We start from the raw sequence: 57,671 nt of genomic DNA, 5'->3' as shown, positions 1-57,671 counted from the left end.
CAGCACCCACCCACATCTCACGCTGGCCAGTTTCAAACGCTATATGGGCACAGAAGCCACGTTGAAACTGGGAGCTCAATCCTTTCGCGCCGAAGAACTCTCCGCCATTGTACTTCGTCAGCTAAAAGAGGATGCGGAGCGCTGGCTTAGCCAGCCAATTGTCGATGCGGTTATCACCGTGCCAGCATATTTCAACGACGTACAACGTCGCGCTGTGAAAACCGCCGGGACACTTGCGGGGCTGAATGTCCTGCGTCTGCTGAACGAACCTACCGCAGCCTCATTGGCGTTTGGGCTGTTGCAAAACCGCGAGCAAAAATACCTGACTTTTGATTTAGGCGGAGGCACTTTTGATGTCTCGATCATCGACATGTTTGAAGGCGTAGTCGAAGTGCGCGCCAGTAGCGGAGATGTCCAGCTTGGCGGTGATGATTTCAGCGAAGCCATCTGTCAGTGGATGCTTGACCAGCAGCCGGAGCTAAAATCAGCGTTGCCCACAGTTCAACCGCGGCTACTGGAAGAGGCTGAACGCCTGAAATGCCAGCTAAGTAGCATGACGGAAGCCGTTGCCGAGCTGCACTGGCAGGAGAAAACGTGGCGCTGGACGATGAACGAAGAAGCGCTTGCTCACTATTGCCAGCCCCTGATTGTTCGTCTACAGCAGCCAGTGATACAGGCATTGAACGACGCGCGTTTTGCTCTGCAAGATCTCGATCATGTGCTGCTAGTGGGTGGCGCAACCCGCATGCCGCTGGTACGTCAGGCAGTAGCACGGCTATTTGGTCGCTTTCCACGGCACGATCTGCATCCCGATGAAGCGGTGGCGCTTGGGGCGGGCATCCAGGCGGGCATGGTGATGCAGGCCGCAGCGGTTGAAGATATCATCCTCACCGACGTGATGCCGTTTTCGCTTGGCGTGGAAACGGTGAAGGAAAGTTATGGCAAGCAAGAAGAGGGTTTCTTCCTGCCGATTATTGAGCGTAATACCTGGCTGCCGGTGAGCAAAAACAAAATACTTCACACTGTTGCCGACAATCAGACACACGTGCTGCTGAAAATTTATCAGGGCGAAGGACGCCGCATTACGGATAATGTCTATCTCGGCGAGATGAACATCAATGTCCCGCCGCGCCCACGGGGTGAGGTTGCGCTCGATGTGCGCTTCACCTATACGCTGGATGGCCTGCTGGAAGTAACCTGTCAGCATAACGACAGCCCGGACACGGTAAGCATGGTCATTGAAAAAGTGCCTGGGCAGATGAGTTCAGAGCAGATCACGCAAAGCCTGCAAAAGCTCAATGAGCTTAAGCGCCATCCGCGTGATCGTCAGGAAAATCGAGAGTTATTGTTGCGCGGCTCCCGACTTTTTACCTGCCTGCTAGGTGAAGAGCGCGAGTGGATAGATAACGTGATAAGCGTGTTTGAGCAGGCGCTGAATAGCCAGGATGAGCGGCGCATCGCTGACGTTCGTCAGAAGGTGGTCGATGCGCTGGCACAATTTGAAGAGAGGGCACCGCGATGAATGGCTGGCAGGTGCTGGACATTGAGCCTACCTCTGACGAATCACTGATACGTCGTGCCTATGCGCGCCAGTTAAAATTGCATCGTCCTGACACCGATCCTCAGGGTTATCAACAGCTGCGAGAGGCATTTGACTGGGCAAAAGCACACGCCAGCGCGACAGAAACTGACGTGAGCGAACCACAGTATTATGGGGTTGCCGAACATCAGAATATCTCATCTCAGCAAGATGAACTGTCGTTTACTGAGTCGGTGAGCTACTCCTTTTCGCTGCGACCACTTTATAGTGAGCAGGAGATCGCCGAACTGGCCGCCACCCTTGCAGATGAGGGGCCACGGCATTTTCCCGCATTGCAGACATTGCATCAGCAGGTAAGTGAGGAAGGCAATCTGTTGCAGCAACAGAAGTTTCATAAGGATTTGGCGGCGGCGCTGGCGCAGCAACCGGAGTTGGCGGGCTGGCTGGTAGAAGCGGTGAGCGAACGTCTTGGCTGGCAACTGGATAGCTACAATAGCGACCATCTGATACCTCAGGCGTTACAGGATGCGATGTGTGAAAAAGTTCGCGCCACAGAGGCTGAAAATGCCTGGAAGAAACTGATAGCCGAACAGCATAATGACGACAGTGTGAGCGGTCTGGCACTGAAGCTGTTGTGCAGTGACCGCACTGCCGTGCCGTTCTGGATAAGGCTGGTGCCGGGTTTATTCGATAATATGTCGCAGCAGGTTAACAAATTATGGGTGACTTTCCCTGAGCTTGTACAGCGTCTGAACCCTGTAATGCTCGCGTTTTTGCGTGAACAGCCCTGTGCGCTGAGCTGGAAAGGGGTGTTCTTAGTTTTATTTTGGGCTGCAGTCCTACATTTTGCATTGCCCCGCGTCGGGCTCATCTCTCCCATCGGCCTGATCGCCAGTTGCATCGCTATTTACCATCTCTGGGTTTACGATTTGATGCTATCAAACGTACATCGTTCGTGGTTAATGGGACTGCTTCTTATACTGGATGCGGTGTTCTCCTCGCTATTACTGTTTGCGTTTTTTGCTGGCTTATTGTTTATCGTTATAGGCGAGTCACCAGGTAAAGGTGAGGGGGCTGGCGGCTTGTTACCCTTTTTTATGATGTTTATTGAGTGGCTGGTGCTATGGTCCGTCTGGTCAAAACAGGTTCCGGGTTTACGTCGTCCTGGTTTAGCGGTGGCCCGTCTGCTGTCCAGCCCGTGGCGACTGCTTGACATACTGGAATTTGAAATCATTGGTTATGTACTGGTGAGTTTTTATGCGGTGTTCTGTTCGGTGTTGCTGAATCAGCTGCTGACATTGTTCGCCCGTTTCTCTGAGTAAAGACGAAGCTACAACAACTCACACGCAGTCAGATTTTTATGTTGAGCAAATTCCCTATATAACAGGGAATAAAAAAGACTATAGCCACTGTCTGCTCTTGTCCCGCGTTTTTGTGGCACTGATGCATCTTAAGGTGGTCACAAAACTACGAAGCTGCCCTGTATGTCTGCAGGAAGCAATGACTGAATCAGGATTCCCGGTTTTCTTTTATATTCCATCCGGACTGGGATTCAGCACCTTTACCACCGCTGGTAGATTGCTCCCAGTACTGGTTTTTGATTTTAGCTGCCTGGAATTGATAATTGATACCGATAAGATCACGCTGAGTGGCACCACTGAACATGACGCTGGTTATCAGGACATCCTCGAGAGTGATACGACAGTACTCTATCTGGCTACCACCGGCTTTACAGACAGATAACTCAAGCTTGCTGATATGTTTACCACTTGATACATAACGCATAATTGCAGGTGTGGCCTTATCGATGTTCGCCTGAATAGACAAGTCGCGAAACTGAACCTTACCAGCACCACCGCCCCCACCAACCACCATATTCCCTGACTGAGATGCACCCCAGGTGAATGAGTCAACATTAATCCAGCCTTTATGATTAGCGTCCTGCGACTCGCCGGTTATCCCTTCTATACGTAAAAAAATGTCAGTACTCATGGAGTCTTCCTTTCAGTAATCGGTGTTATCTGTTTAAATTCCGGTAATTTCCTTTACATCTGCGGAGGTAACATTATGGATAACTACTGGGATAAGAATAAATTGTCCACCTATTTCCTTACTATGGCAAATATCGAAGCACAACGGCTATACAGCAAAGCGACTGAAGCTTGCTTCATCCACCTCAGGAGCGGATTCACGCAAATGGCTTTTCTGGATGATATCAAACGTTTCATTGATACTCAGTTAAGTACGATCCGCTCTGTAAGTTCAGAGAAAGAATGTCAGGAATGCCTGAAAAACATCCAGGATGTACACAAAAATCTTTCCATACAAGACCAAATGCTGCGCTCCGGATACGCAGCACTTCATGCGTCAGTACAGTTTGTAAAAAATGGTGATGTATGGGGATACATAGTTAATGGTGTAGGTGTAGTACTTGGCGGAATGCAAATGGTTGCGGGGTTCGGTGTTGCAGCTGCTTCGTTTGCAACAGGAAATATTATAGGCGTCGGTTTCGGGGCAATGCTTGTCCTACATGGGGCAAACAGTACACAGGAAGGGTTTAAAAACATCATTAATCATACTGACGATGCTCAAGGGTTTCTAAAAAAAGGTTACGTAGCTGGCGCACAATTCCTGGGCTTTGACAAGAAAACAGGTGAAATTGCTTATACCTCGATGGACTTGCTTCTTTCAGCATACGGAATGGGAAGATTAGTCCTCAAGCCAGACACTTTTCATCTCTACTACTATCTGAGTTCTGACTATGTCAGAGGGATAAAGGATATGACCAGGCTTGATTTGGGTATTGAAATTTATAACGATTACGGGGCTCTACAAAACCTTTACGATGAAACAAAAAACTAGCTTTTTCTCATATATTTGAATGCCTTAAAAGCCAGCTTCATGGGGGTCATAAAGTAAAAGATGGGCGCTGCGACCAGCATCATTAGGGAAAAAGAAACGAGGTCACCCTTTTCACCTCTAAAAACAAAGTAAATCCAGACAGCACATAAGATGACGATGAGCACACAGGAAAGAATGAATCGCCCCTTCAATTCGCTCAATAACGTCAGATAAGTAGCACCATCTTTTCCCAGATACTGACGCATGGCAGCAAGATCTTTCACAGTAAAGCCATTTTTGGCAAGATCTTCCTCAATCTTTGCTGTATTCACTGTTTTTCTCCTTCTGAGCGTAAAAGTCTACGGATTTGAGAAGTAACTGAAAGGCCGTAACCAATGCAAAAAATAGCGATAACCATTTGGAAGATATAGTAATAAGACCCAGGGTGGGTAAACATACTCAATAGCGCCTGAATCCCTACGGCAAGACCTCCAATCAAAAGCCACTTTCTCATTCTTGCATTATTAATCAGAATTTTATCATTTTTACCTGGCACAGGTTTATCCATTTTCATTGGATACGTTCCTTCAATTAAACGAAAATACACTACCACTCTAGTTTCTCAGAAAAAGTATGAGAATTCCTTACTGTTTTGGCTTTTAACTCAACGTTCCCCCGAAACTGCGTGCTCACTAATCCATGCTGTTTGCCAAAAATCCTGCTTAAGAGTCTGCTTCGTGCCTGAGATACACAGCAATATAGGGGGCAGTTTGGAGATCGAAAATTATTGTACGGTAAGCCTGTTTTCCGTGACCAGCCCCCCGCTGGATCACATGTAACGCTGTTAGCAATGTCAGCTCTTCGCTCATAGCGGACATTCATCACCTGTAATCACTTCACGTCTTTAAACACTCTCCCTGGCTGACATTAAACACAACTGCTCACCCGGCAGGGCGGCGGTGCTTTCACCCCCGTTCTTCCTCATTCTGCCGACTTGTTTAAAAACTTTTGCTGATGCCCAGGCTATCATCGGTTAAATTGCCCTGAGAGGCCGGAGCGCGCGCAAGGCGCTATCCGGTGCAAGGTCAATAACACCTAACAAAGCAGAAGGCCCCATTACCTGCTTTCCCTACAGGAGAATTGCTGATGTTAAAAGGATTAACCGTTGCCGCCGTGGTCATGCTGTCGGGCTGCAGCCTGATGCACAAGGCTCCACCAGCACCAGAAACGTTGCATTACCGCTGTGGCACCTTGCCTCTTACGGTCACCCTGGATAATGCCAAACAGCAGGTCAGCTTTATTATGGATGGCAAGCCGCTGACGCTGACGCAAACGGTTTCTGCGTCCGGCGCACGGTATAGCGACGGTAACTACGTTTTCTGGTCTAAAGGGAACGGCGCGTTCATTGAGCGTAATGATAAGATCGTTGTAAACGATTGCGAATTGCAACCGGCCAGTTAACGTTTACCGGAGTGAGTGTGCATCATGAGTGACAGTGACATGCTACAAACTATTGCCCATCTGCGCCGTGAATACACACGGGGTGGGCTACGTCGCAAAGATTTACCCGATAATCCGCTGGCGCTGTTCGAAAGCTGGCTAAAGCAGGCCTGCGAGGCGCAACTGCCTGATCCCACCGCCATGACAGTGGCCACGGTGGACGAGAATGGACAGCCTTATCAACGCATTGTGCTGTTAAAACATTTCGATGAGCAGGGCATGGTGTTTTACACCAATCTGGGCAGTCGCAAAGCACAGCAGCTTGGTCATAATCCGCGTATTTCGCTTCATTTTCCCTGGCACTTCCTGGAGCGACAGGTGATGGTTTTAGGCGAGGTCGAGAAGCTGTCGCCGCTGGAGGTATTAAAGTATTTCAGCAGCCGTCCGCGTGACAGTCAGATCGGTGCCTGGGTTTCCAAACAGTCAAGCCGGATTTCTGCCCGTGGCGTGCTGGAAGGCAAGTTTCTGGAGCTGAAGCAAAAATTCCAGCAGGGTGATGTACCGCTACCCAGTTTCTGGGGCGGTTATCGGGTGAAATTTAGCACCATGGAATTCTGGCAGGGGGGCGAACATCGTCTTCACGATCGTTTCCTTTATCAGCGGGATCACGACGGCTGGAAAATTGACCGACTCGCCCCTTAAAACTGCGCTTTCCCCCTCATCAGCGCTGGCACAGAAGGCGTCAGCGCTTTATGCTATAGCCCTTAATTTTTTCCTTCCGCAACTCAGCGGAAAGCTGTGTACCAGCATAGGTGCAGCCTGATCAATTTGGAGTCAGTGATGACCAGCAGTAACCTGATACAACAATTGCAAGAGAGGGGCCTGATCGCCCAGGTGACGGATGAAGACGCGTTAGTCGAGAAACTGGCGCAAGGGCCAATTTCGCTCTATTGCGGCTTTGACCCCACTGCTGACAGCTTGCATTTGGGCCATCTGGTACCGCTACTCTGCCTTAAACGTTTTCAGGATGCCGGGCACAAACCGGTTGCGCTGGTAGGCGGCGCAACGGGGTTGATTGGCGATCCCAGTTTTAAAGCCGCAGAGCGTAAACTCAATACCAGCGAAACCGTGGGTGAGTGGGTAGAAAAAATTCGCAGCCAGGTCGCACCTTTCCTGGACTTTGACTGCGGGGCCAACAGTGCGATTGCCGCCAACAACTATGACTGGTTTGGCAATATGAACGTGCTGACCTTTCTGCGCGACATCGGTAAACACTTCTCTGTTAACCAGATGATCAACAAGGAAGCGGTTAAACAGCGCCTGAACCGTGACGATCAGGGCATCTCGTTTACCGAATTCTCCTACAACCTGTTGCAGGGTTACGACTTCGCCTGTCTGAACGAGCTGCACGGCGTCTCCTTGCAGATCGGTGGTTCTGACCAGTGGGGTAACATCACCTCCGGTATCGATCTGACGCGTCGTCTGCACCAGAATCAGGTGTTTGGTCTGACCGTCCCGCTGATCACCAAATCGGACGGCACCAAGTTCGGTAAAACCGAAGGCGGCGCGGTCTGGCTGGATGCGAAGAAAACCAGTCCATATAAGTTCTACCAGTTCTGGATCAACACCGCCGATGCGGATGTTTACCGCTTCCTGAAATTCTTCACTTTCCTGAGCATCGACGAGATTAATGCCCTGGAAGAAGAAGATAAAAACAGCGGAACCGCGCCGCGCGCACAGTATGTGCTGGCCGAGCAGGTCACGCGCCTGGTGCATGGAGAAGACGGCCTGGCGGCGGCAAAACGTATTACCGAAAGCCTGTTCTCTGGCGCGTTAAGCGACATGACAGAGGCCGACTTCGAACAGCTGGCCCAGGACGGTATGCCGACCATCACGCTGAGTGCCGAGGACGATCTGCAACAGGCGCTGGTCAACGCTGAGCTGGTGCCTTCACGCGGTCAGGCGCGCACTATGATTGGGTCGAATGCCGTGTCGCTGAATGGCGAAAAGCAGTCTGATGCCGAATACCGTTTTAGCGACAGCGATAAGCTGTTTAACCGCTTTACGCTGCTGCGTCGCGGTAAAAAACATTATTGCCTGATTAACTGGCAGTAACCTTTCAGGGCCGGTTTCCGGCCCTTTTTTATGGCAAGGCACTACAGGGCAAAAAAGTGAAAAACGTTTTAGCAATTCAGTCGCACGTGGTGTTTGGTCACGCGGGTAACGCGGCGGCAGAGTTCCCGATGCGCCGTATGGGTGTGAACGTCTGGCCGCTGAATACCGTGCAGTTTTCTAACCATACGCAATACGGACACTGGACCGGTACTGTTATGCCGGCCACGCATTTAACCGACATTGTTAAAGGCATCGCCGATATTGACCGCCTGAAAACCTGTGATGCGGTATTAAGCGGTTATCTGGGATCGGCCGAGCAAGGCGAAAAGATTCTGGAAATTGTGCGTCAGGTGAAAGTCGCGAATCCGGAAGCCTGGTATTTTTGCGACCCGGTGATGGGGCACCCGGAGAAAGGCTGTATCGTCGCGCCCGGCGTAGCCGAGTTCCACTGCAAGATGGCGTTACCCGCCAGCGATATCATCGCGCCGAACCTGCTGGAGCTGGAAATGCTCAGCGAACGCACCGTAACCAGCGTGGAATCGGCCGTAGACGCGGCACGTATGCTGATAAGTCAGGGGCCGAAAGTGGTGCTGATTAAGCATCTGGCGCGCGCAGGACGCCGCAGTGACCGTTTTGAGATGCTGCTGGTTACCGCCGATGAAGCCTGGCACATCAGCCGTCCGCTGGTGGATTTTGGCGTTCGTCAGCCGGTGGGCGTGGGCGATTTAACCAGCGGCTTATTGCTGGTCGATCTGCTGCACGGGCTATCGCTACAGGCTGCACTGGAACACGTGACGGCGGCGGTCTATGAAGTGATGCTGAAAACGCATGAAATGGGTGAGTATGAACTGCAGCTGGTTGCCGCGCAGGACGCCATCGCCCGACCGACGCACGCTTTCCCGGCTGAGAAGCTGTAAAGAAAAGGGCCGGTAAGGCCCTTTTCATATTAGTTAAGTCCTTCCGCTTTAAGCGCGGCCTGTACCGACGGCCGCTCTGCAACGCGTTCAAACCAGCGTTGCAGGTGATCCAGTGCTGCCAGGTCCAGACTCAGGGCTTTCGCCCAACGTGTAACCACATATAAATAAGCATCCGCGACGCTGAAATGCACGCCCATCAGCCACTGTTTGTCTTCGAGTTCACCGTTCACCCAGGCAAATTTCGCTTCCAGCTGGCGACGTACCAGGGCTTTGTACTCCTCTGGCGCATCGTTGCGGAACAGCGGAGAGAAGCTCTTGTGTAACTCGCTGCCAATATAGCCGAGCCACTCAATCGTATGGTAACGGGTCAGGCTTCCCACCGGCGCCAGCAGGTGACGGTCGGGCTTGAGATCGGCCAGATACTGCACAATGGCCCCGCCTTCGGTCAACACATTGCCATCACTCAGTTGCAGTGCCGGCACCTGGCCTTTGGGATTAATCTGGCGAAAATCTTCACCGCGTTCGGTGAGCTTAGTTTGCAGATCGACATTAACCTGGGTGAAGTCCAGACCACATTCACGCATAACGATATGCGGTGAAAGGGAACAGGCACCAGCTTTACAAAACAGTTTCATAACGAGGTCACCATATTGCGAATCGTGTTTGCATAGTAATCGCCTGACGCGGAATTGCCAGTAATAAGAATGCGGCATTCACTGGAAATTGACCGGCGACAAAAACAAAAAAACCGGGCCAGGCCCGGTTTTGATGAAAAGGCATAAGGTCAATCAGACTTTGTCGGCTGCTGTATCCTGCGTCATGCGATTCAGCAGCGGCGCGGTTATCATCATCAGCACGGCAATGACCGCGGTAGCAATACCAATCTCCTGGAACACTTTGCCGTAGGTGGTCAGAGAGATCAGCGGGTCGGTAACGTTTTCAGGGACCGCCATCAGATTAGCGACTTTACCGGCAATCACTGCTGCGCCAGCCGTCGTCAGGAACCATGAGCCCATAATAAAACCCATCAGGCGCTGAGGAACCAGCTGCGCCACCATCGCCAGGCCCAGACCGGAAATCATCAGTTCACCAATGCTCTGCAGACCATAGCTGAGAATTAACCAGTTAACGGACACGATACCCGCGTCGCTGGCAAACTTCGCACCAACCGGTAATACCAGGAAGGCCGCTGAACACAGCACCATACCGATGGCGAACTTATGTGGCATGGGCAGTTTATCGCCCAGCTTGTTATAGACTGCGGCCAGAATTGGGCTGGCAAGCATAATCCAGAACGGGTTCAGCGCCTGGAATTGCTCAGGGGCAAAGGTGATACCAAAAATGGTGTGCTCAACGTTGCGAATGGCAAAGAAGTTAAGCGACGTTGGCATCTGCATATAGAGGACGAAGAACACGATGGCTTCTACCATCAGCAGGAAGGCCACAATCATACGACGGCGCGCTGCACCACGCAGGGCAAAGGCTTCTTTGGCAAAGATGACAAAGATGCCCAGCGCGATCAGGCCCAACAGCACACGGGCGATCGACTGATGATGCAGCATCCAGTTTGCCAGGGCGATCAGGACCACAATCCCCACCAGGGTCATCAGCAGTTTGCCGAACTGAAGAGGCGCAAAGTCCGGCTTGGAGCCGAAGTCTTTCACCAGGCGTTTGCAGAACAGGAAGTTAAGCAGCGTAATGACCAGGCCAACCACCGACAGCGAAAACGCCACGTTGTAGCCATATTTCTCTGCTAACCATGGGGTCAGCATCATTGAAAACAGCGAGCCGATGTTGATGGACATGTAAAACATGGTGAATGCGCCATCAATGCGCGGGTCATCTTTGTCATAACACGTAGAGAGCAGCGAAGAGGGGTTAGCTTTAAATAAGCCACTTCCGACGGCGATGGTTGCCATACCAATATACACCACGCTGACGTTGTGGCCCGAGAAGGCCACCAGCGCGTAACCTATTGCCAGCACCAGCACGCCCAACACGATAACGCGTTTGGTGCCCAGAACTTTATCGCCCAGCCAGCCGCCGATGGCGACCAGACCATAAACCAGGGCGCTAAAGGAGGAGAACAGGGTGATAGAGTCGGACTCTGACATCCCCAGTTGCCTGACCAGGTAAACCGCCATGATGGCCTGCAGGCCGTAATAACCAAAACGTTCCCATAATTCGATCGTAAAGATCAGATAAAACGCTTTAGGCTGTTTAAATGCATTAAGGCTGACCGCCTCGTCGGTGTGTTTGTTTGCAGTTGACACTTGTACCTCTGTTATTTCATATCCTGTGTCGCGACAGGAATTAAGTCCGCGCCATGTGATCGGACCATGGGCCAGATTTTTATTAGATGGGAAAAACGGCGACTAATTTGGCTGAATAAAGGCGACAGGGCAAGCCTTTTCTACCTTCTGCGGGAAACCGGTTATCTGGCGTTAAAACCTAAATAAATATTATTAATTAGCATTTTGTTATGATTTAAGTATATTTAACAAAATAACATCGCCACCTGGTGGTTATCAGAGCGTTAATAATGATATTAACTGCTGAAAGACCGTTGCGCCGAGCTTTACATCGAAATGTGATATTTCATCAGGATAATCTGGCTGAAATGCAGGTTCTGAAGCCGATTTGATGAAATAGTCTGCGGATTATGGCGGAAATGACCCGCAAAGGCGTGAAAATGTTGATTAAGGTCACATTTATCGATGTTAATTCATAGAGAGAAAAAAGGTTTCCAGCGGAAATAATGCCTGTGAAGCTTCACTAATTCTGTCTGAACAGGGCGCGAAAGTATCCGAATGCTCGACAGAAAATTAAGCTTAACGTAGCATCATTATTTCCTTAACAAGGATTTCGCTATGCCGTTACCTTTACGTCTCGCGCTGGTGGGCGACTACCGCCCAGAAGCCGTTGCGCATCAGGCCATTCCTCTGGCGCTTGCCCGTGCCGCTGACTTTCTCGCTATCGATATTGACCCGCAGTGGGTTCCTACGCCTGAGCTGGGCGACTTATCCGCCATCAGGCAAAGCGATGCCGTCTGGCTGGTACCTGGCAGCCCCTATAAAAATGATGAAGGCGTATACAGCATGCTGCGCGACGTGCGGGAAAGCGGCAAACCTTTTCTGGGCTCCTGTGGCGGTTTCCAGTATGCCGTTATCGACTATGCGCGCAACGTACTTGGCTGGCACGATGCAAATCATGCCGAAACCCATGATGAAGGGCGGATGGTCATTGCGCCGTTAAGTTGCTCGCTGGTGGAGCAGCGCGGTGAGGTCACTTTTGCACCCGATACGCGCATTGCCAGGGCCTACGGGGGATTATCCAGTGACGAAGGATATCACTGTAACTTTGGCGTTAACCCGGCATTCATCGCGGCGCTGGAAGGCAGCAACCTGCGGATTACGGCCTGGGATCTGGACGGTGATGTGCGCGGCATAGAACTGACCGATCACCCTTTTTATGTCGCCACGCTGTTCCAGTCTGAGCGCGCCGCATTACAGGACAAGGATTCCCCGTTGGTGATTGCCTGGATGCAGGCGGCGCTGAAGCAGCGTTAGGTCAAAAAGCGAAAAGCCTGTGTCTCCACAGGCTTCTCTCAGTCGGGGCCGTTTATCAGGCAGGATATCGGCCTATTCGACTTTATCAGGATACTCGCACAGGTCTTCAATCAGGCAGGACCCACAGCGCGGCTTGCGGGCGACGCAGGTATAACGACCGTGCAGAATCAACCAATGATGACAGTCAACTTTGAACGCCTTCGGCACCACCTTCAACAGCTTTTCTTCAACCTGTTCTACGTTTTTGCCGGGGGCAAAATTCGTTCGGTTGCAGACGCGGAAAATATGGGTATCCACGGCGATGGTGGGCCAGCCAAAGGCAGTATTAAGCACCACGTTTGCCGTTTTACGGCCCACGCCGGGCAGCGCCTCCAGCGCGGCACGGTCTTCTGGTACGTTACCGCCGTGTTGTTCCAGCAGAATGCGGCAGGTCTTAATCACATTCTCTGCTTTGCTGTTAAACAGGCCGATAGTTTTGATGTATTCCTTAACGCCATCCACGCCCAGCGCCAGCATCGCGGCGGGCGTATTGGCGACCGGGTAGAGCTTTGCGGTGGCTTTATTGACGCTGACGTCAGTCGCCTGGGCCGAGAGTAGTACCGCAATCAGCAATTCAAACGGCGAGCTAAACTGCAACTCGGTCGTCGGATGGGGATTAGCCTGCTGCAGACGGCTGAGAATCTCTGTACGTTTTGTCTGGTTCACACGGCGTTTCCGGTCGTGCCTTGCGGTGCGGCAAGGGCCTGCTCTTCAGCACGGCGCAGCGCCCGCTGCTTCATTTTCTGATCGATCAGGTATTTACCCGCCAGCATCATGCCCAGACCAATAAATGCGCCGGGCGGTAACATGGCCAACAGCATCGGCGAATTAAAGTGGATCACTTCGATGCGCAACACTTTGGCCCACGGGCCTAAAAGCTGGTCCGCGCCGTTAAACAATGTTCCGCTGCCAATAATTTCCCGAAGGGAACCTAATACCACCATCGCGCAGGTCGCGCCCATGCCAATGGCAAAACCATCAAGCGCGGCAAGGGGAATACTGCTTTTCGACGCGACAGCCTCGGCCCGTCCCACCACGATACAGTTCGTTACGATCAGCGGAATAAAAATGCCGAGCGACTGGTACAGGCCGTAAGCATAAGCATTGATCAGCATCTGAACACAGCTCACCACGGACGCAATGATCATCACGTAGATAGGGATACGAATTTCCGATGGCACCCAACGGCGCGAGGCGGAAATAAAACTGTTGGTCAGTGTCAGCACCAGCGTGGTCGCCAGACCAAGCCCTAGCGCATTGGTGGCGGTGGCGGTCACCGCCAGCAGCGGACACAGGCCCAGCAACTGAACCAGCGCCGAGTTGTTTTTCCATAGCCCGCCTACCAGCAGGTTTTTAGCTTCACTCATTTGCGTCTCCACACTCGGGTAACGAAGAGAGTTTTCCCTTAAGGGTTTCAATTAACAATGCCGTCCGTTTGGTGGCATTGACGACGGCACGGGGTGTAATCGTGGCACCGGTAAACTGATCAAATTCGCCGCCATCTTTTTTCACGGCAAACGCTTTATCGTCCGGGCCCGTCACCACTTTGCCATTAAAACTGTTGATCCAGTCAGAAATACGCAGCTCTATTTTATCGCCCAGGCCTGGCGTTTCATGATGTTCAATCACGCGCACGCCCAGGACCTTGCCGTTAAAGTCCGCCCCGACCAGCATCTGGATAGCACCAGAGTAACCATCGGGTGCCGTTGTTTCCAGAGCGGCAGCGACAGGCTGATTGCCTTTACGCGCCAGGTACAGATGATGAGGGCTGGCATTCCCCAGCGCCGCATCAGTGACAACGTAACATTCCTGCTGAATGTGGTTATCATACATATCGGTTGGCACCACCTGATCCAGCAGATTTTTTTGCTGTAACTGCGTCTGGTGCTCAACGGTAGGCTTGGTAACCGTATTCACAATGGCAGTGACGCCGGTCGTGATGGCGGCGAACAGCGCCAGCGTCACGCCATTTTTGCGTATCGTGTCCAGCATCATTTAATCCTTTTGATGGCCGTAAACACGCGGCTGAGTGTAATAGTCAATCAGCGGTACGCATATATTAGCCAGCAATACGGCGAAAGCAACGCCGTCCGGGTAACCGCCAAAGCTACGAATTAGCCAGATAAGCAATCCGATCAGGGCACCGTAGATCAAACGGCCACGATCGGTCGTCGATGCGGTGACCGGATCGGTCGCAATGAAAAACGCCCCGAGCATCGTCGCACCGGAAAACAGGTGAATCATCGGGCTGTTCAGTGAGGCGGGCGAAAACAGCCAGCCCAGCGTCGCGCAGAAGGCGAGAGACAGCAAGATGGCGGCCGGGATATGCCAGCGAATGGCGTTTTTCCACAGCAGGAACAGGCCGCCAACCAGGTAACCCAGGTTAATCCACTGCCAGCCGAGACCCGCGAGCACACCGCTGTAAATAGGCTGAGCCAGCAGCTGCTCTGCGCTGTGTCCGGCGCGCAGGCCGGTTTTAAACGTATCGAGCGGTGTCGCCTGACTCACGCCGTCGGCCCCGAGCTGCAACTGCTGCAAGGTGTCGCCCGCCAGGGTATGACCGGTAAAGATCATATTCAGCGAATCCAGCATCCCCGGTTTGATCATCTGCAGCGATTCCGGGGGCATCCAACTGGTCATCTGCACCGGAAACGAGATGAGTAACACCACATAACCCACCATCGCCGGGTTAAAGGGGTTTTGTCCCAGTCCGCCGTACAGCTGTTTGGCAATCACAATGGCAAAGATCGTACCAATGACCACCAGCCACCAGGGGGCCAAAGAGGGGATGCTTATCCCCAACAGAATCGCCGTCAGCAAAGCTGAGTTATCGGCCAGATTGGCAGCAACCGGCGTTTTGCGCAGACGCAGTATTGCCGCCTCGGTGAGCAATGCGGTCAGCGAGGCCAGAATGACCTGCAACAGGGTGCCAACACCAAAGAAATAACACTGTGCCGCAAAGCCCGGCAGGGCAGCCAACACAACCAGCATCATGATGTTGCCGGTGCTGCGACGGTTATGGGTATAAGGTGAACTTGCTATACGGAAAGCCATTTATTCCTCAGGTGTCAATGTCGATTGCGCTTTACGCGCTTTGGCACGTTCGATGGCTGCCGCAATAGCGGCTTTGCGCGCATCCGTGGGGTGCTCAAGTTCAGGTGCCTGTTCGGCTTCGGCATTCGCATTATTGGCTTGTTCTTGTGCCATTTCTGCCTGCTCGACGTCCTGGTGCGCCTCCGTAGCCGCCAGTGCTGCATCCCGCGAGGCGGCCTCTGCCCGGGCAAGTGCGGCAGCGGCTTTTTTGGCTTTGGCACGTTCGACGGCGGCAGCGACCGCCGCTTTACGTGGGTCCTCTTCCGTCGTCGGGGCGTCCTGCGCCGCATCAGCACTGTCCGCCGCAGCAGCCTGCGCGGCTTTTCTGGCTTTGGCACGTTCAACGGCGGCAGCGACCGCCGCTTTACGTGGGTCCTCTTCCGTCGTCGGGGCGTCCTGCGCTACGTCAGCACTGTCCGCAGCAGCATCCTGCGCGGCTTTTCTGGCTTTGGCACGTTCAACGGCGGCGGCGACAGCCGCTTTGCGTGGGTCTTCTTCCGTCGGGGCGTCCTGCGCCGCATCAATACTGTCCGCAGGCGCAGCCGCAGCCTGCGCGGCTTTTCTGGCTTTGGCGCGTTCGACGGCGGCGGCGACTGCCGCTTTGCGTGGATCTTCTTCCGTCGTCGGGGCGTCCTGCGCCGCGTCAGCACTGTCCGTAGCAGCAGCCTGCGCGGCTTTTCTGGCTTTGGCGCGTTCGATGGCGGCGGCGACTGCTGCTTTGCGCGGATCTTCTTCCGTCGGGGCGTCCTGCGCTACGTCAGCACTGTCCGCCGCCTGCGCGGCTTTTTTGGCTTTGGCACGTTCAACGGCGGCAGCGACCGCGGCTTTGCGTGGGTCTTCCGCCACCTCTTCGGTGGATTCTGGTGCATCAGGCACGGCTGATTTTTTTGCTTTAGCACGCGCAATGGCGGCTTCAACAGCCGCTTTACGCGGATCGGTGGCCTGACGGCTCAGTGCCTGAGTTTCTGCCTGCGCCTCGGCCTGGCGTAAACGTGCCTGAGCATGGCGAGCCTCGGCGACGGCCTCTTCACTTTCAACACCTTGTTGCGCTTTGGCGCGCGCTTTCGCCGCAGCCAGTTCGCCACTGTCGCTAAGGGCCACACGCTGTTTCGCTTCAGCATGGCGCGCTTCACGCGCTTGTTTTTCCCGTTCCAGTCGGGCCTGACGCGCTTCAAATCGCGCTTTGGCTTCAAGTGTGCGTTTGGCTTCCAGGTCGATAGCCCGCAGCTCGGCTTTTTCCTGACGATAATACTGGACCAGCGGGATATTGCTGGGACAGACATAGGCGCAGGCACCGCACTCAATACAGTCATCAATGTGATGCGCACGGGCTTTATCGTGATCGCCGCCCTTGCTGTACCAGTAAAGTTGCTGCGGCAGCAGTTTAGCCGGGCACGCGTCAGCACAGGCAGAGCAACGGATACAGGATTGCTCCTGTTCGTCATTGCCCATTTCGGTGCTGGACGGGGCCAGAATGCAGTTGGTGATTTTTACGACCGGCACATCCAGTGATGGCAGGGTAAAGCCCATCAGCGGGCCACCCATAATAACCATCTGGCGTGGCGAGGGATGAAAACCGACCTGATGTAACAGATGACTGATGGGCGTGCCTAAGCGGCTCCAGACGTTACGCGGCTGGGCAATCGCCTCACCGGTCAGGGTGACTACGCGCTCGGTAATGGGCTCGCCATTGATAATGGCGCGTTTTACCGCCCAGGCCGTCCCGACGTTTTGCATCAGCACGCCGATATCAGTGGAGCGTCCGCCATGCGGAACTTCCTTGCCCGTAAGAATTTTGGTGAGCTGCTTGGCGCCCCCAGACGGATACTTGGTGGGGATAACGCGAATCTGCAGATCGCGCTCGCCACCCAGCGCCTGTTTCAGTGCGGCGATGGCTTCAGGCTTGTTATCTTCGATGCCAATTAACACCCGTTCTGCCTGTAATACCCAGGCCAGAATACGGCTGCCTTCCAGCACTTCGGCTGCGTAGTCCTGCATCAGACGATCGTCAGCGGTGATATAGGGTTCGCACTCCGCCGCATTGATAATCAGGGTGTTAACGCCGCGCAAGCCGCCTTTCAGTTTGGTGGCGGTTGGGAAGCCCGCGCCGCCCAGACCCGCGATGCCGGCGTCATGAATGCGTTTCAGGATGGCGGCACGTTCGTGCTGGCGATAGTCCGGCAACGGTTCCAGCGAGATCCAGCGGTCTTCACCATCAGGCGTCAGGAAAATGCACAGTTCAGACAGGCCAGACGGGTGAGCCGTCATGTGCGGGCCAATCGCTTCAATCACGCCAGAGGTTGGCGCGTGCACCGGCAGCATTCTGCCCTGGCCAAACGTCAGCGCCTGACCACGCAGCACCTTATCGCCCGGCGAGACACCGATCTCACCTTCATGACCAATATGCTGCTTAAGCGGAATAATAAACCGGTGCGGCAGCGGCAATTCGGCAAGCGGCGTGCCGTTGGACTGGGTTTTCATTTCCGGCGGATGAATGCCGCCCTGAAAATCCCAGACCTTATCTTTTTTGAAAAAATTGAGCAGATTAAGCATGACTCTCTACCGGGATCACCCGAACAGGAATGGCTTCAAGATCCCATTTCCAGTTGGCCGTGGTGGTGGCAACCGGACGCATCTCAATACAGTCGGTAGGACAGGGCGCCACACAAAGGTCGCAGCCCGTACAGACATCACTCAGCACGGTGTGCATGGCGCGCGTTGCGCCGACGATGGCATCAACCGGACAGGCCTGAATACATTTGGTGCAGCCAATGCAGTTTGCTTCGTCAATCCACGCCACGGTACGCACGGGCGCTTTGGCGTCTTCGTCACCGTCAATCGGTTGCGGTTCCACGTTGAGCAGCGCCGCCAGCTTCAGCATGGTCTGTTCGCCGCCGGGCGCACATTTATTAATGGCTTCACCGTTATTTCCCACCGCGTCAGCATAGGGACGACAGCCGGGATAACCACACTGACCGCACTGGCTCTGCGGAAGAATGGCGTCAATTTGTTCGACAATCGGATCTTCTTCCACCTCAAAGCGTCGCGAGGCGTAACCCAGCAGCGCGCCAAAGACCAGGCTCAGGGCGCTCAATACAGCAACAGCTATCCAAATCGCACTCATCAGAATTTCACCAGACCGGTAAAGCCCATAAAGGCCAGTGCCATCAGACCCGCGGTGATCAGCGCAATGGAGTTTCCTTTGAACGGCGCGGGGACGTTCGCCAGCACCAGACGCTCACGCATACCGGCAAACAGCACCATAACCAGTGAGAAACCCAGCGACGCGCTGAATCCATACAGCGCCGCCTGCAAAAAGGTATGGTTGAGATTAACGCTCAGCAACGGCACGCCCAGCACGGCACAGTTGGTGGTAATCAGGGGCAGGAAAATACCCAGCAGTCGATAAAGCGACGGGCTGGTTTTGCGCACCACCATTTCGGTGAACTGCACGACCACGGCGATCACCAGGATATAGGCCATGGTCCGCAGATACACTAAGTCCAGCGGCACCAGAATAAGGTGGTTCACCAGCCATGCACAAATGGAGGCCAGTGTGATAACAAATGTGGTGGCGAGGCCCATGCCAATGGCCGTTTCCAGCTTTTTGGAAACGCCCATAAAGGGACACAGGCCGAGAAACTTCACTAACACGAAGTTATTCACCAGCACAGTACCAACAAAAAGGAGGAGATAATCGGTCATTTTTTCGCCTGATTGCCACAAAGCGGCTTATTATCATTGATAACGCGTTGTATCACAACTGTGACACAACATTGCCTGCGGGCAACCGCACTCAGGATTAAACTTTTGACGATAATCAGGGCATCACCGCTGGATAAACGTCGCTTTAACCCGTTCCGAGCGCTTGAAATAGGGCACAAAAACCGCCGCTGCCGCGAGTGAAAGCAGTAGCGTCTGCAAGGCGCGGGCGTCAGACACCGGCGTAAAAGCAAAGGTCTTTATGGCCAGCAGAACGGTAATCAGCAGCCAGACGATATAGTGGCGCGGCAGCCGGTAAGAGCGTTTGAAGAATATCCAGACGACCCACATGCTGTAAGCCCACAGCAGCGTCGCGGTAAACAGCGAAATGGCCCAGTAGCTGGTGACAAGTGAACTGTGGTTAAACAGGGTGGCGCGCCATTGCGCATCAAACAGCGGCGTCAGATACATCGCCATGACCAGCGCCGTGGTCAGCAGCGTCATCAACAACCATGCCAGCGGCAGCAAAAGCCAGCCACCAATACGTGGTGCGGCATCCTGTGTGTTCATTGCGGTTAATCCTGTCTCAACGTTGGAAGCGGCTCAGAATAGCATGTTAAGACCGAAGGGAACCAATATGACGATGTATCAATAAACGTCATTCACGGCAGTATCAGACGACGTAGCGCCATACCGACTTAGGCACGCAGCCCAGATCAAACAGACGACCACCGGACACCAGCTCTGCACGTCGATGATCGGCGGCACGGTACATATTGATAATGTCGATATCGTCAGAAAGCGAATAATTCAGATGGTCATACAGTTTTTCAAGACTATCGAGGTTGTTCACTTTGCGAAATTTTAAAAGATAATCGTGCGCAGTCATTTTTGTCATAACGAATGAGGGTGAAAGAATGCCAAGTATAGGGAGACACCGGACTGTGTCCAGCGCCAGGGCGTAAAAAAAGCCAAAATCAGACAATCGTGAGAGATTGCTCGCTAAACAACAGTTTTAACGACTTTAGTCCTGAGTAACAGGCGTTGCCGTTATCGGGTCAGGTGTTAAACAGATGTTATGCCTGTTACGCTAAAGAGACCAGGTAACTTTTTATCTGTTTATATGCACAAATCCGCTGCTGTTAATACCGGTTTGCGTGACCTGAAGAAGATAAAGACACTAAACCCTCAACAAACGCTTATTGCGGAATCGTTTCATTCGATATACAGGCCCGCCTGGCGATGTGCTGGAAATCACAGAATACACTTTTTGTGGGCGAATAAATGCCATAACTCATTATGTACGCCTCCCTGTAATCGTTTTCAACTGCGTCACACTTAAGCGATTCTGTTTATTACATTTATTTAGCATATGTTGAAAAAATAAACAGGCGTTTTGTCCATAATGCCTCGCCAGATTTGCCGCCACCAAGAGCGTAACTCCTTTAAATAGCTCGATTTTGTGAAGCATGTCGCCCTAATTCAGCGTTTTTTACGTCAGTCTTTACAGGCACTTTACCCTATACAGCAAACGCCCTTCAGAGGAATAAAAACTATGTGGAAACGTTTACTCCTGACCACGCTGGTCAGCGCCGCATTAAGTGGCTCAGTGTTAGCGGCGGAAATGACGGTGGGATTCTCGCAGGTAGGTTCAGAATCCGGCTGGCGCTCGGCTGAAACCAACGTGGCAAAAAGCGAAGCAAAAAAACGCGGCATTAATTTGAAAATTGCCGATGGACAACAGAAACAAGAGAACCAAATCAAAGCCGTACGTTCTTTTATTGCTCAGGGCGTTGATGCCATCTTTATCGCACCTGTCGTTCAGACAGGCTGGGAACCGGTGTTGGAAGAAGCAAAAGACGCCAAAATCCCGGTTTACCTTCTGGACCGCGCCATTGTTGTTAAAGACAACTCGCTGTATCAGGCTGTGGTAACGGCGGATAACGTGCTGGAAGGCAAACTTATCGGTGACTGGCTGGTTAAGACCGTGGGCGACAAGAAGTGTAACGTCGTAGAGCTGCAGGGCACCGTGGGTGCCAGCGTTGCCATCGATCGTAAGAAAGGCTTTGCTGAAGCGATCAGCGGTCATCCGAATATCAAGGTCATTCGTTCTCAGTCTGGCGACTTTACCCGCAGTAAAGGGAAAGAAGTCATGGAAAGCTTTATCAAAGCAGAGAATAACGGCAAAAACATTTGCATGGTTTATGCCCATAACGATGACATGGCCATCGGTGCTATCCAGGCAATTAAAGAAGCCGGTCTGAAGCCGGGTAAAGATATCCTTACCGGTTCCATTGACGGTGTGCCAGACATCTATAAAGCCATGCTGGCAGGCGAAGCCAATGCCAACGTGGAGTTAACGCCAAATATGGCCGGCCCGGCATTTGATGCACTGGAAAAATTCAAAAAAGACGGCACCTTACCGCCAAAAATTATCAGAACAGAATCAAAACTCTTTTTACCTGCTGACGCGCAGGCAGAGTTAGATAAGAAAAAGAACATGGGTTACTAAGCCGCAGGCCGCCCTTCGGGGCGGCTTTCTATGATGTAGTGCGGAGTTGACAGCATGACCACACACGACGAACACCCTCTTTTAGCCATCAGCGGTGTCAGCAAAGGCTTCCCCGGCGTGAAAGCGCTGGATGATGTCTCACTCAGCCTGCGCAAAGGCGAAATCATGGCGCTGCTGGGTGAAAACGGCGCAGGAAAATCCACACTGATTAAAGTCCTGACCGGCGTATATACCCGGGACAGCGGCACGATCACGTTAAACGGTCAGTCGATTTCGCCGCGCAGCACCGCCGAAGCCCAGGAGATCGGTATCGGGACGGTCTATCAGGAAGTTAATCTGCTGCCGAACATGTCGGTGGCTGACAACCTGTATATCGGTCGGGAACCGCGCCGTTTCGGCATGATTGACCGTAAGCGCATGGTTCGCGATGCCGATGCCCTGATGCGTAATTACGGTTTTGCCCTGGACGTCACCCGACCTCTCGGTCACTACTCGGTCGCGATGCAGCAGATTATCGCCATCTGCCGGGCCGTCGATCTCTCTGCGCAGGTCCTGATTCTGGACGAGCCCACCGCCAGTCTGGATGCCAGTGAAGTTGAAATGCTTTTTACCCTCATGACGCAGCTAAAGAATCGCGGCATGAGCCTGATATTTGTGACGCATTTTCTGGATCAGGTTTACCGCATTACCGACCGCATCACCGTCCTGCGCAATGGTAAATTCATCGCCACGCATGACACAGCAACCCTGCCGCAGATTGAGCTGGTAAAGTTGATGATTGGCCGAGAGCTGATGGCCACCGCATTGCAACGGCAGGGCAGTACGCTGCGCAGCAATCAGCCTGTGGTGTCGTTTGAAGACTACGGCAAAAAGGGCACTATCGAGCCCTTCAACCTGCAGGTCAGACCTGGTGAAGTGGTGGGGCTGGCCGGATTGTTGGGGTCCGGTCGCACGGAGACGGCAGAAGTCCTGTTTGGCATTCGTCGCGCCGATCGCGGTACGGCAAAAATTAAAGGGAAGGTTGAACATATTCGCACGCCTGCGCAGGCTTCTCGCCTTGGCATGGGGTTCTGCCCGGAAGACCGTAAAACAGACGGCATCATCGGCGCAGCCTCGGTGCGTGAAAATATCATTCTGGCATTACAGGCGCAGCGTGGCTGGTTACGTCCGATTAAAAAGCGGGAACAGCAGGCCATTGCCGAGCGCTTTATTAAAAGTCTGGGTATTCGCACACCGCACGCGGAGCAACCTGTGGAGCTGTTATCCGGCGGTAATCAGCAAAAGGTCCTGCTGTCACGCTGGCTGGTGACGAAACCGCAGTTTCTGATCCTGGATGAGCCGACGCGCGGGATTGACGTGGGCGCCCATGCGGAAATTATCCGCTTGATAGAATCCTTATGTGCCGATGGCCTGGCATTGTTGGTGATTTCCTCGGAGCTGGAAGAGCTGGTGGGCTACGCCGATCGCGTATTGATCATGCGTGACCTGAAACAGGTGGCTGAGATTCCACTGGAGCAGCTTTCTGTGGCGGCAATCGTTAACGCTATTGCTGATGGAGGTACGCAGCATGCTTGAATCCCCGGTCACCGCGACCAAACCTCAACGTCGCAAGTTCAGGCTGCCGCCCGGTATGCCACAGATCATTGCGCTGTTACTGGTGCTGATCGTCGACAGCCTGGTCGCGAACAATTTCTTTGCCATTCACTTACAGGACGGTCGGCTGTTTGGTAGCCCGATCGACATTATCAACCGTGCAGCGCCTGTTGCGTTACTGGCTATTGGCATGACGCTGGTCATCGCCACTGGTGGCATCGACCTGTCGGTGGGGGCGGTAATGGCGATTGCCGGAGCGACCGCCGCCACCTTGACCGTCGCCGGGCACAGCGTGCCGTTTATCATTATGGTCACGCTGGCCAGCGGGCTGGCGTGCGGCATATGGAACGGCATTCTGGTGGCATTACTGCGTATTCAGCCTTTTGTCGCCACGCTGATTTTAATGGTGGCCGGACGCGGTATTGCTCAGCTTATCACTCAAGGGCAAATCGTAACGTTTAACAACGACAGCCTGGGCTGGTTTGGCAATGGTTCACTCTGGTTATTACCGGTGCCGGTGTGGATTACCGTGGCGGTGGCGCTGCTGGTCTGGCTGCTGGCGCGCAAAACGGCGCTGGGGCTGTTTATTGAGGCCGTGGGCATCAACTTGCGCGCCGCGCGTAATGCCGGGGTGAATGGCTGGCTGGTGGTGATGTCCACCTACGCCATCAGCGGGCTCTGCGCAGCGGTAGCCGGCCTGATTGTGGCGGCGGATATTCGCGGTGCGGATGCCAATAATGCCGGATTGTGGCTGGAACTGGATGCGATTCTGGCCGTCGTGATTGGCGGGGCATCGCTGATGGGCGGTCGGTTTAATATCGCACTGTCACTGATTGGCGCATTGATTATCCAGTCGATGAATACCGGTATTTTACTGTCTGGCTTTCCGCCAGAGCTGAATCAGGTGGTGAAGGCAATAGTCGTGATGTGCGTCCTGTTGCTGCAATCCCCGCGCTTTATTGCGATGTTTAAACGGAGACGTCCATCATGATTAAACGTCATCTGCCTTTAATGATCACACTGCTGGTGTTTGTGATGGGCTATTTGTTTTGCCTGAGCCAGTTTCCCGGCTTTGCCTCAACCCGGGTGATCTGTAACATTTTGACGGATAACGCCTTCCTCGGCATCATCGCTGTTGGAATGACCTTTGTGATTCTGTCGGGCGGAATCGATCTGTCGGTGGGGGCCGTCATCGCGTTTTCTGGCGTGTTTCTGGCAAAGGTTATCGGCGATTATCACCTCAATCCCGTCCTGGCGTTCGCCCTGGTCCTGAGTATGGGGGCGATGTTTGGTGCCATGATGGGCTGGCTGATCGATGCGCTGAAAATTCCCGCGTTTATTATCACCCTGGCGGGGATGTTCTTCCTGCGTGGCTGCAGCTACCTGGTGTCTGAGAACTCGATTCCCATCGATCATCCGCTTTACGCTACGCTGTCCAGCATGGCATGGAAGGTTCCTGGCGGCGGTCGGCTCAGTCTGCTGGCGCTGATCATGCTGCTGGTAGTCGCCGGAGGCATTATTCTGGCGCACCGTACACGCTTTGGTAATCAGGTTTATGCGATTGGCGGCAGCCTGACCTCCGCGCAGCTCATGGGCGTTTCAACCCGCGCCACCACCATCAAGATCTACATGCTGTCGACCACCTTAGCGACGCTGGCGGGCATTGTTTTTTCCATCTATACCTCGGCGGGCTATGCTCTGGCAGGGTTGGGCGTAGAACTGGATGCAATTGCGTCCGTCGTGATCGGCGGTACCTTACTGTCCGGTGGCGTGGGCACGGTACTGGGCACGTTGTTTGGCGTGTTAATCCAGGGGCTTATCCAAACCTGGATCAACTTCGACGGCACGCTCAGCTCCTGGTGGACCAAGATTGCTATCGGCATTCTGTTGTTTGCGTTTATCGCGTTACAGCGCCTGCTGACGGTAATTTGGGATCGTCAACGGAACGCGCCGGTGAAACGGCTGATTCAATAAGCTAAGGGCGGCGCTGATGCGCCGCTTTTTTGAGTAGCAGGTGGCGCAACCCATAATCGGTAATGGTAGGTGAGAGAGCGTGAGTGAATAAGCATTGCCTCAACAGGGATTATTCATCGTGCGGGTGCATGCGTTGTATCACATCATGCCAGCCTGCATGCTTTCTCAATCACGGATAAAGCATGTCCATTCCCTCTGCGTTATGTCGGTTTATTATTGCTAGCAGGTCATAACGCATTTGCAATGAATGCCTGTCCTGTACGTATTTGGCCTGTTCCAGAAGACGTTAACGACGGCCCGCCTCTTTTTTCACGGCAGAATAAGGTTAATGATGGAGAAGAGGGTGCCAGCGGTATAACTGCGTCACCGGATTGCCAGTCTGGCAAGCGCTGGATTTACGCCTTTATCAGCGCGATGTCGCTGATTAGCGAGAGTAAGAGGGTGACGTTTAGCCGTGAAACGCTTTGTTTTTTCCAGGCAGTGCTAATATCTTTGAAATAATGATGGCAAATAACAGAGACCTGCTGTGGGAATGAATAAAACCTATAAACCCTCGTTAAAAGGGCTTCTGTGCCTGCATTCTGTTGGTTGCATAGTCATTACTGCACTCATGCTGATATTGGTGGTGGGCGTTGTTCTTAAGGTTCTGACTGAAAAAAGAATCATTGAATCTAACACCGCCTATGCCCGTAAGCTTGCTGATATGGCCGACAGTACATTCAGAACGGCACAAAAAGAGCTTGCATACAGTGCCACTCAGATTAAACGTTTTGAAGACAAACAGGCACTACAGCAAGAAGCTGACAGATTAAGACTGCAATCGGATATGTTCAGTTCAGTCGTGATGCTAACGCCAGACGGTTACGTTGCGGCATCCTCTCCACCAGGTTTACTGCCTGTTGGTACGTCTTTGAATGTTGCCCCTGAGCAGTTGATGGCGGTAAAAAAGGGGGCGTTCGTATCAGAACCCTTTACACCTTCCACAGGTAACTATCTCATTTTTTTGTCGAACCCGATCTATTCCTCTTCGGGGGCGTATCTGGGTTATATTGCAGGATCTATCTACCTGAAAAGAAAAAGTATTTTAAGCCGCCTCATGAGCCATCATTTTTACACTGATAAAACAACGATCAGCATTGTTTCAGATACTGGAGAAGTCATTTATTCACCTGATGAGATGCTTACAGGAAAGAACAATCCTTTGACTACCAGCCTGACGACGCGGCTGAATCAGGCCAGCAGCGGTGGATTAAAGACAACGTTAGAACAACGCGACTGCCTGTTAGGCTATTCAGACGTTATCAAAACCAACTGGCACGTATTCGTATGCGTTTCGCCTGACGTGGTCAGCACGACACTCACGCTTATCGCTAAAGATGTGTTGGTTTATGGACTGGTGATAGCATTGCTATTGGTCGGTGTGAGCATCTTTGTTTCCACGCAGATTTCCAAACCGCTCGAAAGACTCGCTGGCCTGACCCGGTCTACTACAACGAAGGATTTGCCTCCCAAAATCAAGGGTATAAAAACGTGGTATAAAGAATCTGACCGGCTGAAAAAATCTTTTTTGGCTTATTCGAACACAATTAATAAAACGTTGGCTATATTACGTGATGATGCAATAACCGATCATCTGACCAAACTGTATAACCGACGTGGATTTGAGCAACTTACCGCGCCTTACCTCTCTGCTAAAAACGAACATAGTCTTGCCTCTTTCGATATCGATTACTTTAAGCGCATTAATGATCACTATGGGCATGATATCGGTGATAAAACGTTAGTGGCCGTCGCGATGTTTTTAAAAAAAGGCTGCCGCACTAACGATATTGTTTGTCGGTTTGGTGGCGAAGAATTTGTTGTTTTCTTTCCGAATACAAAAATCTCAGAGGCTGAATCTATTGCAAATCGTATCCGTGAACATATCGCATGTGCGCAATTTAGCGAAGTAGGAAAAATGACAATATCAGCTGGCGTGGAGAGTTTAGCTCACCATAACAACGATATTGAGGAAACATTGCTTTCCGTTGACCAATGGTTGTACCAGGCAAAGCATGAGGGGCGAAACAGAGTTGTTTCTGCCAGAAGTAAACTGATTTCGTCGTAAAAAATGCACTGCACGACGTCAAGATTATCAACATTGAGATCTCAGCGTCGTGCAGTAGACAAGGGTGAAAAATCGTTAAAAAAGCTAACTACTTCTTTCACAGACGAAAAGTGGCGTAGTCTCAGAGTAAAAAAGCCAGGCTTTATCACCGTAAGGCCTGATTTTCAGCAGCAGAGGCTTCCCTTTTTCAATAAAGAAATCAGGTAGCCATTTTCTTTGATCCTGAACGCTCATGGTCATTTGTGGCGAGTTGATGACCAAATCTGAGTTAAGGTGATAATAATAGCCCTGTTCTCGATAGGAGAAAGATATGGTTTTACTTAAATAACCATCGCCTTTATTTTTTTCATGAAGCGTACCCGAGAGAGCCAGTATCCCTTTGCCATTCTGGATGTTTTGAGAAATGAATAAATTTAGCGTGCTGTCTTGCCACTGATAAGAAATATCCGCTTTACACGATATACGGTGTTCCCGGTTTCCACTAAATGGATACAATAAAAGAGCGATAAAGCATAGCCCTGTCAGAACCAGAATTTTATTCATCATTGAAATTCTTAACATAATAATGAGAGAGACAGTTTGCTCGAATTGTAGCGTGCAAGGGGTGCTGGCATTGAAAGTAAGAGAGTCTGTCAGCATTTTTAAAAGATGTCATATAGATATATTGACTGTCTTTACAATTGATATCCAAATCATCTACGCGTTTTTTTAACTCAGCGCTATTGAGCCAGGCGTCTGAGTTATTAAAAATCACGCAGCCTTTATAGTCCATGCTGTGAGCGAAAACGGGCTCTGCCGATTGCGGTTCGACTTTGATAAAAATAAAAATACAGCAAAAAGAAACGAAAGTGATGGCGGTAAAAAACACATTTTTAAAAGAGAGTCGTGCTAACAACATTTCTGTTTTGGGTAACCATGGCGAGTGATCACGTTGACGAGTTGAGGGTAAAACCGTCTTATGATCTTTATCATCTTCGACATCTGCGTGCTGTAACACGGCTGGAGATGCTCCCTCGTGGGATTCTGTGTTTTCTTCTGACGAAAGAGGTTCATAATTTTTCTCACTCAAGACAGCTGCTGAAGAGGCTGTAACGGTATTTTCTTTCATCACCACGGTTTGTGGTGACAGGATAAAACCACGCCGGGGCATCGTTCGAATGATGTCTTCCTGCAGTCCGGCTTTACTCAGTGCGCGCCTGAGGCTGGATATATTCTGATAGAGGGACGTAGAGGTCGGCTCCATGCCAAAACGACGCCATGCATAGTCAAAAAACTGTTGATGAGTGACTAACTCACCGACATTTTCAATGAGCAACTCGAAGCATAGTGATGCTGAAGCACTAATGATCGCCGGATTGCCTCTGCCAGTAATTCTTTTTTTCTCGGGTTCAAAAACCAGAAAGTGATTAAGTGTAATCTTTCGGCTCAAAGTGCTCTCCATCTGTACCAAAAGAAATGGACATGAATACCCATCTATTGAAAGGAATTAATAGATAAAAATTTGTTATCTGAATCGACATCAGCATAGTGCTGAATAATTTCCAAATCAAATTAAATAAAAGAGTTTTATTTGCATGCCTTTGTCTTTTTTAATTTAAGTGGAATATAAAATACATGATTTAAGTTGTAAGTAATTGATTTTATTGTTTATAATTTTAAATTTAATTTAATAAAAAATAGTAATGTTTTTAGAGGGAACCTGAAGCGGGTTTAGGCTTCTTATGTAGCCCGCTGTCGCACGCGAAAGACAGCAGATAACGATGTTAAAACGCGCAATTAACTTCTCAAAAATTTCTCTAATAGTAATTATATACATTCTCATTTGCCCTGTCAGTCAGGCGTTCTGGTCAACGGCAGGTGTCAGATTCATTTGAACTCTCATTGGTTTACGCGCTTGCTGCCGTTCACTGCATCATTCAAAATAGACGTTGTTGTCAGCATACGCACTCATATGAAAAACGCACATACATACGTCTTTTAATAAGCCGTCAGCGCTATCCACATCAGAGGTAGGCGTAGCTGCATGCGCGCAATCCTCAGGTCGCGCAGACAGACATCATGCGACCAGGGGGGTTGGGCGAGGATAAAATCTGCAAGAAAATAATGTGCAGGGTTGTTAAACCAACCAGATTAAGCCCAGATTGCAGACTGAGCGGAACGAATACACCCTCCATTTTCAAAGAACCTCTACCTCAATGATACTCATCGTCACTGCAGCCTGAGATCACGCATCAGCCGTTGTTTAAGTAAATCACGCGAGAATTCCAGGTGGGCATCACAGAATCTTACGTTGCTTCGTTTAATGTTAAGGTATTGCATTTCAATGGGGCGTTGATGATGTTTTTAACTGCCCTCACTTACCTGTGTCATTCTGTATTTATCCATACCTGCGACATTATGGCTTAGCAACGCATCGTAGATATCATATAATCAATATCCCGCTGTAACAAACACCACTCTCATCGACCTGACAGAATGTCTGTCGTTTCCTGATCTCCTGACGTTAAGTATCGAAAGTGCGCAACCCAAGCCTCTGGCCCAATGTTCTAAGAGCGTCACGGCTTGCACAGCACTTTCTTTTTCAAACATATTGCTGATTTAACGGGGAGGTAGGATAAAACGGTAAGCTTTTCTGGTACGACTATCTGACTAAAAGATATGGCTGTGAGTCAATGTAAACCAGGAATGAACTAAAGGAATGAAAATGGTCAGGAATGAAACATCTTAAGTAATGCATTCAGGTCGAGTGACCAACGACAACGTCAGGCTGAACGTTTGTCTATTTTAAACGTGATTAGTAGGGCAATGAAACAGCGTCAATCAGATGTGACGGCATGGCGTTGTGTGTACTGACGCTTCGACACAGAAAAAAGTATGAAAAGGGACTGGAAAGGGCAGGCTAATCCGGCAGGTGTCCATTGCAATCTTTAAAAGACGAGTTTTCACTCAGTGATAAGTAAATATTGGGAGTTGATGTGTATGTTCTTTTCTGAATTTATTTATAAATCAATCAAAAAAAATATTGCTTTAAATGTGGCATAGAGTATATGTCTATCTTATTGATTTTTAACAATAAAAAACAAAAGATTATTTTATAAAAAAAGAGATTAATTCATATGGCGATTTCAATGTTTAACGTTATATTTCTCACCGCATTAAGCCTGAGCGGCTTGTGTCGATTTTTTTTATACAGAGATAAGGAAGAATAACGTGTCTTTTAATAAAACAGTATTAGCGTTGAGTTTCACCACCAGTGTATTATTTTGCCATTCAGCCATGGCGGGAACCGACATTAATGTTCATGGCATCATTGCGCCGAACGCCTGTACAGCAAGTGTTGTAGGCGGTGAGGCTCTTGACTGGGGGATTACTCAGCACAAAGATCTTAATCAAACCGCGGTCAATACCTTTGCAGCGAAACAAGTGACATTACAGGTAAGTTGTCCCTCAGCGCAGAAAGTGGCATTCTGGGCGACCGACCCCAATGAAAGCAGTGCTATGGTGGGTGTGAATACCAATAACAGAAGTGGGCATGCAGATAGTACGCGTATTTTTGGTTTAGGGATGGATCCGGTAACGGGAAATAAATTGGGGAATTTTACCATCAGCCCTGTTTCATCAACGGTAGACGGCGTGACCAATACGGCCTCTTTCGGTTACCAGAATAGTGGTTCGCACAGTGGTACTGCGTTTGGTCGTGTGTTAAATGCCGATTGGAGTTATAAGAAAACGGAAGACTGGACACCATGGGATGAAACGACCAGTGCACCAGCCTCAGGGAAAGATATTTCATGGGTGTTTGACATCGAACCGCAATTAAACGCCGGAAATATGATAACGAATGCGCAACAGGTTGACTGGCAGGGTACTGCACAGATTAACGTACGTTATTTTTAATTTATTTTTTTTGAGAGCGACAGCAGGCATCTCCCTATGAGGTGCCTGATTTTGACATGCAAAAAATATATTATGTTGTTACTGTTATTTTCTTTTTAATTTTTACAGCACCAGTGCGGAGTGAAACGCTACATTTTGATTCTAATTTGATGGCTGCGAATGGTATCACTTCTGCGCAGCTTGATAATGCACTTAATCAGCATGTAATGCCAGAGCGAGAAACGGAATCTGATATTTACATCAATGGAAAATATATTTTATCAGGAAGGGTTTTTTCGGTTAAAAATGCAGCGGTTTATTCGGAAGACATAAAATCAAAAGCAGGAATAAAAGCGTTAGCATGGTCGCCCTACAAAGCCAGAAATGGCAGTAAATATTTTTATCTGGATAAACAGATTCAGGCTAAATTTGATCGGGCTAATAATACCTTACGGTTATTAGTCCCTGTAAAATATCTGATTAATCCAGAGGGGAAGCAAAGGTTGAGTGGCGGGAACGGGGCATTTATAAATTACAATACCTATGCCTATCGCTTTTCAGGAGGAGAAACCTCCCTCAACAGTATCAATACAGATTATGAAGCCGGAATTAATATGAACAATACGATTATTCGCTCACATGGTTACTACAGTTCCTTTAGCAGCCGTAACGCACGTACGGCGGTTAACACGATACGTGATGGCTATATTGAGCGAGACTATCAAAATGTTCGCGTCCGCGCAGGACGAACAATCGTTAGCGATGGTGGGTTTGGCACTGGCTATATTGATGGTGCCATCATCTCCTCCGCCAACGGCAACGCGACGGCATTTGTGAACTTTAATTATGAAGCTGCAGAAACGCTGACTGTCGAGTTCTGGCAAAATAACTTGCTTCTCTGGAAACAAATCATTCAGAAAGGCCATGCGGAACTGCGTAATATTCCGGTAGCTGGCTTTAGTGATGACGTCAGGGTATTGGTTAAGCGAGACGGGCAGATCGTTGACTCGCGCATCATCTCACGCGCGCAAATCACCTCTGACCAGGATGGTAACGCGGGCTATTATGCTTTTACGGGACGTACCGTTAGCGGCAGCAGAAGCACGGTAAGCGGCGCCGGTTTCTCCAGAACGCTAAATTCAATCTTCGCCCCATCGGTCGCTATGGTCACTGCGTCAGGCTATCGCGGGCTTACGGTCAGCAATACGGCTTTCGAAAAAGATTTTCGCTTTCGCTCCAGCCTGACAAGCGTACAAAATGAGAAAAACCAGAAGGGCCTGAGTTTGGATGTTTCAGGCAGCTATAAAAATACCAGCCTTAATTTTAGTCGTAACAGCCGGCATTTTAGCTATATTGGCCAGGCACGACTCGGGAATTACAATGCACAGCGGAGCAGCATTGGTTTAACGCAGACGCAGCAGTTTTCCTATGGCGTGACAGGAAGTATCTCGTTAACACATTATCGTTTCTACGATGCGCCTGGTTTCAATTCATTGTCAGGCAGTCTGAACTTACCTGTGGGAAAAGCTTCGTTGGGCGTAGGTGTCTCCTACATGTCTTTAAGCCCCGGACAAACGCAAAAAGATAAGATCAGCCTCAATCTTTTCTTGAGCCTTCCACTAAGTTTCAACAAACACAGCGCTAACTGGCGAAGTCAGTATTACACGTACGGTAACAGAGCGCGCCTGTCGAATTCGCTCAGTGCGCCGGTATCTAAAAACTATACCGTGACTGCCAGCCAGATGCGTACGTCGGGCGCGGGTCGGTCAGAAAGCTACTCGCTGGATAATGCCGTCATTACACCTTACACCACTGCGGATGTCTCGCTCTCCCAGGGACGAGATGCCGGAGGCGTATCGCAGACCACCGCGGCATATTTATCCGGTGCTGTTGCCATTAGTAAAGAAGGCGTTATTTTCTCACCAAACCGTATTGGCAATACCTGGGCGGTGGTCGACACAGGCGTCCATCATTATCTTGATGTCGCCTCATTACAAAGTAGTGCGGTCACCAATCATGATGGAAAAGCCATAATTACGCCTGTCGCTGAAGGACGAAATGATTTTATTCGCGTTAGCCCGGAAGGTCTGCCATCAGGTGTAATCATTAAAAACAACGTCAGAGATTTTTCAGCTGTTCGCGGATCGGTGCCGTTCTTTAAATTTGGCATAGCGGATAACCGTTCAATGCTGTTGAAATGGAGCCACAAACCTTCTGACATTCATCAGAGTGATCTTTTTTATGACGGTTCTGGAAAATTAATTGCCCGTTTCATCGACAAAGATATTCTTTTAATCGATGAAAAAGATATCGGAAAGCTGGAATCAGAAGGTATGTCGTCACCTACGCATTTAAATATGCAATGTAAACTTTCATCTCGTCGTCTGAATCAACAGGAGAGTATTAAAAATGTTATTTTCAACTGCCATGCTTCGTAACGTTTCTATGAGTGTTTTCATATTTACAGGTCTTATTCATGATGCCAGTGCCGAAATTCTACCTTCATCATCAGCGGTGTTGATCGAGTCAGGTAAGCAGGAGTCGACTATTGATATTAAGAATAATGGCGATAAAAGTGTGCTGCTTTACAGCAAAATCCGGCGTCTACCAGACGATAATCTTGCCGGTGGGACACTGTATACTGAACCTCAGGCTATTGTAATAGGTCCGGGCGACATCCAGAGCATTCGGGTAATTTACCGTACCAATACGCCGGATGTAAAAGAGCATATCGCGCGCGTCGTATTTACAGGATTACCACCTAAGGATGAGGTCAGCGATGGAAAGGTGAAAATTCTCATTGGGCAAGATCTGCCGGTCGTAGTTAACGTCAGAAAAGATATCGAGCAAAAAGATATGTGGCAGCGCGTACAATATCAGTTAGTCCGCGGCGATCTCTGTATAAGTAATCCCAGCGCTAAAGTGTTCCGTTTCTCACCTTTGGTTAATACAGATGAAGGCGGATCGAAAATCACTTTTACGAAGCCTTATGTTCTTCCGCAGGAGACGTTGTGCGCTACACCTTCTCATCCACTTTCAAAGGGTATGCATCTGAGCATCACCAGCGTCAGTGATTATAATTATCAGTTAAAAACAAATAAAGTCACCCTGTAGTTTATTGCAGGCGCGCCTTTGAGGTTTACTGATTCGCTATGGAGATAACATGTGCTTAGGGTTATCGGGAAACATGGAGAAAATGTTTTTTTAACGGACAAAGAAATTGCCGTAATAGGGTTTTACATGACCGGAATGAAATTACAGCAGATTGCGTGCCGGACAGGCATGGATGTGCTGAAAATTCGTTACCACAAACGCAGGGTGATGCGTAAATTAGGTGTGAAAAACAATAAGGAACTTATTCTCTGGTTCATCGCCAACCGTCCCTCTTTTAGTCTTGAGGAGAGGGAGGGTTAGTGCAAAACGAGGATTCATCCAATTAATGACCAACGGGTGTACGTAGTTTGAATATTTTGGCGAACGCTCTCGGCACTGTGCCGGCGATATGCCTTCCTCTCCGCAATGTGAGTGGGCAGGTGCAGGGAAGGTTTATGGCGTTGGAGGCGGTGCTGGCAAAACGTTGCGAGGAAAAGGGGGCTTTTGGCCGCTGTAGGGGGGAAAGATATTGCCGGAGGATTCTGCGCCTTTCTGTAACTGGCGGGGATGAGTTACAGACAGGCGCAGATAATACCCTTTCTGGTTGTGTAACGTCCTAAAATTGTTATCTCAATGTTCTGAGCTGAACGCTTTATTGAATATAAAAATAGCGAGAGGCTAATAAAAAACAGTACATCCGATATTCTGAGAATGGAAATCTGTTCTGTGTGGCTTCGTGCTTAGGGTTTCTATCAATTAGACGCGGCGTTTTTAGAAATTATGATGCCGGGTTGAGGGGGGCATGTTAATCCGGTACGTACAATCCGGAATTATCTTAGCTAGTCGTTCACTGAATGCCACCAGGTTAGGGAAGGTGGCATTTTTATATGGCGTTGGGATGATGAATGACAGGTTGGGATTTGAAGTTGATTGTTAATTAAATATTTTTTTGGTTATTTGTGGAGAGATAAAAAATTATTGCTCCAGTGGAGGGGTTGTGACTTTTATGGATAATGCAAAACGTTGTCTGACATTTACTGAAAATGAAGTAGCGGTTACCTGGTTTTTTATGACCGGGATGACAGTAAGGCAAATGGCCGAATGGATGAATCTGCCGGAGAAAGCAGTCAGTTATTATAAACGGAGAGTGATGAAAAAAATCGGCGTGAAGAATGATAATGAATTCATTATGTGGTTTTTGGAAAACAGGCTTTCTTATCAGAGGAGCGAGATTGAATTTTCTATCCTCCGTCAGAATAAAAGAGCGATCAGGATAAAGTAAATGTTGCAAAAAGATTTAATTGATATGGGAATTAAAAAGAATGCAAGATGCATCCTTACCAGCCTGTTTTTACTGTTATCACTTACAGGTTGTAGCCATAGCATTTCGTCAAAAGCAAACAGGCAAGACTATACGCTGAGCCATGATTATTCTTCACTCGCCCAAAACGAACGTATTCGTTTCCTGGTTTTTCATTACACGGCCGCTGATAACGCAACATCGTTAAAACTTCTTACAGGTAATAATGTCAGCGCCCATTACCTTATTCCTGAGTCGCCTGACAATACAGCAGATAAACCCCTCATCTATCAACTGGTCCATGGAGATAAGCGCGCCTGGCACGCCGGTGTCAGTAACTGGAATGGGCGTGTCAATCTCAATGATTCTTCTGTCGGTATTGAGATTGTTAATCGTGGTTTTTCAGAAAATATGTTGGGACATAAAACCTGGTATCCCTACGATGAAAAACAAATCAAGGCGCTTGTCGCGTTGTCCAGGCGCATTATCCAGCGTTATAATATTACCCCTGATAACGTAGTCGGTCATAGTGATATCGCCCCCCTGCGAAAACAAGACCCCGGTAAGCTGTTTCCCTGGAAACAACTGGCTGCTCAGGGGATCGGGGCCTGGCCGGAAGCAGAGAAAATAAAAAAATATCTCAACGGTCGTCTGCCAACCGAACCTGTGAATGTTCATAAAATGCAGGTGCTACTTAAAACCTATGGATATGATGCTATTCCACAAACGGGTGTGCTGGACGAGGAGACTATAAAAACCATTCAGGCGTTTCAAATGCACTTCAGACCGGCGCTTGATAACGGCATACCTGATGCGGAAACAGAGGCAATTGCTCAGGCGCTTAACGAACAGTATCGCCCAAAGGCCATTGATTGAAGGGATCATCAACTCAAGGCCAGGCAGCGACTTTGAGCATCGGGCTGTTACGCATGCCAATAACGCAGAGGCGGTTTGCTGGGTGGGCGGCTAACGGGCAAACGTTATGTTTAGGCTGACTCCTTATAAGGGCTCCAGTCAGTTTGTTAACGGAGCCAGACGGCGATTCATATCGCAATTTTCCCGTGTTGGCTGTTGTGGATTTAACACCTGGTAAGGCATGTGGCGCGTTTCTCCTGTACTCGGCTTTGCCTTAAATACGTCAATCTGACGGGTTGAGGGCAGGAGCCAGTGCGATTGTTCGTTTTCACGCCCGACATGCTTGCAAGCGATGCGCGTTCACCTGTCAGGCTTGCCTGCACCATCACATTTTCCAATGACGCGTCATCTTGTAACTTCTCAACTCGCATGACAGTATCGTTACATGTATATACATGTACTACCGTTTACGCATCCATCCGTTCAACAATAGGTCTCAACGCACCGCGTATGCTGTGTTCCAGTGAGGAAACTATGCCAGCTGAATCACCTGCAGCAGATTATTCAGGCGCAGAGAAACCGCGCCTGTCAGAAACCCGTTCGATTGATTACATCCCGCCGCGCGAACGTCACGGGCAGCCTTTCAGCCAGTTTACCCTCTGGTTTGGCGGTAATCTGCAAATCACCGCCATTGTCACGGGCGCGCTGGCTGTGGTTCTGGGCGGCGATGTGGTGTGGTCGCTGGTTGGGCTGCTGGTCGGCCAAATCATCGGGGCGGGCATCATGTCGTTACATGCCATTCAGGGCCCGCGCCTGGGGTTACCGCAGATGATCACCAGCCGCATGCAGTTTGGTGTATTCGGTGCGGTCATTCCCCTGGTGCTGGTCTGTATAATGTACGTCGGCTTTTCTGCCAGTGGTACGGTGCTGGCGGGACAGGCGCTGGCGAAGCTTATTCACGTCAGCAACGCGACCGGAATGGTGGTGTTTAGCGCCCTTATTGTGGTGATTGCGGTGCTGGGCTATCGTGTGATTCATCAACTGGGGAAACTGGCGAGCGTGATCGGCGTCCTGGCCTTTGCCTATTTGTTCATCACGCTGCTCTCCACTCACGACTTATCGGCGGTATGGCAGAATCGCCATTTTACGCTGGCTAACTTTCTGCTGGCGATCTCGCTGTCTTCCTCCTGGCAAATTGCGTTTTGCCCCTATGTCTCTGACTATTCGCGCTATCTTCCCGCCGATGTTTCCGCAAGGACGCTGTTCTGCTCGGTGTTCTTTGGCAGCATGACCGGCACCCAGGCATCAATGACCCTGGGCGTGATCGTTGCCGCGATTGCCGGGAAGGCGTTTTCAGGCAATGAGGTCGGCTATATTGTGAGCTTAGGCAGCACGGCTACGATGGCGATGGTGATCTATTTTGCGATCTGCTTTGGGAAAATCACCTTTACCACCCTGAATGCCTACGGCAGCTTTATGTCGCTGACGACAATTGTATCGGGCTTCCGCCAGCAAACTTCGCTCAGTCGGGGGGCACGCGTTCTGTTTGTGGTCCTGATGGTCACCGTTGCCTGCATCATTGCACTGCTCAGTGAACCGGCCTTCCTGAAATCCTTCACGCATTTCCTGCTGTTCCTGCTGGCCTTCTTTGTCCCCTGGAGCGCGATAAGCCTGACTGATTTCTATCTCATCACGAAAGGCAAAGTGGATGTCCCGGCACTGTCAACGCCAGACGGACGCTATGGCCGCTGGAACTGGGCCGGTATTACGGTCTACTGCCTGGGGGTGATGGTGCAGTTGCCCTTTATTGATAACCCGTTACATCATGGTTCTCTTACCTGGGTTTTTGCCGGCAATGACATCTCGTGGATTATTGGCTGGTTGGTGACGGCACTGCTGTGGCTGGTAGCCAGCCGATGGGATCGCCGGGGTAAACTGGCGCGTTCAATCTACCCGGCTGAATAACAGGGTTAGGGCCGCCGGGCAGGGCGGCGGTTACTGATCTCTACGGGTTAATGCGACTTGCATTTCCCTGACCAGACACTCCCGCAGTGCCGCCACGTCAGGTCGATCCGCCATATCTTTCATCGTCACCAGATAGTAATTCGCGCCCGGTAAGCATGACCCGAATAACGTCACCAGCATGTTACGTTTAATCAGATCCTCCGCCAGCAGCTTGCTGGCAATGACCACGCCTTGCCCCGCAACCGCTGCCTGCAGTGCGTGCGTTTCATCACTGAAATAGAGACCTTTGCTGATGTTCAAACTGGACGGCCCATAGCGACGTTTCCAGTGCGACCAGTCCGGTGATTCTGTCGGAACATGGCGGTTTTCGACGTGGAAAAGCGTGACGCCGAGAAGATCGCCGGGCGCATTCAACGCCAGCAACGGGCTGGCTAACGCCACAAACCGATCCTTGTAGAGCAAAGTATTGTGCAGCTCATCTTCCGGGGCTTCACGATAGCGGATCGCCACGTCCACGGTGCGCTGGGTTAAATCGACCTTTTCAACGCTGGTGTGCAGATGTAAGTCAATGTGCGGAAATTGCGCCTTGAAATCCGCCAGGCGCGGAACCAGCCAGTTGGTCAGAAAATTGGATGTGGTGGTAATGGTTAACGTCGGCGGCCGTCTTGCCCGGTCAATCTTACTGACCGAGGTTTCTAATGCTGTAAAGGCGGACTGAGTGCCCGCATACAGCAGCTTACCGGCTTCCGTCAGCTTAACGCCCTGAGCATTGCGTTCAAATACCCGACATTCAAGCGTCGATTCAATCAAACGTATCTGGTGGCTGACGGCTGTCGCGCTCACGTTCAGCGTTATCGCGGCTTGCTTAAAGCTCAGGGCTGACGCGACGGAATGAAACGCGCGCAGCGCACCAAGCGGCGGTAAACGGGATGGCTTCATGATGAGTTATTTTCACCTATGGCTGAAAACTATGACTTTGATTCCCTTGCAGCACAGACCGTAAGCTTAATTCATTACTCAGCCACGATGAATTTAATTTTATGTCATCTGTTATTACTGCGAGGCTAGCTATGGCGATTTTCACTTTACCTGAATCAGATTCTGTTACTGTTACTGAAGAGGGAAGAAACATCACGTCTGGTATCCTGTTAAGTCTCCTGGTCGCTGAGCTGGTACTGATTTTCAGCTTTGCCATGACGCAAGGCTTTATCGCTGGGGGGATGGGGCTAAGCTCTCTGCTGGCTTCATTCTTCTTTGGCAATATGCTGGCCAGGCTGGGCATCATGAAACGTCAGCAGGTTGTCACTCGTCTTTGCTATGGGTTTCTCCTGGCTGCCTGTGGTTTAGTCTTGCTTATAATCGCCTTTCAAAACCCTCACAATGCCTGCCTGCTGCTGCCTGGTGTGGGTTTATCCGGGCTTGGACAAGGCTGGGTGGCTGGACCCTTGAAGCGCCACTGGGAGGAGATTCGCCCCAGTGGTTTACGGGTGTCAGTTATGGTGCTGGCAATGATCTTCAGCAGTGTGATTATCCTTCTCGCCAGACACTGGGGCGGGTTTACGGGGGCGACTGGGCTTTTAACAGACCTGGCATTGCTGGGTGGGTTGTACTGTAAAATTATTCAGCAAACCGGCATTTCGCGGTAGGTACGAGAGCGTTATCACTCGGTTTGCACGTCTTTGCACAGGGCGCTGGCGGCCGTTACGTTGGTTTGTGCCTTCACGGTCAAGAACATGCCAGGCCCGAATATGGCAACTCGCTTACTTCAGATCAAGGGATTGAATAACAGCAGCCACTTCAGCAATATCACTCGCAGAAAGGGGAAGAAGAGGTCGGGGCAGGCAGTCAACCTCGGTCAGCCCCAGCACGCCCGCCGCCGCTGCCATAACACGGATGCTGCCTCCGTGTTTGCGAAACAGCGCCCATAGCGGATTAAGGCGCTCGCCGAGCTGCGTAACCCGCTCGTGCTCTCCGCGTGCTGCTGCGTCGGTGATTTCTTTTGCCGCATGCGGGAACAGGCCGCCGCAGACGGAGTACCACACGTCACAGCCTGCGTTGAGTCCTGCCGCCGCACTGGCGTCGCCGCTAATGCCAACCGTTACCTTTGCAGGCAGTTTTTCCTTCAGGCGTTGGACGCGTGCCAGCGCCTCCTCCGGCGAGGCCGGTACGCCCGGGATTTTAACGGATTGAATGCCAGGCAGCCTGGCGATACGTCCGTGCAATTCGTCAGAGAATGTAAAGCGCGTTGTACCTGGATTATCATAGATGCAGACCGGCACTGAAGTGTGCTGCGTCAGAGTCTCAAACAAGCCAAAAACCTCATTGTCCGTCAGCGTCTGGTACGAAACTGGCGGCAGCAGCAGCGCATCTGCTCCGGCCGCCTGCGCGTCATCGGTCAGCCGCATTACCTCATCGGTGCTGACGGCACCCACGCAAACCATCACCGGAATCGTGCCCGCATATGACTTTGCAATGCCAGCTATCCGGCTACGCGCCTGGCGCGTCAGGTAGGCATAACTGCCTGTTGATCCCAGAACGCCAATCGAGTCGACGCGGGCCGACGTAATGCGTTCAAGAAGGCGGACAAATCCACGTTCGTCAAAACCATTGCGCGTAACAGGAGTAAGTGGAAAAGCGCTCAAACCGTGAAACATAGGTTATTCCTCCAGAATAAAGATAAGTTTGCTGCTATCCGACATCCCATTTCTCAGCGCGCCTACGCGCTCACCGTCATGGTAAAAACCAGTGTTTCATCGCCTGCGCAGGCATATTAACTTTTTTGTTCACTGGTCATTATCGTGATTTAAAACGGTCATTACAGGATTATTTTATGTTCCCCGCTCATCCGTCAATCAGCCCTGACGTTGCACGTCTCGCGCCGGGCTTCCGTGCATTGAGTCTCAGTGTGCTGCTCCAATAACAAATCCCCGTGTGGGAGAAGATGCACTGCGCAAAGCCTTCGAGGACGTGGTTGTTTAAACTGCGGCCGGGAAGATAACCTGGGTATCCTCGTCTCGCGCAAAGGGTTGTTGGAAGATGAAATCGCTTTCCTGTCAGGACGAGGCGCACGCAGGTAAATGCGCCAACGAACCCGTATCCTCCCTCCGTCACGGCCTGTTTCGGCCTGGCACCTACACTGTATTTTTATAAAACAATGTGGATGTCTGTCTAAAGTGCAAGGCATACAGCGCATTGCACGTCATATTGGTCGCCAATTTTTAACCTGTCGCACACACAAACACCTGGCCGTTGACCACGGATTCATCACCTGTAACGAGAAAACGCACACGCCAGGTTGGAATGCCGATATTCTGCGTGTTCTCTGAAAAGGTCAGCTATAAATAACGATTTCAGTAGGTTGCTCTGGTTTTCTTAGTCAAATATCCGTTTCTTTTGAAGGTTTTTAACTGTCCGACACGGCAGCGGGTCAAATTTTTCATAAACTGATGTACGTAATCATGTAATCCTCAGATAACCGAGAGAACAACGGTTACTGATTTTAGTGACTTGTCTGGCAACTGAATGTTGTCGGTGGAATGGAAGGGAATATGATGTCTTTGATTTTTGGTGAGTTATCGGGTGCGCCAGCCTGGGTACCTGCAGTATTACTCGTTATTCTCTCATTAATAGTGGGGTTTCTTGCTCGATTTATTCTTCTCAGGTTTATCCGTTACTGGCAAAGTCGCGACAGAAAGTTATTCAAATCCCTTGAAAAGCACCTTCGTGGGTCCCTGTTTCTTTTTATCCCTTTAGTGTTAATCAATATCGGGGTGAATTATATCAATATCCCCCCGCAATCCCTTAATTTCATAACGGCTACCGCCAATATATTTATTATTTTATCCGTCTGCTCTATTTTGATTCGATTGACGAATGTCGCACAGGATATGCTTTTTATACGCTATGACATTAATCTTTCAAATAACCTTCGTGCCCGTAAAATTCGCACGCAGTTAATCTATGTAAAAAAAGTGGCAATCGTCATCCTTGTGTCATTCTGTTTGTCGATGATTCTGCTCAGTTTTCCAGGTGTGCGTAAATTCGGCACGACAATTCTGGCCGGTGCCGGAGTAGCAGGGATCATCATTGGTTTTGCCCTGCAGAAGTCGCTGGTCAACCTGTTTGCTGGCATCCAGATCGCCTTTACGCAACCAATAAAAATTGACGATGCCGTGGTCGTTGAAAAAGAATGGGGATGGATTGAGGAGATAAATCTGACCTATGTTGTTGTGCGTATCTGGGATCTACGCCGACTGGTGCTGCCCATTACCTATTTTACAGAAAACGCCTTCCAGAACTGGACGCGTAATAACGCACAAATATTAGGATCGGTGTTTCTTTATGTGGATTACTCCATGCCGTTGGAGCCGCTCCGCAGACATTTTGAAAAAGTGCTGAGCGAAACAAAACTCTGGGATCAACAGACCCAGGTGCTTCAGGTGACCGATACGACCGAAAGAACCATGACCATCAGGTTATTGATGACGGCACAGAATTCCCCCACAGCCTGGGATTTACGCTGTTACGTACGGGAAAAAATGATTGAGTTTATTCAGCAAAATTATCCGCAGAGTTTGCCTCATGTCAGGGCAACCCTGACCGACGCCGATGCGGTAGACAAAGAAGCCCGCTGCTAATCGCGTATTTGGGGAGAGTGGAAGGTACAGAGGTGCTGCTCGCCGTATAAGCGTCAGGACAACTGTACTTCTGCTGTTTGTTTACATGCGTAGTGGATGGCATGATTCGATGATGCAAACCGGACGCATCATTCCATTCTGTTTTTAAGGGGGCCTATGAAACACAAATCGATCTATCGCGTGGGTGACTGTGAGGTTTTTAAAGTGCCTGAACTTGAGGCCTCTTTATCGGTAAGTATGCTCTATCCTGACCAGCCACTGGATAGCCTTTCCCCTGAAAACATCTCGCTTTCGGTGCATAGCTGGATTGTCCGGACACCGGGCGCCACCCTTGTCATTGATACAGCCAGTGGCAACGGGCGTGAGCGTCCCGGATCTCCGCTTTCTCATCAACTGGATACACCTTATGAACATCGTTTCCGCGAGACGGGCATCGATCCCGATGAGGTGGATTTTGTTTTGATCACCCACTTGCATGGCGATCATGTGGGCTGGAACACCCACCAGGTGGAAGGCAAGTGGACGCCGTTTTTCAGGAATGCGCGCTATTACTGTTCCGATATCGGTCTGAAAAACTGGCAAAACGATCCTGCAAGACAAACCCTGTTAGAGGACAGCATCAATCCGGTTATCGAGGCTGGCTTACTTGAAACGCTGGATATGACGACAAAACCGATCCTTGCTGAATTATTACGCTTTGTGCCCACGCCCGGTCACAGCCACGATCACGCGTCAATTATTCTGCACAGCGCGGGAGAATATGCCTTATTTACCGGCGATCTTATGCATAACGAACTTCAGGTCAGGCAACCCCATCTGGCCTCTCGCTTTTGTGCAGATGCCGACCAGGCGGAAGTGCAACGCCGATGGGCAATGGAATGGGCCGCCGATCATCAGGCATTATGTTTCAGTTCGCACTTCGCCCAGTCGTCTGCGGGTTATCTGAATAAATCCGCAAACGGGTTTGAATGGCGCTTTGTCTGAGTAAGCCCCTGTCGCTCCGGCTCAGGGCCGCCATGCGCTCTTTTTTTTTGGGCCGTTCAAGGATTTTCGCCTGGCACATCTCCTCGTGCAGGGAGGCGTTTTTAGCTTACGAGTCAGGGCATAAAACATTCATTCCAACGCCTGTGATAACTTGTTAGGGGTGCCATCATCATGGTTAGACGCATTGGGGTGGAAACCTCCATCGTTAAACACGCAGACAAAAATGTTGAAGTCACCTTGTTGCAGGTAAAGGAGGCGACGCGATGTATCCTGTTTGTCGCCGGGCTGGGGGGAAGCCCACTGCGCCACCTTGAGCTTCTGCAGACCTTTACCCGGCAGGGTATTTCCGTTGTCGCGCCGCATTTTGAACGCCTGACCTCTCCCTTTCCCTCCAGGGCTGAATTGCTGGAACGTAGCCAAAGGCTCGCCTTAGCCGGGAACAACTTTTGCAACCACTATGACTCGATAACCGGGGTTGGGCATTCACTTGGCACGGTGATGTTATTGATGCACGCCGGGGCCACAGCCTGGACCAAAGCAAGAGAGTCGGTCGTTTTTGACGGCAGGCAGAGGTTAAATCAACTGGTGCTTTTAGCACCGCCAGCAGATTTTTTTCGCGCGCCGTCGTCGCTGGCATCCGTCAACCTCCCTGTTCAGATTTGGGCGGGTGAAAAGGACAGCGTTACGCCACTTTCAGAGGCCCTCTTTCTCAACGCGGCATTAGCGCATCACACGCAGACAGATCTTCATGTTGTGAAAGATGCCGGTCATTTTACCTTTATGAATACATTGCCTCCGCACGTCACCGATTCCTTTGCCTCGCGTGATACTTTTCTTTTAGATTTGGGCGAAAAGATATCCCATTTTGTTACTGCTTAGTGCCACAGGGCACAGCCAAACAGCGGCTGGGTTAAGAGGGGCGCTAACGAGATAAACGCGTTCACCCTCTGACTATCAATAACGCGATGATTTTACCCATGACCAGAAGCCAGGGCAGGGATAAACGTCATTGAATGAAATAGCGCCCTGTTGTAACCCGTATTTTAATTCGCGGTGCGCGGTAGTAAAAATAATGGGGTCAATAATGAATAAAAACGGAGGCGTGCTTAGCATGATAGCGAATTATGAGTATCTGCCTGGAGGAGGAAATATCGTTATCACTGGCATGACATTACCATGGGTGCTGAAATCAATGCTTAAAAATGAATCATTTTACGGTTTCGCTTATCCTCTCTGTAACGTCCGATCACATAATATTGAAGTGAAATAAGCTGCTGTTTAGTAAGTATAATTAAATTTTTATTCATTTATTTCCTCTGGCTGCCTGCAATTTCCGTCATATAAGTTACGCTTTGAAAGGTGATTAAAAGCAAACAAGACGGCGAATGGTATTTATAACTACCTGATTGACTGGCACTGCCATCATTTCAAACGACAACATTATTATTTGTGACAAATCAGGCCGGAATAGTCTGAAAATGCCTTTTTTTACAGGCGTAAATTTCTTTGTCGATAATTAATTTTGTTTTGGTTGAAATGCTTTTTTAAGAAAAACCGCATTATCTTCGCAGTAACTTTATTATCCGCCAAAGGCCGAATGAATAAGCCAGATAACGCTGATTCTGTATTGCCATGTCCTGTGAATAAGGAAACGCTAACGCAGAATCATCAATGACCCGAGAGGAAAGAGTATGAAAGCAGTCGTTTATAACGGACCCTTTGATGTTTCAGTTAAAGATGTGCCCGATGCCAAAATTGTCCGCCCCACCGATGTTCTGGTTCGCATCACCACCACCAATATCTGCGGCTCGGATCTTCACATGTATGAAGGACGCACCAGCTTCGAGCAGGGCCGTATTTTAGGGCATGAAAATTTGGGCCAGGTGGTTGAAATTGGCAGTGGCGTAGAGCGAATCAGCGTAGGTGACTATGTCTGCCTGCCGTTCAACGTAGGCTGTGGATTCTGCGAAAACTGTGAAAAAGGCCTGACGGGATACTGTCTGACAGCCAACCCTGGTACTGCTGGCGCTGCCTATGGCTTTGCCGAAATGGGCAGTTGGGAAGGCGGTCAGGCCGAGTTGCTTCGCGTCCCCTTTGCCGATTTTAACTGCCTGGTATTACCGCCCGATGCGGTTGAGAAGGAAGATGACTACGTCATGCTGTCCGACATTTTCCCGACCGGCTGGCACGCCACAGAGCTTGCGGGCTTAAAAGCTGGTGAAAGTGTGGCTATTTACGGTGCCGGCCCGGTGGGACTCATGGCAGCGCATTCGGCCATTATCAAAGGCGCATCGGAGGTCTATGTTGTCGATACGCATGCCGACAGGCTGGCACTGGCGGAAAAAATCGGTGCGATTGCCATTAATGCCACGGGCGCTGATGCGGTAAATAAGATTCTCGATCTCACCGATGGTCGCGGCACCGATTGCGGTTGTGAATGTGTGGGCTATCAGTGCTGTAACAAACATGGTGTTGAAGACAATTCTGACACGATGAACAGCCTGGTTGCCTCAACAAAAGCCACGGGCGGCATTGGCGTGGTGGGCGTGTTTGTTCCACAGGACCCGGGTGCAGCGACTGATCTGGCGAAAGAGGGCAAAATGCCTTTTGACTTTGGTAGTTTCTGGTTCAAAGGACAATCCATCCGTACCGGTCAGGCGAATGTTAAAGCTTATAACCGCCAGCTTGCACGACTGATTTCGCAGGATAAAGCGAATCCAGGGCAGATTATCTCGCATCGCTTAAAACTGTCTGAAGCGGCAGAAGGCTATAAGCACTTTGACGATCGCGACAGCGGTTGGACAAAAGTGATTTTAAAACCTTAAGTCGTTCGTCATTACCATGATTGCCCCGGTCTGGTGAGTACGCCCAAGTGCGTGTGAACCAGACTGCGGGCGTTCAGCCTCTAAATGAAAACCTTTCTTTATCAGTAAAACAGACCTGTCGGTATTGGAAGCCTTAGCTGAAGGTAAGCCCCATCCATGAGCATGATGCGCGGATCGCTTCCAGGGCGAAAAGCGTGAGATTCTTTTAACCGACAAGGTGACTGCAAGGGCGATTACCAGGGCGCGCGGTTTCGATCAAAAAAGAAACCCGCAGTCATCGCCTGGGGAGCCTGATCGGCAAGCCAGACAATGCCATCGGCCGCTTCCTCAACCGTTCTGTAGCCTGTATGCCCATTAAAATCGGTGGCGGTGTAGCCTGGGTCGACGGCGTTTACGCTAATGCCAAACGCAGTAAGTTCATGAGCGAATGCCACGGTCACGCCATTCATCGCCGTTTTCGAACTGGTATAACCCATTGCCTGGACGCGTGAATAGGGATGCGCCCGATCGGCGACCCACGCCAGCGATCCCAGCCCGCTACTCACCATAATCACTCTGGCCTGAGGCGCGAGTTTAAGTAACGGAATAAAACACTGGGTCACGCTGATGGCACCAAAAACGTTAGTGTTATACACCGCCATAATATCGCTGACTGGCTGCTCGCTGGGGGCGACAGGTTGAATCCCGGCAATGCCAGCATTGTTGATAAGAATATCCAGTTTTCCATCTGACTTCAGTACCTGTTCAGCCGCCGCCTGAACGCTGGCGGCCTGGGTCACATCCATCACCGTCAGATGCACATCCAGCCCTTCTGCGGCGAGCGTGTTCAGCGCTGCGTGGCCAGGCTGCTCGTCACGACAAGCCAACCAGACCTTATAACCCAGTAAGCCCAGTTGCCTGGCCGTCTCAAATCCAATGCTTTTGTTCGCGCCGGTGATAAGAACACTTTTGTTGGTCATTTTCTGCTGCCTCAGTTATCTCTGCTGGTGATATGGCCCCGCTAAACGCATTACCGGGCGTGTTCAGCATTTATAGCCCAGGCAATGCTGTTTGATAACAGAGGCTAATACGAATAACCTGATCGAAATGGCGAACAATCGTAGGCCGTGTAGATGAATGATTTATCGATTTTTCTGGCAGTGTTTAATGCTAAGGGCTTTCGTGCGGCAGCCAAAAAGCTGGGGCTGTCTCCCTCTACCGTCAGTGAAAGGGTGACCGCGCTTGAGCTGAGCCTTGGCGTGCCGCTTTTTATCCGCACGACGCGCAGCGTAACGCCGACTGAAGCCGGCCGGATGTTGTCCGAACGTATGTCGCCACTCCTCAGCGAAATGCGGAGCATACTGAACGACGTTGCCAGCTCTCAGCAGGCGGTGCGCGGGGTGCTTAAACTGAACGTCACGGGTGCCGTCATGGTGGATATCCTTCCCGCGCTGATTGATCGGTTTCTTGCTCGTCATCCGCGCTTACAGGTGGAAATCATGGTCGATGATCGCCTCATCGAAGCCACATCGGAAGGCTGCGATGCGGGAATACGTTATGGCGAGCACCTTGCCCAGGATGCCATTGCCATTCCCATCGGCCCTCGTCAACAGCGTTTAGCGCTGGCGGCGTCACCGGCTTATCTCGCCGCTCACGGCTCGCCATCACATCCCGCCAGGTTAACGGAACTTGACTGCATTCGCCTGCGATATTCCAGTGGCGCGCTTATCCCATGGGAGTTTGCGCATAACGGAGAAACTGTCCGCGTCGATGCGCCCGGACGTCTGACTATCGGGGTCAATGGTGTGTCGGGGGCGATCGATCTGGCAATAAAAGGCCAGGGCATTATCGCGACGTTTGAAAACTGGCTTCAGCCTCACTTTGAGACAGGCGAACTCCATCCGTTACTTGAAGCATGGTGGCCTGCTTTTGAAGGGCCGTGGCTCTATTTTCCCAGCCGGTTTATGTCTGCGCCGTTGCGCGCATTTGTTGATTTTCTTAAAGAGGAGCGCGAGGCATTTGCGGATGAAGGCAGGTGCTAACGATTCATGTCGTGATGCGATGCAGCAAGTGCGCCGGGCCATGCTCGCGAACAGGCTAAGGCGCAGGCAGATTTAGCGTTTTAAGGGAGATGTCTTGAGCGACCCGCTGGGTTAATACAAAACCGTTCGGTCGGGGTTAACAGAGGAAGCGCAGTAAATTTTAAGACTGCGTCAGGGTGCGCTCTGGCTGTCGCAGTCCGATTGCTTGCTGCACCTCACAAAGCGGTGACAAAAAGAGGCCGCCACAGAGGGGATGAGACCGTTTTTCTGCGCGATATCCAGGTCACCGCTATTGTCACATGTCGCACCTGCCGAAACGCCCTGGCAGCGGTGATGTTCAGAAGCCGTCATCGCATGCTGTAAATCGGTATTCAGATGTGATTTGTAATCATCAAGCGCATCACGAATATCAGCCGGAGCGAGCCATTCCAGGTGCTTAGACGGGCACTGCCGGGTGAGTTCAGCCATGTAAGTTTGCCAGGCATGGTCGGCAGGTGCTGCTGCCGGGGCTGCGGTTGAACCTGCAAATAGCAGGACAGCCAGTTCAAGTCGCATGATCATTTCCCACACCGTTCAGAGGTTATACATCGGGATAGCCATTTTCCATGCTGCATCAGTAATACGTTGAGGTAAAGCGTCTCTGTCGGCACAGGCGCGAGCGGGGAAGGCGCGCCGTTTGTTGAGTCTCTGGCTTTGCCCACCGGAGCCTAAAATGGATGATCTGGCGAGTGAAAACGTTGCCTGATGTCGGGCGCGCCGTTAGCCTTGCTTCCAGCTTGTCTGGCCGGTCGCAATCTCGGTTAGCGGCTCCTCGCGCCACTGCCAGGGTTGCCGAAGTACCACGCGGCTGGCGAATTTTGCTATGCCAATCTCATCTTCCAGCAAACGCTCCATCAGGTCCTGAAACTTGTATAAATTGGGAGCGATGATTTTCAACAGATAGTCGTAGCCGCCGCTGATGTTATAGCACTCCACGATCTCCCGGTACTGACAGGCGCCGGATTCAAATTTAATAAAATCGGCAGGATAATGGCTGTTGAGCGTGATCTCGGAAAACACCACCAGATTGTTGCCCAGTTTGTTCAGCGTGACCCTGGCGGCGTAACCCGAAATAATGCCGCTTTGTTCCAGGCGCCGGGTACGCGCTAAACAGGGACTGGGGCTGAGGCTAATCGCCTCAGCCAGTTCAACTATTGAACAACGCCCCTCGCGCTGAAGATGCTCAAGTATTCTGATATCAGTACGATCGAGAGGCTTAGGATGTGACATAGACAGGTGATTACCTCGGAATGGGCTGTGACGCCCTGGCGGCAGTCGCTTCCGTTAACGACTGATCGAGTACCTCGATTATCATTTGCGCCTGTTCCGCCGTCAACACCAGGGGCGGACGAATCTTCAGCACGTTATGTCCCATTGCGCATGCACTCAGCAAGACACCTTTCTGGCGCATTCTGTTCACCACCTGACTGGTTAGCCAGCGGTCCGGGGTACGGGAAGGGCGATCGGAAACCAGTTCCACGCCAACAAAGAGGCCCGCGCCACGCACATCGCCGATGGCTTCATGCTTGTGACTGAGGGCGGTAATGCCCTCAAGCAGAAGCGCGCCTACCTTGCGGGCATGGGCAATCAGGTCATCCTGTTCAATGGTTTTCAGGACGGCCAGCGCGGCGGCACAGGAGACCGTATTGCCCGCAAAGGTATTGAAATAACGGGCGCGTTGACCGAACTCTGCCAGAACGTCAGCCGTGGCCAGCAGCCCGGCAATCGGTTGACCGTTGCCCATCGGTTTGCCCAGCGTAACGATGTCCGGGATGACGTTGTGACGCTGAAAGCCCCACATGTTTTCGCCCGTGCGTCCGAAGCCGGGTTGCACCTCGTCGGCAATAAACAATCCTCCGGCCTGTTTGATGGCATCGACCGCGCCTTTCAGGAAACCCGCTGTGCCAGGCAGGATGCCATCGCTGGTAAACAGCGAATCGACGATCAGCGCGGCGGGCTTAATGCCGTGGCGCTGCAGATCGGCAATGGCGTTTTCGACATCACGCGTGAAGCGCTCGCCGAGATCGGCCCCCTCGGCATGGTAGAGACGGGGCGCGGGCACCAGACGCACATGAGGTCCAAGGTCAACCGAGGTGCCCAGCGAGGGCGAGAACTGAGAAACCGCGTCCGTGATGCCATGGTAAGCAGTTTCGGTCACGATGATGCCGGTGCCGCCGGTCCGTATTTTGGCAATACGGTAGGCCAGATCGTTGGCTTCACTGCCTGTGCAGGTCAGCATCAGATGCGCAAGCGCCGTTTCCGGCACGGTTGCCAGCAGACGTTCGGCCAGTTCCAGAATGGTGTCGTGCAGGTAGCGGGTATTCGTCGCGAGGGTTTTAACCTGCTGACAAATGGCCTCGGTGACGGCAGGATGACAATGCCCAAGTGAGGTCACATTGTTATAAATGTCCAGGTAGCGACGGCCTTCAGGATCGATAAGCCACACGCCTTCACCGCGCACGATGTGTAAGGGATGCTCGTACATCAGACGATAAGCCGGACCCAACAGCGCATCGCGCCTTTCGATCATCGCGGCCGTTTCCGGTCCCACGTCGGCCTGACCGGGGATATAGGCGTTTACCATATTAAGATCGGTGGTGCTTTTCATTAATTTCTCCCGTTTCAGAGTTCAGTCAGCAATCGGTCACGTGCCGCATCGCGAGACAGATCCGCCATGAAGGACAGCGCCTCCCAGGCGGCTGGATTATGACGCATGATATAGGCGCGGTTATGGGGATAGCGGACCGCGCGCCATTCGGTAATCAGGACGGTAATCAGATGACGGGTGGCCATCAGATCGGTAACGATGTCTTGCTCCATGTCGTTGAGCGGGAGCGTTTTGTGATAGGCACCCACGAACTGGGCCGCGCCTTCAAACGGATCGGGCTGGCCTGACATTTGAAAGGCCGCAGCGGTCGCGACTTCGCCCACCAGTGGGGCATAAAGCATGTCGCCAAAATCGATAATCCCGGTAATGCGGTCCTGCTCCTCTGGTGCCACCATCACGTTGTAGAGGTGAAAATCGTTATGGATGACCTGCGCCCTGATTGCCGACAGGCGCGGCAGGACGTGCGTGGTGAAACGCGTCATAAATTTCTCCGCCAGCCTGCGGCGCGTGGGGTCGACGAGTTCTTCCAGCTTATCCATCAGACGATGTGCGGCAGAAACGTTCCACAGTAGATCGTGGCTGGCGGCAGGATGTGTGAAACCCTGTAAAGCCAGATCGAGCTGGGCGAGGCAGGTGCCCATGGAACGACGTTGTGCAGGCGTTCGGTCCGTGTCCTTAACCTGCATCCCGTCCAGATAGGTCAGCATCCTGACAGTGGTTTTTGCGCCATCAGCAAGAGTGACGTTGTCACAATCTTGTCCTTTGCGCGTCCGCACAACACGCGGAATCAGCAGGTCGGGTGCAACCTCAGCGACATGGTTGAGCGCCTTAATCTGGAAATCCACAATCGACAGCGCTTCAGAGGGATTACTGATCTTCAACACATAGCGCGTGCCGTCTGCCTGCTCGATGCAACAGTTCTGATCGCGCTCACTGGCCAGTGACCGAATGTTGCCCTCAATGCCATACATTTCAGACACTAAAGATTGAATGGCCGGAAGTGAGAGGGCCGGCGCGGCTGTGCTCAATGCGACAGCAGGGTTGGTGTGTTCATCAAGCATCATTTTCCCTCGCTTTACCGTCTTTGGAGACAAATCAAAGGCCCAACAGGCCGGCAAGCTGGCGGAAGTTGGTGAGCCGTTCAACGCCATAGCCGTCGACGGCGGGCTCATGCCCACGATCGATAAATGCTTTGCCCATAAAGCCGAGGTCAGATGCCGTCATCAGGTCATAACGGAAGCTGGAGGAGCAGTGCATGATGTGTTCTGGCCCGCAGCCCAGTTGGTCAAACATGTATTCAAAAATCTGCGCACGCGGCTTATAGGCACGCGCCTCTTCTGCCGTATAGACAGCATGAAAGGGCGCTTTAAGATGGGCGACGCTGTGTGGGATAAGATCGGTCATCGAATTCGACAGGATCACTAAAGGAAAATGTTGGGATATCAGTTCCAGCGTTTCCACAACGTGAGGATGCGGCTGCCAGGTGGGCACGGCGTCATAGAGGGCCTGCGCGTCAGTATCGCGGTAATCCACATCATGAGCTTTACAGGCCCGCTGAATGGCGTTTTCCACCACCTGGAAAAAGGGCTTCCAGTCGCCCAGCACTTCATCAAGACGATAGAAACGAAAGCTTTCAAGAAAGGCGGGCATCCGCTGTTCTGCGATGCGATCGGCAAAAAGTGTTTTTGCTGTCGGTCCCATTTCAAAATTAATTAGCGTTCCATAGCAATCGAAGCTGATAAATTTTGGTTTATAAATCATGTGATTAACCCCTTTCATTTGTATAAAAGAAGTATATCGTGGTGAGCGAACAGATAATTTCTTATTGACCACTGAATGGAGTGGTTTTTGCTCAATTCGCCATAGCACGCGGCATTATCCGCATAGCGTTAATCATGCCCCGATGGCTTCGTCAGCGTCGTTCCCCGGGGCCGCCCACCGGCAGCGCAGAAATTTATCAGCCCGACTTAGCCCAAAGGCGTAGTTTGCGCCTGCATTGTGTTTTACACTGCGCGCTGAAAAAATTGAGTAGATTAACGATTAGGTAGGCGGTAATGGCGATGAATGGAACAATCACAACCTGGTTTCAGGATAAAGGCTTTGGCTTTATAAAAGATGAAAACGGCGATAACCGCTATTTTCACGTGATTAAGGTCGCCAACCCTGATCTGATTAAGAAAGATGCGTCGGTCACGTTTGAGCCCACCACGAACAATAAAGGGCTGTCGGCGTATGCGGTGAAAGTCCTGCCGGAAAGCAAATACATCTTCATTGCGGGCGAGCGGCTTAAGCTTACCGCCATTAAGTCTTTTGTGGTTTACAGCGAAGAAGTCCCTGCCAGTAGCCGCATTGATAAAGAAAATACAGTGCTGTCTGTGGGCATTCTGATGAACAATATCAAACCCAAATCAGCCGACCAGGCCGATGAGATGCGTACGCTGAAGAAACTGGCGATCACCACTTTTCAGGGGGCGACCTTAATCTTCTCTGAGGATGAGATTGATATCGATGCCACGGTGAAACTGCTCAAGGTCTGACAGCTTCGGGCCAGAACTGCCAGCGCCTTTCTCAACAAGGCACTGGCAGCCTGTAAGCATTCCGGTGCACCCCATCGCTGGGTCTCTTTGGTGCTTTCGGCCGCTTTCGAACAGGATAGTTGTGTTCGCCAATGCTTCTGGTGCCTGTCTTTTACACCTTACAGACTCCTTAATAAGTTCTCTCTGTAACCGAATATCAGATTACCTTGGTGAATGAATGGCTCTCATTCAGCGAGGGTTTCGCTTTTCTGTTCCGTTACCCTTCGTCTGCAATCCAGCGGTTATGGGTCAGCATTAAGGTTCTGGCATGTATGAATGTCAGGCCAGGGCTGTCTTCTGGAATGCGCTTTTCGTTGTTTTGTAATACAGCGCGCGCCGTGCTTTTTACTGCACTGGCTTATGCTGTGATCGTAGTTGACGATGTGACTGTCAGGCGTGTAATTGTGTTTTCAGTACATAATTAATTTATTTTTATCAAAATTAAAAAAATTGGTTTTTTAACTGTAATTTAATACGTCAGCATTTCCATTGCTTTGTTTTCTGTTGAGGCTTTTCCTGCCAGGTAAAGAAGATTTTAAAAAAACGCTCGCATCAGTCAGGTTTACAACATTTTTAATAAAGATGTTATTTGCATTTATTTTTGGTGAATAAATTTTTTTGTTTGTTTTTATGGTTGTTTAAAGTTGACAGAAATTAATGTTAAAATTGGAATTAAAAATTCAATTAAATTATAACATTAGCGCAATAATCTATTGATTTGATATCTGGTTGAAGATTGTCCTATTATTGTCCGCAGGACACGGAGGTGTCCCGGCTGCTTACAGCGATACAAGGATAATGTAATGGATCAAGATTTCCAGAATAACGCGTCAGAAGCACGTACCCATCTAAAAAATATCTGCATAAAGCCGGAGCCGGTAAGCAATAAATCCCCTCCCTGAGGTGCCCGGTGAGGGATGATTGCCGTAACGGCCAGGGCGTCGGGCGCCTGGTCATATGCAAAAACTCATCGTTAATAAAACTAACCTCAACGCCGGTGTTTTCGAATATTACCGAAAACTCATCTGACTGTTAAAAATACGTGTGCAGGTAAAGGCGGTGAAAACAAAATCAGTCTCACGTTGTGAATACGAAAGGTTTTTCTGAGCAAGCTTCAAGACAGATACCGGAGTTGTCGGCCTTTCTTTTTGGCTGAGAACCTTTTCGAACGTTGAGCAAAAAACTGTCTGCCTGACCCCGCGCGCTGTGAGTTCCCCATAACGGGAAACAGCGAAGGGCGGTAGCGTGCCCGGAATCCTTCGGAAGAGCAAAAAATAGAAAACCCAGCCAGTCTGTTACACCGTTTGAATGCTTATTGTGCCCATGCCAGGGAAGCCGCTGTCTGCCTGTGCCAAATCCGCGTGCGCAGAAATGCTGCCTAAGCACTGGCGGCTGAAACTGCTGGAGCAGAGTAAAGGCATCTGATGTTACTGGCGCGCCGCAACAAATGGGATAGGGATGTCCTCAGACAGGATTTGTGCGGCGGGCACGGCAAACAAAAACCTCAACACCGTCTGTAGCTTTCGAAAAGTATTCATATAAGTGGTGCAGGAAGCAGGGTTATTAGCTTCTCTGGCGGGTAACAGCCTGTTGACTCAGCAAATACTGCCTGAAATGAGTCAGGTGGCTGACTGATATAGCGGAAAAACAGATGCTGACCTCGCTGACGCTGGAATGATGCGAGGAAGACGCTGTCTCGTTGGAAATTGACCGGACACAAGGAGTGGACATATGAGCAACAATCCCCCCATAAGATTCAGTCACAACCACCACCGGCTTTCGGTGAAGGGATGTGGCGCAGAGCTTGATGTGCTGGCTTTTGAAGGCGATGAAGCCTTAAGCAGACCGTTCCGCTACCGGATTGAATTCACCTGTACAGACCATGCCATCAGCAAAGAGATGATGCTGATGAAGCCCGGTTCCCTGACGCTGCAGGCCCCGGCTGACACGGGTTTCGGTAGTAAAGTGCAGCAGACGTTACGGGTGATTCAGGGCGTGGTGACCGGCTTTGAGCGCCTCAGCACTTCTAAAGAGGAAACCCGCTATGCCCTGACGCTCCGGCCGCGCCTGGCGCTGCTTGACCGTTCGCACCAGAACGCCATCTACCAGGACATGTCGGTGCCGCAGATTGTGGAAAAAATTCTGCGCGGGCGCCACAACATGCGCGGTCAGGATTTTCTGTTCTCGCTGTCAAAAGAGTACCCGCGCCGTGAGCAGGTGATGCAGTACGGTGAGGACGACCTGCACTTCATCACCCGCCTGCTGGGCGAGGTCGGTATCTGGTTCCGCTTCACCACCGACACGCGCCTGAACATCGACGTGGTGGAGTTCTGCGACGGTCAGCAGGGCTATGAGAAAGGCCTGACGCTGCCGTCGGTGCCGCCGTCGGGGCAGCACTCGCAGGGCGTGGATTCGGTGTGGGGGATGGAGAGTCATCACAGCGTGGTGCAGAAGCAGGTCAGCACCCGGGACTACAACTACCGTCAGGCCACGGAAGACATGAACGCTCTGGTGGACGTGACCCGCGGGGATGCGACCACCTACGGCGATGCCTACCACTGGGCGGATAACTACCTGTCACCGGGCCGTACCTGTGACCGCAGTCCGGCACCGGAGTCCGGTGCGTTTTATGCCCGCATCCGGCATGAGCGTTACCTGAACGGCCAGACGCAGACCCGGGCCATCACCAGCTGCCCGACCCTCTCTCCGGGTCAGGTGCTGAAAGTCACCGGCGGTTATGAAGTGGCGGAGGTGTTTGCGCAGGGCGTGGTCATCACGGCGATGCACAGCCGGGCGCGGCGGGATGAAGACTTTCGCGTGCATTTTGAGGGCATCCCGGACAGCACGGATTTTTGCTTCCGCCCGGAGCCGGGCTTACGCCCGGTGATGGCCGGCACCGTACCGGCGCGCGTCACCAGCACCACCGAAAACGACACCTACGGCCACATTGATAAAGACGGCCGCTACCGGGTAAACATGCTGTTCGACCGCGATAACTGGGAAACCGGATTCGAGAGCCTGTGGGTACGCCAGTCCCGCCCGTATGCCGGGGACACCTACGGTCTGCACCTGCCGCTGCTGGCGGGCACGGAGGTGGCGATTGGCTTTGAGGACGGCAACCCGGACCGGCCGTACATCGCAGGCGTGCTGCACGACTCGGCCCACGGTGACCACGTGACCATCCGCAACTACAAACGTAACGTGCTGCGTACCCCGGCGAACAACAAAATCCGCCTCGATGACGAGCGCGGTAAAGAGCACATCAAGATTTCCACCGAATACGGCGGCAAGAGCCAGCTGAATCTCGGACATTTAGTGGATGCTGAGAAGCAGAAGCGCGGTGAGGGTTTTGAGCTGCGGACGGATAAGTGGGGAGCCATCCGGGCACACAAAGGGATGTTCATCAGCGCTGATGGCCAGACGAAAGCACAGGGCCAGGTGCTGGAGATG

General features: G+C 51.1%; 53 protein-coding genes (1 of these 53 running past the window's edge). 29 read left to right on the top strand and 24 right to left on the bottom strand.

Annotated elements, in window-relative coordinates; translation table 11 throughout:
- Together CMR03_RS21790 and CMR03_RS21785 are read left to right on the top strand one after the other, a co-directional pair.
- A protein-coding gene (locus tag CMR03_RS21790; RefSeq protein ID WP_096012629.1) for an Hsp70 family protein crosses the window boundary here: on the top strand, positions 1–1,522 show its 3' portion. 179 nt of this gene lie to the left of the window's left edge; 1,522 of the gene's 1,701 nt are visible here — the last part of the coding sequence; its start codon lies beyond the left edge, outside the window; it ends in the stop codon at positions 1,520–1,522.
- Positions 1,519–2,862: a J domain-containing protein gene (locus tag CMR03_RS21785; protein WP_096012628.1), complete on the top strand. Its 1,344-nt coding sequence runs from the start codon at positions 1,519–1,521 to the stop codon at positions 2,860–2,862. Before CMR03_RS21790 ends, CMR03_RS21785 begins: the two co-directional genes overlap by 4 nt.
- Positions 2,863–3,049: 187 nt before the next feature.
- Here CMR03_RS21785 and CMR03_RS21780 read toward each other — a convergent pair whose 3' ends face one another.
- Positions 3,050–3,532: an Hcp family type VI secretion system effector gene (locus CMR03_RS21780; RefSeq protein WP_096012627.1), complete on the bottom strand. Its 483-nt coding sequence runs from the start codon at positions 3,530–3,532 to the stop codon at positions 3,050–3,052.
- Positions 3,533–3,607: 75 nt separating this feature from the next.
- On the opposite strand from CMR03_RS21780, the gene CMR03_RS21775 reads away from it, so the two are divergent.
- Positions 3,608–4,402: a DUF4225 domain-containing protein gene (locus CMR03_RS21775; RefSeq protein WP_096012626.1), complete on the top strand. Its 795-nt coding sequence runs from the start codon at positions 3,608–3,610 to the stop codon at positions 4,400–4,402.
- Here CMR03_RS21775 and CMR03_RS21770 read toward each other — a convergent pair.
- Both CMR03_RS21770 and CMR03_RS21765 read right to left on the bottom strand, forming a co-directional pair.
- Positions 4,399–4,713, bottom strand: a complete 315-nt coding sequence (locus tag CMR03_RS21770) for a hypothetical protein (RefSeq protein ID WP_096012625.1) — start codon at positions 4,711–4,713, stop codon at positions 4,399–4,401. The genes CMR03_RS21775 and CMR03_RS21770 overlap by 4 nt on opposite strands.
- Positions 4,710–4,955, bottom strand: coding sequence for a hypothetical protein (locus tag CMR03_RS21765; RefSeq protein WP_096012624.1), 246 nt, complete (start codon positions 4,953–4,955; stop codon positions 4,710–4,712). Before CMR03_RS21765 ends, CMR03_RS21770 begins: the two co-directional genes overlap by 4 nt.
- 572 nt (positions 4,956–5,527) lie before the next feature.
- On the opposite strand from CMR03_RS21765, the gene CMR03_RS21760 reads away from it, so the two are divergent.
- The 4 genes from CMR03_RS21760 to pdxY all read left to right on the top strand — a co-directional run bounded on the left by CMR03_RS21760 (position 5,528) and on the right by pdxY (position 8,853).
- Positions 5,528–5,842, top strand: a complete 315-nt coding sequence (locus CMR03_RS21760; protein WP_063879446.1) for an MliC family protein — start codon at positions 5,528–5,530, stop codon at positions 5,840–5,842.
- A gap of 24 nt (positions 5,843–5,866) precedes the next feature.
- Positions 5,867–6,523 carry a pyridoxamine 5'-phosphate oxidase gene (pdxH, locus tag CMR03_RS21755; protein ID WP_096012623.1) on the top strand — a complete coding sequence of 219 codons (657 nt, stop codon included), beginning with the start codon at positions 5,867–5,869 and terminating at the stop codon, positions 6,521–6,523.
- Positions 6,524–6,661: 138 nt separating this feature from the next.
- A complete protein-coding gene (tyrS, locus tag CMR03_RS21750; protein WP_096012622.1) occupies positions 6,662–7,936 on the top strand; it encodes a tyrosine--tRNA ligase in 1,275 nt (424 codons plus the stop codon).
- Positions 7,937–7,992: 56 nt separating this feature from the next.
- The gene (pdxY, locus tag CMR03_RS21745) at positions 7,993–8,853 is read left to right on the top strand and encodes a pyridoxal kinase PdxY (protein ID WP_063879449.1); all 861 of its coding nucleotides are present in this window, start codon (positions 7,993–7,995) and stop codon (positions 8,851–8,853) included.
- Positions 8,854–8,882: 29 nt separating this feature from the next.
- Here the strand turns inward: pdxY and gstA are convergent, their stop codons facing one another.
- Positions 8,883–9,488, bottom strand: a complete 606-nt coding sequence (gene gstA / locus CMR03_RS21740; protein WP_063879450.1) for a glutathione transferase GstA — start codon at positions 9,486–9,488, stop codon at positions 8,883–8,885.
- 153 nt (positions 9,489–9,641) lie between these two features.
- Positions 9,642–11,126 carry a dipeptide/tripeptide permease DtpA gene (dtpA, locus tag CMR03_RS21735; protein ID WP_096012621.1) on the bottom strand — a complete coding sequence of 495 codons (1,485 nt, stop codon included), beginning with the start codon at positions 11,124–11,126 and terminating at the stop codon, positions 9,642–9,644.
- Positions 11,127–11,723: 597 nt separating this feature from the next.
- Between dtpA and CMR03_RS21730 the strand changes: the two genes are divergently transcribed.
- Positions 11,724–12,422, top strand: coding sequence for a CTP synthase C-terminal region-related (seleno)protein (locus CMR03_RS21730; RefSeq protein ID WP_096012620.1), 699 nt, complete (start codon positions 11,724–11,726; stop codon positions 12,420–12,422).
- Between the two features lie 72 nt (positions 12,423–12,494).
- Here the strand turns inward: CMR03_RS21730 and nth are convergent, their stop codons facing one another.
- The 9 genes from nth to ydgT form a co-directional block, all read right to left on the bottom strand.
- Positions 12,495–13,127 carry an endonuclease III gene (gene nth, locus CMR03_RS21725; RefSeq protein ID WP_063879453.1) on the bottom strand — a complete coding sequence of 211 codons (633 nt, stop codon included), beginning with the start codon at positions 13,125–13,127 and terminating at the stop codon, positions 12,495–12,497.
- Positions 13,124–13,828: an electron transport complex subunit E gene (locus tag CMR03_RS21720; protein ID WP_063879454.1), complete on the bottom strand. Its 705-nt coding sequence runs from the start codon at positions 13,826–13,828 to the stop codon at positions 13,124–13,126. The genes nth and CMR03_RS21720 overlap by 4 nt, the downstream gene beginning before the upstream one ends.
- The gene (gene rsxG, locus CMR03_RS21715) at positions 13,821–14,453 is read right to left on the bottom strand and encodes an electron transport complex subunit RsxG (protein WP_063881170.1); all 633 of its coding nucleotides are present in this window, start codon (positions 14,451–14,453) and stop codon (positions 13,821–13,823) included. The genes CMR03_RS21720 and rsxG overlap by 8 nt, the downstream gene beginning before the upstream one ends.
- 3 nt (positions 14,454–14,456) lie before the next feature.
- Entirely contained in the window at positions 14,457–15,515 is a 1,059-nt protein-coding gene (rsxD, locus tag CMR03_RS21710) for an electron transport complex subunit RsxD (protein ID WP_063879455.1), read from the bottom strand.
- Positions 15,516–18,107: an electron transport complex subunit RsxC gene (gene rsxC / locus CMR03_RS21705; RefSeq protein WP_096012619.1), complete on the bottom strand. Its 2,592-nt coding sequence runs from the start codon at positions 18,105–18,107 to the stop codon at positions 15,516–15,518.
- Positions 18,100–18,678 (bottom strand): electron transport complex subunit RsxB, encoded by a 579-nt coding sequence (gene rsxB, locus CMR03_RS21700; RefSeq protein ID WP_063879457.1) that lies wholly within the window; start codon positions 18,676–18,678, stop codon positions 18,100–18,102. The genes rsxC and rsxB overlap by 8 nt, the downstream gene beginning before the upstream one ends.
- Positions 18,678–19,259: an electron transport complex subunit RsxA gene (gene rsxA, locus CMR03_RS21695; protein WP_013025663.1), complete on the bottom strand. Its 582-nt coding sequence runs from the start codon at positions 19,257–19,259 to the stop codon at positions 18,678–18,680. The genes rsxB and rsxA overlap by 1 nt, the downstream gene beginning before the upstream one ends.
- A 123-nt stretch (positions 19,260–19,382) precedes the next feature.
- Complete coding sequence (locus CMR03_RS21690; RefSeq protein ID WP_096012618.1) at positions 19,383–19,826, bottom strand: DUF2569 domain-containing protein; 444 nt, start codon at positions 19,824–19,826, stop codon at positions 19,383–19,385.
- A 103-nt stretch (positions 19,827–19,929) separates the two neighbouring features.
- Entirely contained in the window at positions 19,930–20,145 is a 216-nt protein-coding gene (gene ydgT / locus CMR03_RS21685) for a transcription modulator YdgT (protein ID WP_063879459.1), read from the bottom strand.
- Between the two features lie 666 nt (positions 20,146–20,811).
- Between ydgT and ytfQ the strand changes: the two genes are divergently transcribed.
- The 5 genes from ytfQ (at position 20,812) to CMR03_RS21660 (ending at position 27,442) form a co-directional block, all read left to right on the top strand.
- Positions 20,812–21,768, top strand: coding sequence for a galactofuranose ABC transporter, galactofuranose-binding protein YtfQ (gene ytfQ, locus CMR03_RS21680; protein ID WP_063879460.1), 957 nt, complete (start codon positions 20,812–20,814; stop codon positions 21,766–21,768).
- Positions 21,769–21,822: 54 nt separating this feature from the next.
- A complete protein-coding gene (locus CMR03_RS21675) occupies positions 21,823–23,343 on the top strand; it encodes a sugar ABC transporter ATP-binding protein (protein WP_096012617.1) in 1,521 nt (506 codons plus the stop codon).
- The gene (ytfT, locus tag CMR03_RS21670; protein WP_096012616.1) at positions 23,336–24,352 is read left to right on the top strand and encodes a galactofuranose ABC transporter, ATP-binding protein YtfT; all 1,017 of its coding nucleotides are present in this window, start codon (positions 23,336–23,338) and stop codon (positions 24,350–24,352) included. Before CMR03_RS21675 ends, ytfT begins: the two co-directional genes overlap by 8 nt.
- Positions 24,349–25,335 (top strand): galactofuranose ABC transporter, permease protein YjfF, encoded by a 987-nt coding sequence (gene yjfF / locus CMR03_RS21665; RefSeq protein WP_096012615.1) that lies wholly within the window; start codon positions 24,349–24,351, stop codon positions 25,333–25,335. Before ytfT ends, yjfF begins: the two co-directional genes overlap by 4 nt.
- A 526-nt stretch (positions 25,336–25,861) precedes the next feature.
- Positions 25,862–27,442 carry a sensor domain-containing diguanylate cyclase gene (locus CMR03_RS21660; RefSeq protein ID WP_096012614.1) on the top strand — a complete coding sequence of 527 codons (1,581 nt, stop codon included), beginning with the start codon at positions 25,862–25,864 and terminating at the stop codon, positions 27,440–27,442.
- Between the two features lie 84 nt (positions 27,443–27,526).
- Here the strand turns inward: CMR03_RS21660 and CMR03_RS21655 are convergent, their stop codons facing one another.
- Positions 27,527–27,985: a hypothetical protein gene (locus CMR03_RS21655; protein ID WP_063879465.1), complete on the bottom strand. Its 459-nt coding sequence runs from the start codon at positions 27,983–27,985 to the stop codon at positions 27,527–27,529.
- A complete protein-coding gene (locus CMR03_RS21650; protein ID WP_063879466.1) occupies positions 27,978–28,871 on the bottom strand; it encodes a winged helix-turn-helix domain-containing protein in 894 nt (297 codons plus the stop codon). The genes CMR03_RS21655 and CMR03_RS21650 overlap by 8 nt, the downstream gene beginning before the upstream one ends.
- 1,781 nt (positions 28,872–30,652) lie before the next feature.
- On the opposite strand from CMR03_RS21650, the gene CMR03_RS21645 reads away from it, so the two are divergent.
- The 7 genes from CMR03_RS21645 to CMR03_RS21615 all read left to right on the top strand — a co-directional run bounded on the left by CMR03_RS21645 (position 30,653) and on the right by CMR03_RS21615 (position 38,531).
- Positions 30,653–31,339, top strand: a complete 687-nt coding sequence (locus tag CMR03_RS21645; RefSeq protein WP_244181413.1) for a DUF1120 domain-containing protein — start codon at positions 30,653–30,655, stop codon at positions 31,337–31,339.
- 56 nt (positions 31,340–31,395) lie between these two features.
- Positions 31,396–33,756 carry a fimbria/pilus outer membrane usher protein gene (locus tag CMR03_RS21640; RefSeq protein WP_063879467.1) on the top strand — a complete coding sequence of 787 codons (2,361 nt, stop codon included), beginning with the start codon at positions 31,396–31,398 and terminating at the stop codon, positions 33,754–33,756.
- Positions 33,728–34,432: a fimbria/pilus periplasmic chaperone gene (locus CMR03_RS21635; protein ID WP_013025675.1), complete on the top strand. Its 705-nt coding sequence runs from the start codon at positions 33,728–33,730 to the stop codon at positions 34,430–34,432. The genes CMR03_RS21640 and CMR03_RS21635 overlap by 29 nt, the downstream gene beginning before the upstream one ends.
- Positions 34,433–34,483: 51 nt before the next feature.
- Positions 34,484–34,732: a helix-turn-helix transcriptional regulator gene (locus CMR03_RS21630; RefSeq protein ID WP_013025676.1), complete on the top strand. Its 249-nt coding sequence runs from the start codon at positions 34,484–34,486 to the stop codon at positions 34,730–34,732.
- Between the two features lie 685 nt (positions 34,733–35,417).
- Positions 35,418–35,693, top strand: a complete 276-nt coding sequence (locus CMR03_RS21625) for a helix-turn-helix transcriptional regulator (RefSeq protein ID WP_096012613.1) — start codon at positions 35,418–35,420, stop codon at positions 35,691–35,693.
- 24 nt (positions 35,694–35,717) lie between these two features.
- A complete protein-coding gene (locus CMR03_RS21620) occupies positions 35,718–36,587 on the top strand; it encodes an N-acetylmuramoyl-L-alanine amidase (RefSeq protein ID WP_482811327.1) in 870 nt (289 codons plus the stop codon).
- Between the two features lie 513 nt (positions 36,588–37,100).
- Positions 37,101–38,531: a purine-cytosine permease family protein gene (locus tag CMR03_RS21615; protein ID WP_096012611.1), complete on the top strand. Its 1,431-nt coding sequence runs from the start codon at positions 37,101–37,103 to the stop codon at positions 38,529–38,531.
- Between the two features lie 30 nt (positions 38,532–38,561).
- On the opposite strand, the gene CMR03_RS21610 is transcribed toward CMR03_RS21615, so the two are convergent.
- Positions 38,562–39,470: a LysR substrate-binding domain-containing protein gene (locus CMR03_RS21610; protein WP_096012610.1), complete on the bottom strand. Its 909-nt coding sequence runs from the start codon at positions 39,468–39,470 to the stop codon at positions 38,562–38,564.
- A gap of 131 nt (positions 39,471–39,601) precedes the next feature.
- On the opposite strand from CMR03_RS21610, the gene CMR03_RS21605 reads away from it, so the two are divergent.
- Complete coding sequence (locus tag CMR03_RS21605) at positions 39,602–40,177, top strand: hypothetical protein (protein ID WP_096012609.1); 576 nt, start codon at positions 39,602–39,604, stop codon at positions 40,175–40,177.
- Between the two features lie 114 nt (positions 40,178–40,291).
- On the opposite strand, the gene CMR03_RS21600 is transcribed toward CMR03_RS21605, so the two are convergent.
- Entirely contained in the window at positions 40,292–41,185 is an 894-nt protein-coding gene (locus CMR03_RS21600; protein WP_096012608.1) for a dihydrodipicolinate synthase family protein, read from the bottom strand.
- An 897-nt stretch (positions 41,186–42,082) separates the two neighbouring features.
- On the opposite strand from CMR03_RS21600, the gene CMR03_RS21595 reads away from it, so the two are divergent.
- The 5 genes from CMR03_RS21595 to CMR03_RS21580 all read left to right on the top strand — a co-directional run bounded on the left by CMR03_RS21595 (position 42,083) and on the right by CMR03_RS21580 (position 46,977).
- Entirely contained in the window at positions 42,083–43,168 is a 1,086-nt protein-coding gene (locus CMR03_RS21595) for a mechanosensitive ion channel family protein (RefSeq protein ID WP_172823924.1), read from the top strand.
- Positions 43,169–43,324: 156 nt separating this feature from the next.
- The gene (locus CMR03_RS21590; protein WP_096012607.1) at positions 43,325–44,152 is read left to right on the top strand and encodes an MBL fold metallo-hydrolase; all 828 of its coding nucleotides are present in this window, start codon (positions 43,325–43,327) and stop codon (positions 44,150–44,152) included.
- 171 nt (positions 44,153–44,323) lie between these two features.
- Positions 44,324–45,031, top strand: a complete 708-nt coding sequence (locus tag CMR03_RS21585) for an alpha/beta hydrolase (RefSeq protein ID WP_096012606.1) — start codon at positions 44,324–44,326, stop codon at positions 45,029–45,031.
- A gap of 205 nt (positions 45,032–45,236) precedes the next feature.
- On the top strand, positions 45,237–45,422 hold the full coding sequence (locus tag CMR03_RS25110; RefSeq protein ID WP_141248575.1) for a hypothetical protein: 186 nt from the start codon (positions 45,237–45,239) through the stop codon (positions 45,420–45,422).
- 421 nt (positions 45,423–45,843) lie between these two features.
- Positions 45,844–46,977 carry a glutathione-independent formaldehyde dehydrogenase gene (locus CMR03_RS21580; RefSeq protein ID WP_063879477.1) on the top strand — a complete coding sequence of 378 codons (1,134 nt, stop codon included), beginning with the start codon at positions 45,844–45,846 and terminating at the stop codon, positions 46,975–46,977.
- Positions 46,978–47,210: 233 nt separating this feature from the next.
- On the opposite strand, the gene CMR03_RS21575 is transcribed toward CMR03_RS21580, so the two are convergent.
- Entirely contained in the window at positions 47,211–47,936 is a 726-nt protein-coding gene (locus CMR03_RS21575) for an SDR family oxidoreductase (RefSeq protein ID WP_096012605.1), read from the bottom strand.
- Positions 47,937–48,089: 153 nt separating this feature from the next.
- Here CMR03_RS21575 and CMR03_RS21570 point away from each other — a divergent pair, with 153 nt between their 5' ends.
- Positions 48,090–48,998, top strand: coding sequence for a LysR family transcriptional regulator (locus CMR03_RS21570; RefSeq protein WP_096012604.1), 909 nt, complete (start codon positions 48,090–48,092; stop codon positions 48,996–48,998).
- Between the two features lie 171 nt (positions 48,999–49,169).
- On the opposite strand, the gene CMR03_RS21565 is transcribed toward CMR03_RS21570, so the two are convergent.
- The 5 genes from CMR03_RS21565 to CMR03_RS21545 all read right to left on the bottom strand — a co-directional run bounded on the left by CMR03_RS21565 (position 49,170) and on the right by CMR03_RS21545 (position 53,406).
- Positions 49,170–49,559, bottom strand: a complete 390-nt coding sequence (locus CMR03_RS21565) for a hypothetical protein (RefSeq protein WP_244181412.1) — start codon at positions 49,557–49,559, stop codon at positions 49,170–49,172.
- 198 nt (positions 49,560–49,757) lie between these two features.
- Positions 49,758–50,267, bottom strand: coding sequence for an Lrp/AsnC family transcriptional regulator (locus CMR03_RS21560; protein ID WP_063879480.1), 510 nt, complete (start codon positions 50,265–50,267; stop codon positions 49,758–49,760).
- 10 nt (positions 50,268–50,277) lie between these two features.
- Entirely contained in the window at positions 50,278–51,645 is a 1,368-nt protein-coding gene (locus CMR03_RS21555) for an aspartate aminotransferase family protein (protein WP_063879481.1), read from the bottom strand.
- 14 nt (positions 51,646–51,659) lie between these two features.
- A complete protein-coding gene (locus CMR03_RS21550; protein WP_244181411.1) occupies positions 51,660–52,709 on the bottom strand; it encodes a phosphotransferase in 1,050 nt (349 codons plus the stop codon).
- Between the two features lie 31 nt (positions 52,710–52,740).
- Positions 52,741–53,406 (bottom strand): haloacid dehalogenase type II, encoded by a 666-nt coding sequence (locus CMR03_RS21545; protein WP_063879483.1) that lies wholly within the window; start codon positions 53,404–53,406, stop codon positions 52,741–52,743.
- Between the two features lie 293 nt (positions 53,407–53,699).
- On the opposite strand from CMR03_RS21545, the gene CMR03_RS21540 reads away from it, so the two are divergent.
- Positions 53,700–54,182, top strand: coding sequence for a cold-shock protein (locus tag CMR03_RS21540; RefSeq protein WP_063879484.1), 483 nt, complete (start codon positions 53,700–53,702; stop codon positions 54,180–54,182).
- 1,770 nt (positions 54,183–55,952) lie between these two features.
- Positions 55,953–57,671 (top strand): type VI secretion system tip protein VgrG (gene vgrG / locus CMR03_RS21535; protein ID WP_096012602.1); only part of this gene is annotated, 1,719 nt, incomplete at its 3' end.

This window comes from Pantoea allii (genome assembly GCF_002307475.1).
GTDB classification, from domain to species: Bacteria; Pseudomonadota; Gammaproteobacteria; order Enterobacterales; family Enterobacteriaceae; genus Pantoea; species Pantoea allii.
Note: the sequence above shows the minus strand (reverse complement) of the source record. Positions and strands in the feature narration are given on the sequence as shown.

Coding starts and splice junctions, on each gene's coding strand:
- CMR03_RS21785 (WP_096012628.1), top strand. CDS start 1,519: ATGAATGGCTGGCAGGTGCTGGACATTGAGCCTACCTCTGACGAATCA.
- tyrS (WP_096012622.1), top strand. CDS start 6,662: ATGACCAGCAGTAACCTGATACAACAATTGCAAGAGAGGGGCCTGATC.
- CMR03_RS21565 (WP_244181412.1), bottom strand. CDS start 49,559: ATGATCATGCGACTTGAACTGGCTGTCCTGCTATTTGCAGGTTCAACC.
- CMR03_RS21775 (WP_096012626.1), top strand. CDS start 3,608: ATGGATAACTACTGGGATAAGAATAAATTGTCCACCTATTTCCTTACT.
- CMR03_RS21720 (WP_063879454.1), bottom strand. CDS start 13,828: ATGAGTGAAGCTAAAAACCTGCTGGTAGGCGGGCTATGGAAAAACAAC.
- ydgT (WP_063879459.1), bottom strand. CDS start 20,145: ATGACTGCGCACGATTATCTTTTAAAATTTCGCAAAGTGAACAACCTC.
- CMR03_RS21605 (WP_096012609.1), top strand. CDS start 39,602: ATGGCGATTTTCACTTTACCTGAATCAGATTCTGTTACTGTTACTGAA.
- CMR03_RS21640 (WP_063879467.1), top strand. CDS start 31,396: ATGCAAAAAATATATTATGTTGTTACTGTTATTTTCTTTTTAATTTTT.
- CMR03_RS21635 (WP_013025675.1), top strand. CDS start 33,728: ATGTTATTTTCAACTGCCATGCTTCGTAACGTTTCTATGAGTGTTTTC.
- CMR03_RS21590 (WP_096012607.1), top strand. CDS start 43,325: ATGAAACACAAATCGATCTATCGCGTGGGTGACTGTGAGGTTTTTAAA.
- CMR03_RS21675 (WP_096012617.1), top strand. CDS start 21,823: ATGACCACACACGACGAACACCCTCTTTTAGCCATCAGCGGTGTCAGC.
- ytfT (WP_096012616.1), top strand. CDS start 23,336: ATGCTTGAATCCCCGGTCACCGCGACCAAACCTCAACGTCGCAAGTTC.
- CMR03_RS21600 (WP_096012608.1), bottom strand. CDS start 41,185: ATGTTTCACGGTTTGAGCGCTTTTCCACTTACTCCTGTTACGCGCAAT.
- yjfF (WP_096012615.1), top strand. CDS start 24,349: ATGATTAAACGTCATCTGCCTTTAATGATCACACTGCTGGTGTTTGTG.
- CMR03_RS25110 (WP_141248575.1), top strand. CDS start 45,237: ATGAATAAAAACGGAGGCGTGCTTAGCATGATAGCGAATTATGAGTAT.
- CMR03_RS21580 (WP_063879477.1), top strand. CDS start 45,844: ATGAAAGCAGTCGTTTATAACGGACCCTTTGATGTTTCAGTTAAAGAT.
- ytfQ (WP_063879460.1), top strand. CDS start 20,812: ATGTGGAAACGTTTACTCCTGACCACGCTGGTCAGCGCCGCATTAAGT.
- CMR03_RS21615 (WP_096012611.1), top strand. CDS start 37,101: ATGCCAGCTGAATCACCTGCAGCAGATTATTCAGGCGCAGAGAAACCG.
- CMR03_RS21550 (WP_244181411.1), bottom strand. CDS start 52,709: ATGATGCTTGATGAACACACCAACCCTGCTGTCGCATTGAGCACAGCC.
- rsxA (WP_013025663.1), bottom strand. CDS start 19,259: ATGACCGATTATCTCCTCCTTTTTGTTGGTACTGTGCTGGTGAATAAC.
- CMR03_RS21780 (WP_096012627.1), bottom strand. CDS start 3,532: ATGAGTACTGACATTTTTTTACGTATAGAAGGGATAACCGGCGAGTCG.
- rsxB (WP_063879457.1), bottom strand. CDS start 18,678: ATGAGTGCGATTTGGATAGCTGTTGCTGTATTGAGCGCCCTGAGCCTG.
- CMR03_RS21540 (WP_063879484.1), top strand. CDS start 53,700: ATGGCGATGAATGGAACAATCACAACCTGGTTTCAGGATAAAGGCTTT.
- pdxH (WP_096012623.1), top strand. CDS start 5,867: ATGAGTGACAGTGACATGCTACAAACTATTGCCCATCTGCGCCGTGAA.
- rsxG (WP_063881170.1), bottom strand. CDS start 14,453: ATGCTGGACACGATACGCAAAAATGGCGTGACGCTGGCGCTGTTCGCC.
- gstA (WP_063879450.1), bottom strand. CDS start 9,488: ATGAAACTGTTTTGTAAAGCTGGTGCCTGTTCCCTTTCACCGCATATC.
- CMR03_RS21610 (WP_096012610.1), bottom strand. CDS start 39,470: ATGAAGCCATCCCGTTTACCGCCGCTTGGTGCGCTGCGCGCGTTTCAT.
- rsxC (WP_096012619.1), bottom strand. CDS start 18,107: ATGCTTAATCTGCTCAATTTTTTCAAAAAAGATAAGGTCTGGGATTTT.
- CMR03_RS21595 (WP_172823924.1), top strand. CDS start 42,083: ATGTCTTTGATTTTTGGTGAGTTATCGGGTGCGCCAGCCTGGGTACCT.
- CMR03_RS21555 (WP_063879481.1), bottom strand. CDS start 51,645: ATGAAAAGCACCACCGATCTTAATATGGTAAACGCCTATATCCCCGGT.
- CMR03_RS21575 (WP_096012605.1), bottom strand. CDS start 47,936: ATGACCAACAAAAGTGTTCTTATCACCGGCGCGAACAAAAGCATTGGA.
- CMR03_RS21730 (WP_096012620.1), top strand. CDS start 11,724: ATGCCGTTACCTTTACGTCTCGCGCTGGTGGGCGACTACCGCCCAGAA.
- CMR03_RS21570 (WP_096012604.1), top strand. CDS start 48,090: ATGAATGATTTATCGATTTTTCTGGCAGTGTTTAATGCTAAGGGCTTT.
- rsxD (WP_063879455.1), bottom strand. CDS start 15,515: ATGGCTTTCCGTATAGCAAGTTCACCTTATACCCATAACCGTCGCAGC.
- CMR03_RS21545 (WP_063879483.1), bottom strand. CDS start 53,406: ATGATTTATAAACCAAAATTTATCAGCTTCGATTGCTATGGAACGCTA.
- CMR03_RS21585 (WP_096012606.1), top strand. CDS start 44,324: ATGGTTAGACGCATTGGGGTGGAAACCTCCATCGTTAAACACGCAGAC.
- CMR03_RS21690 (WP_096012618.1), bottom strand. CDS start 19,826: ATGAACACACAGGATGCCGCACCACGTATTGGTGGCTGGCTTTTGCTG.
- CMR03_RS21560 (WP_063879480.1), bottom strand. CDS start 50,267: ATGTCACATCCTAAGCCTCTCGATCGTACTGATATCAGAATACTTGAG.
- CMR03_RS21620 (WP_482811327.1), top strand. CDS start 35,718: ATGGGAATTAAAAAGAATGCAAGATGCATCCTTACCAGCCTGTTTTTA.
- CMR03_RS21765 (WP_096012624.1), bottom strand. CDS start 4,955: ATGAAAATGGATAAACCTGTGCCAGGTAAAAATGATAAAATTCTGATT.
- CMR03_RS21655 (WP_063879465.1), bottom strand. CDS start 27,985: ATGAATAAAATTCTGGTTCTGACAGGGCTATGCTTTATCGCTCTTTTA.
- CMR03_RS21625 (WP_096012613.1), top strand. CDS start 35,418: ATGGATAATGCAAAACGTTGTCTGACATTTACTGAAAATGAAGTAGCG.
- CMR03_RS21760 (WP_063879446.1), top strand. CDS start 5,528: ATGTTAAAAGGATTAACCGTTGCCGCCGTGGTCATGCTGTCGGGCTGC.